This window comes from Tsukamurella sp. 8F (assembly GCF_029167375.1).
In the GTDB taxonomy this organism is placed as follows: Bacteria; Actinomycetota; Actinomycetes; order Mycobacteriales; family Mycobacteriaceae; genus Tsukamurella.
In genome coordinates this window covers 1-57,671 of the sequence record NZ_JARFTP010000023.1, presented here as the reverse complement: position 1 = coordinate 57,671, position 57,671 = coordinate 1, and the positions used below count along the sequence as shown (strand labels likewise).

Sequence of the window (57,671 nt, the reverse complement as noted above, 5' to 3'; positions counted from 1 at the left end):
CGCAGACGCCGACCGCGCCGCGATGGTGGTGTCGGTCGTCGCCGGGGTGGTGTTGATGGTGGCGGGCTTCGCGTTGTCGTGGTTCTCACCGAAAGGGCAGTTGGGCGACGGGTCGATCATCGCGAGCCGCGATTCCTCCCAGTTGTATGTGCGGGTGGGCAACGCGCTCGATCCGGCGTTGAACCTCGCGTCGGCACGGCTGATCGTGGGCACGAACGAGGCGCCGCAGTACGTACCTGGGGAGGAGATCAGGAAATATCCGTCAGGACCGTATGTCGGGATTCCCGGCGCTCCCAGTGATCTGACCGTGTCGACTCCGGAGACGACGACGTGGTCGTTGTGCGACACCGTCGCCTCTCCGGGTTCGCAGGTCGTCCCTCGTGTGACGGTTCTGGACGGGCCGTTGAATCTGAGCGATCAGGCGCACACGGTGAGCGGACGGTCGGCGATCCTGGGGCTTCACGACGGCACGACGTGGCTGATCATGAACGGACATCGTACTCAGGTGGACCTGTCGGACGAGCGGGTCGCGCTCGCACTGGGGATCACGGGTGAGGTTTCCCCTACGCCGCTCTCGCAGGCGGTGTTCGATGCGATCCCGGCGACTGCGGCTCTGTCGGTTCCGAAGATCAGCGAGGAGGGGCGGCGCGCACGCTACTCTCCTGCCGGGGAGAACCTGGTGGTCGGTTCGGTGGTGGCGGAACAGGACGCACGCGGCCGAGAACTGTTCGCCGTGTTGTCCGATGGCGTGGAGGAGGTCAATCCGGTGGTAGCGCAAGTCCTTCGTAACGCCGACTCACACGGCCAGACGGCGCCGGAGACCATCCCGTCGGACGTCCTGTCGCAGTTGCCTCAGTCGACGACCCTGCACGTCGACCAGTTCCCCTCGCAGCCGGTGCAAGTGGTCGACAAGGCGGCGGAACCGGTGACCTGCCTGCGGTGGTCGCGAAACCATCGTGATCCGGCCGCGTTGTTGTCTGTGGTCTCGGGCCGACGACTACCGCTGACCGATGACCAGGCGCAGCGCATCCGGCCGTTTGTGCAGGCGAGCGCGGGAATGTCGGTCGCCGATGAGGGGTACGTGGGCGTCGATGCCGCGAACTTCGTGCGCGTCGTGGGTACCGATCCCGCGGACTCGGGCACCGAATCGCAGTGGTGGATCACTCCTGCAGGAGTGCGGTTCGGGGTGCCGACCGACGAGAACTCGGTCGATGCTCTCGGAGTGGGAACGAGTACGACGTGGGCGCCGTGGTTCATCGTGCGGTGGCTGCCTGCGGGGCCGAATCTGTCGAAGGCTGCCGCGATGACCACACACGACACACTGCCGACCGACGACACGCCGGGGGTACTGGCGGGGTCGTCGACGTCGGGCGGATCCTGACGAGGAAGTGACGAACGATGGGAACACGCGGATTCATCAGGCGGACGCCCGAGGCACCGCCGGAGATCGCACCGAAGCCGATCGGCGATATACCGGCACCGGATCGCATACCGAAACCGATGCCTACACGGGTGCCGATCTGGGTGTGGCCTGTGCTGTTGATAGCCGGGGTGGTGTGGTTCTTCGTCGACATGTACCGCAACGGCGGTGGTGGAGCGGGTAGCTCCAGCATGTTGATGATGGCACCGACGAGGCTCTTGTACGGCGGCATGATGCTCGGTGGCATGGCGGGGATGTATCGGGGTTCGCGCGGCGGAGTGACGGGCAAGAAGTCTCGTCTGCAGATCGAGGCCGCACGCCGGGACTTCGACGAGAAGCTCGATCGCAAGCGGCTCGAGCTGCATAAGGCTGCGGAGGAACAGTACGAGGAGATCGTCTGGTTCCATCCACATCCGATGGAGTTGGCGAGCCGGATCGACACGCGCCGGATGTGGGAACGGCAGCCCGGCTCGGCGGCAGCGGAGCGAGGCGGTGCCGCGGCGGCGCGACGGAATTTCGGCGATGTGCGGATGGGGACGGGGATCAGCCAGCGGCTACGCAAGATCGACCCTCCCACGCAGATCCCGCCGCCGGAGGAGATCGAGCCGCGGACAGGCCTGGGGTTGCGGGAGTTCCTGCGCGTGCAGCCGGTCATCCACGGCGTGCCGAAGCCGGTGGCTTTGTGCGATTACCCTGGCCTGGCTCTGTTCGGTGATCGAGATACCACCAGGGCTATGGTCCGAGCGATGGTTCTGCAGGCCGCCGTCGCGCACGCACCGGGGGAACTGTCGGTGGCGGTGGTAGCGACGGAGACCGAGCACTGGGAGTGGGTCAAGTGGCTTCCCCATGCGCGCTGCGAGACCGAGGACATGCAGGGGCCACGGCGTGCAGTGTTCGCGTCGCCGGCGCGATTCCGCGAGGCGTTTCCGCAGGTGGACAAGGCCGGCAAGCATATGGTCACCGCGACACGGCCGCAGGAGTCGCTTCTGTTGGTGATCGTCGATACCGATCAGGAGAGCTTCGAGGCGCGGGCCGCGTGGCGGGAGCTCTTCGGGGCGGAAGGCAGATCGGGTGTGTGTTTCCTCGATCTGTCCGGGGACCGCGACACGATCTTCGCGCACAACCGAGACACCTATTTCCACATCGAACCGGACGGGCGGGTACTTCACCCGACACCGAGTCAGGAGCGACCGCGATGACCCTCGCAGACCGCGACGCCACCGCCCATCAGGTGCCGACGCATGAGGAATGGGGGCCACTGCAACTGTTCGCGCACGCCGACTCCTTGTCGCTGGAAGAAGCCGAGATGCTGGCGCGGCTGGTCGCCGGGCACCACCTGTCCTCGGAGGCGGCAGAGATCGCCCGAACGGCGACGTCGTCGTCCGATGCGTTCTTCGCTGCGTTACCCGGGGCCGGCGACCGCGTGATCGACCCGAGGAAGACGTGGGCGGCATGGCCACTGGCGGAGCGACGTCTCGAGGCCGAGTTCGCTATCACCTCTACCGGCCAGCCGTACTCGATGAATTTCCGACACGGTTCGGAGCTGGAGGGGCAGGGGCCGCACATCTCGACGGCCGGGATGACGGGCGCGGGCAAGAGCAAGTTCATCCTCTCGGTCGTGCTGAACCTCGCACTGCGGCACAGCCCAGACCACCTGCAGTTCCTCCTGATCGACTTCAAGGAGGGCGCCGAGCTCGAACCGCTGCGACGATTGCCTTGCGTGCATGCGGTGTTCACCAACAACGCGAAAGACACCGCCCTTCTGGATCGAGTGGTGCAGTTCCTCCAGGGCGAGATCACCCGCCGGCTCAACATCGTCAAGGCGGCCGGGGTATCGAACGCTGTCGACTACGAGCTCAAGCGCCGCACCCCGGAAGGCGCTCGCCTTCCTGCCCTCCCTGCGTTGATCATCGTGGTCGACGAGTTCAACTTCATGATCGACCACGCTGGTGACCACGCGCAGATCTTCAACGACATCGCACTGCAGGGCCGCGCCGCCGATGTCCACCTGTTCGTCAACGGGCAGAGCATGCAGCTGAGCAAGGTGCAAAAGCTCAATGACAACACCCACACCAAGCACGCGATGAAGTCCTCGGAAGGTGACTCGTACGCGCAGATCGGCAGCCGGATCGCAGCGGACATCTCGAAGAACGAGGCCGGGACCGGGTACACGCGGGAGGAATCGGGACTGGTGCGGTGGCGGTCGTTCTATCTGGACGCGCCGTACATCCCACCCAAGAAGGGGCCGTCGGAGGACTCCTTGGGACGGCCGGTGGCAGAGCTGCCGGGCCCGCGATTGTTCACCTCGGACGATGATGTTCTGCCACCGGAGATTCCGCCGGCGGCGGCAGTGACCGCAGTCGACGAACCGGAGGGACCGGTGGAGACGCGGACGATGATGGAGTACGTCATCGACCAGTTGGTGGACGCCGGAGGCGATGCCGGGCATCACATCTGGCTGCCGATGCTCGAAGAGCACGGCCGCGAGCCTCTGTCCGCGCTGGTCGACGACAAGATCTCGGCCACTGCCGGGGCACGAACGCGGTGGCAGGACGCGTACCCGGTGACGACGTCAGAGGGACTGCTGGCACCGTGCGGGCAGATCGACCTGCCGTTCGAGCACCGCCGCGACACATACGTGCTGCCATTGCACCAGTCGGGCGGGCACCTCGCCGTGACGGGAGCCGCGGGCATGGGACGCACCACACTGGTGCAGGACGTCCTGTTGGCGCTCGCAATGCAGCACAGCCCCGCCGACGTGCAGTTCTTCGGGCTGGGGCGTGCGGTGATCCGCCTCGAAGAGCTAGGCCTGGCGCACGCGGCCGGCTCGGCAGTGATCGGCGACGAGGCCGGCAAGGACCGGGTGCTATCGGTGGTGAAGGAGATCATCGAGTCCCGCCGCGTGCTGTTCGCAGAACACAAACTGAGTTCGATGGTCGAATTCCGGGGCGAGCGCGCCGCGGGTCGACTGCCCCGCACAGCGCTCGGTGGACGGTACGGGGACGTGTTCCTCGTTGTGGATCCGGTTGACGAGTTCCGGCTCAAGTACGCGATGGACACTGCCCTGTCGGAGATCGCGGTGGAAGGCTCCACCTACGGCGTGCACATGATCCTGACGAACGCGAACATGCTGCCCCAAGACCTCGAGAACAAGGTCACGCACAGGATCGAGCTGCGTCTGGCGAACCCGGACATGTCGACGATCAAATCGGCGGGGGTACTACGCCGACCCGCGCGTAACGTGCCGGACGACTTCCCGGGCCGTGGTATCACTCGCTCGGGCAACCAGTTCCTCGCCGCCGACCCGAGCCTGATGTCGGGGCCCGGCCGGTTCTCCGATCCCGGCCCGGACGCGCTGCGCGAGCTGATCGCAGAGATCAACGCGACGGTACAAAGCAAGACCCCCGGTGACATGCCGAAGATGACGCAGCTTCCCACTGAGGTCGAGCTGCGTGAGGTCTTGACCCGCGCACCGCAGACGCCGAAGCACCTGGTGCGGTTCGGCGTGAGCGAACGTGAGCTCGAGCCAGCGGTGTGGAATTACCAAAGGCACCCGCACCTGATGGTCTGTGGCATGTCGCAGCACGGCAAGACGGAAGCCCTCAAATCGGTGGCGGCGGCGATCATGTCGACGCACGCGGCCGAGAGTGAGGCGATCTTCGTGGTGTTCGATCCACGCCAGACGATGCTCGGATTCATCCCGGAGACAGCCCCGAATAACTACGCGGTGGGCTACACGACACGCGCAGCGGAACTGAAGGACTTCTTGCAGGGCCTTAAGGAGGGGCTTCTCGACCCGCGTCGGCCCAAGGAGGCGCTCTCCCAGAGCGATCGACTGTCCGGTGCGCGTGCGTACAGTGGCCCGGAGGTCTTCATCATCGCCGACGATCTGCAGACCGCTCCCCCGGCGGACCCGTTCGCCGGCTACTTCATGGAGGCGATCGTCAACGACCTGGACTTCGCCGACCAACTGGGTATGCACCTGATCGGTGCCACGACCAGCCGCAACTGGATGCCGTTCACCATGACACCAGTGGGCAAGAAGCTGCTCAATGCCACCGCACCCGTGCTTGTGTTGAACACCACGAAGGACGACCTGGTGACGGTCTACGGCGAGAAGGGGCGGTTGAACATGCCTCGTGGACGCGCACGATGGTTGACGCCCGACGGCAGGGAGACCGTGCAAATCGCACTTGCCGGACTCGCACCAGTCCCCCCCCTCAAGTGATGCGCAGCACCCATGATCGTGGTTACCATTCGCGATAGTTACCACCGTACGGAGGATGTCAATGTTCGTTGAGCCCGAAGCCCTGTACTCGTCTGCCGGAAATATGGCAGCCGGCGCAGGCACGCTGGAATCGATCACATCCGCGCAGACCGCCCTCGGCGCCGCGACCACCCCACCGGGGCTGGACTCGGTGTCGGCGTTCCTGTCGGCCTCGATGGCGGCCTACCATGCGGAGCTGGAGGGGATCGCGCAGCCCGCAGTCATCGACAAGTTCGCCTACGGCGCCACCCATGCGACGTCCGGGTCGGCGTACGAGGCGTCGGACGCGGCGAACGAAGCGATCCTGCTGGCCAGCGCGGGCCTCGCGTAACCCGTGTTCGAGCCCTGGTTCGCCTACCCGCCGGAGCGGAACTCCGCGGCGTTCTGGAACGGCACCGGCGCGGGAACGCTGCTGAAGACAGCGGCGGGGCTGATCGCGACCGGCGCAGGTTATGAAGGCCTGGCCGCCGACATGGGTGTGAACACCGGCGCGGTGCAGGCCGCGTGGCAGAGCGTCGCGGGAAGCGCGACGGTGCCACCGGCGCTGGGACGCGCCGCGTGGTACGCCGTCGCGGGTGGGTTGATGCAGGCGCACGGCGGTGCGCTGACAGGTCTGGGGACGACATGGGAGGCGCTGCGTGCCGCGACGCCGACACCGGCCGAGGTGGCGGCGAACCGCACGACCGAGTCGAATCTGGTCGCGCACAACTTCCTGGGCTTCCTTACGCCGGCAATCATGGCGAACGACGCGGTGTACACCGGCCGGATGTGGGTGCCGTCCGCGGCGAACATGATGACCTACAACACCATGGCAGCAGGCACTCTCGGGTCCATCGCCTCCTCTCCGGTACCGCCCGCCCCGCCGATGACCAATCCCGCCGAGGCGGCCGCACCTGCAGAAGGCGCGGCGAAGAGCACGGTGGCCAACCACGCGGCGCCGAAGGCGGCGAGTCTCGCGTCGGGTGCGGGAAACCCCATGTCGATGGCCGGGGAGGCTGCCGGGATCCTGCCCTCGATGGCGTCCGCGCCGATGGGGATGTTGTCGGCTCCGATGCAAGTCTTGCAAGCCCCGATGCAGCTGGCACAGCTGCCGATGGAGATGTCCTCGTCGTTGATGTCGGGGCCGCAGTCGCTCGCGTCCCAGTTCGGGCACCTCAACGGCGCGGACCTCGGGGTCGGTCCCGGTGCGCTGTCCGCGCTCGGTTCCTCGGGTGCCGGCGCCGGTGCCCCGGCGGTCGGGGCATCCCTGTCGGGTGCGGGTGCTGGGGTCGGGGCAGGCGGTGCCCCCGCACTGCGTCTGCCTTCGGGGGCATCCGGTGCGGCCGCGGCGCAGCTGTCGTCCTCGGGTGCGATCACCGCGCCCCCGCCGACGACCTCGAAGCTGGCCTCCGCGCGCACCGCGGAGGGACGGCCCACGACCGGCGGCGGCACGACAGGCGCAGTCCCGATGGGTGCCGGTGCCGCCGGCCGCGGTCGCGACGGTTCCGATCGCTCGGGGAAGACTGCTCCGGTGCGCCTGTCGTCGGCCGCGTACATCCCCATGATCACCGGGGCACGCACAGTCGAGGAGCCCTCCCCTACCACTTCGTTCACGCCTACGACGTTCCCGTCACCTGTGACGACGGGAAGTGTGGCGCGACAGGGGGAGGAGGTTCTACATTGACCCCAGCACCGTTATGTAGACGGAATAGGTGCTGGTCAGGCCTCGTTCCCCGGGGACGAAGGACGAGAAACCGAAGATGATCCGAGTTTGATCGAAGGAGAACACCATGTCAGATACCCCCGGTGGCGGCGGCGCCGGCCAGTTCCGGCACGACGCAGAGAACACTCTGCAGTCGCACCAGAACTACACGGATATGCACGCCGCGGCGCAGCAGTGCATCTCCTGGATGCAGAACACTCTCGATCAGTACATGACCCAGGACGGTAAGCACACCGTGGCGTTCAATGCACTGTCGGAGCGGGTGAACACTCTGCAGCGTCAGTGCGGCGAGCTGTTCAACACGGCAGCCGGGCACAAGATGACGGAAGTGCACCAGAACGCCACGGCGGACGCGAGCCACGCAGCGCTCTTTCACAAGTACGTGAACGCGTAGCAGCCCACCCACAGAGCCACAGAGTCTGAAAGGACGTACGAGACATGTCAGTGATCAGCGCCAACTACGGGATCATGGACGACGCCAACCACAGCGTGGGGACGATCGTCGGCGTGATGAACGAGCACAGGGACCGGTTCATGCAGCAGATCCACGCCGACTCCGGCGCGAACAGGGGCATGACCATCGAGCAGGCTACCGAACTGGGTATGCACGGCCACGCCTTCTACTCCAACCTGGCGGAGACCTTCCAGGGGGTGCAGCAGGCGATCGGCGCCGTGCACCAGGGCACGGTGGAAAACGACCAGGGCCTGTCGGGCATGTACCACCTGTAAACCACCTCGCGAGGCGAGCCGAACCGGCCGGGAGCCACATGCCCGATACACGGGTAGGTTCCCGGTCGTTCGTCTTTCTACCTCCCGCTCCCCCATAGCGATTCACGGAAGGCCAGACGACCATGGTCCGCTCACTGGACATCACGTGCGAGGGCATGTGGATCCTGCAAGGGTTGCTCGGGATCGGGCAACTGCCGATCAACCTGGCACTGCTGCCCTACATCACCGCCGGCGGGACCGACGCGGCAACGACGCACCCGGGGGTGCAGACGCTCCGAGACGCCGGCGTGCTGTCCGGAGCGGATGAGATACACCCCGACGTCGAACACTGGCTGCGGATGCTCGGCCATCCGGAGATCGAACTGGCGATCCGGGTCGATGGGCCGGTGAAGATGCGAGCGTCGATCGTACGGTCCGGCGCGGAACAGGTGGCGGCCGTCCGTGTAGGTGATGACTTGTGCGTCTACCCCCTGCCCGCGATGACGTCGTTCTCGGAGGTCGCCGAGTGCGCCCAGTCGATCCTCCCGGCCGCGGAACCGGCTGTCACCACGCCGGTAGCGATGCCGGCCCGCGCGCTCGAAACGGTGATCTCGGCGATGATCGCCGACCCCGAGACCACTCCGCGGCGGCATCTGGAACGGGCGGGCGTGAAGGCGGAGCAGGCGACGCTGCTTGCAGACGCGGTCGACTCTCCGACACGGGAGACCTCGTTCGTCCTGGTCACCTATGCCGACGGTGAACCGGACGTGCATCCGGTCGGTGCGGCTGTGACCGACACCGAGAACGGACGACTGGTGATGGGCCCATTGGCAGGCAGCGGTGACGGCGAGGACTGGATCCAGATCCAGTCCGGGACCACGGCGAAGATCGTCGAAGCCGTGTGCGGTGTCGAGACGCAGATGCCTCCACGCACACGCTGGTTCAGCCCGAGGCTGCTCTGACCGGACGTCCAAAGCGCCGGAATTCGGGGTGTGACCTGGGGGAAGGAAACTAGAAGAGCATGCCGCACAAGTGTGGTCGGCCCCGGTAGCCCCCTGTTAGTTTCAAGGGCGTGAGCGACATCTACGGTGGCATGTTCAACAGGCCCGACGACCCGAACGACCCATCCGCTGGGAGTGACGAGGCTCCGCGGCATGCGATGCCTGCCCGACGCGCGCCGGATGAGGACCCCACGGGACAGGTGCCCGCACCCGGACCGGCGCCTTACGCCGATCCCTCGCAGCCGCCGGCCGCTCCGCCACAGAGTTCAGCACATCCGGGCCCGACGCCCGGTGGCCGGGGATACGCGCCCGGCAACGCGCCGACGACACGTATGCAACCCCCCGGCCCACAGCAGGTACCGGGCGGATTCGCGCCTCCCAACCAGCAGCAGGGGTGGGCTCCTGGTACCGCGAGGCCAGCAGACCCCGGTGTCGGCGGCATGCTGGCAGCCGCGCAACCGAGACCGGTCGAAAGCGCGGGGTCGCGGTATAGGGATCGTCTAGGGCATCAAGACTTCGGGACCGCCGAGCCGCCGCGCATCGCACCGCGATATGGCTGGCGCCGCGCGCTACACGGCATGGGACTGCGGATGATCGGGCCCTCGGCGGTCGAACGTCTCGAGAACGCGCAGATCGAGCGGATCCAGTTCCCGGTCCGCAACCCGTTCGTGTGCGCGGTCCTCAACCACAAGGGAGCGTCGACGAAGACGTCCGTGACACTCGGGATCGGATCAGCCTTCGCAAAGTACCGGCGCGCTCCCCGAGTATTGGCGATCGACGCCGACATCGCGTTCGGCAACCTCGGGGAACGTGTCCTGAACCCGCCTCCGCAGGGTTTCCGGGAGCTGCTGGCGCGGGAGCAGAAGTCGTCGGTACAGGCGGCGACCGACCTCGGGAACTACGTCGGCTTCACCAGGGAACGACTGAACGTGCTCGGCGGCGAGAACTCCGCGGACGAGTCGGTAGCGGGCATGACCCCGGGCGAGTTGCATGCACTGCTGGAATTCGCCCGCCGCTGGTACGACATCATCCTGATCGACTGCACGAACGATCTACGTTCACCGCTGGTCGAGGAGGCGGTGAAGGCGTCGGACGCAGTGGTGATAGCCGCCGCGTTACGCGCGGACTCCACACTGGGTGCCGGTAACACCCTGGACTTCCTCGAAAGCCGCGGCTACGACAAGCTGATCCGCAACGCGATCGTGGTGCTGTCGGACATCTACGACGCGCGCGACAAGACCGCCCGCAAGAAGCTCGAGAGCAAGTTCCGCGGGATGGTGCACACGGTGCGGGCGATCGGCTACGACAAACACATCGCCACCGCCGGCGCCCTCGATCTGGACCGGACGTCCCGGGCCTCGCAGCTGGCGTTCACGGAGATCGCCGCATCCTTGGCCGAGCTGTTCTCGACCTCGTCCGACCAGGCGGGCCACTTCGATGCGGGGGCCGCGCGATGAGCGTCGACCCGCAGACCGATCCGGGGGCTGCGGAGCCCGACCGGATGGCGGCCCCGGACGCGACACGCGCAGCGGTGATCTTCGGGTCGGAGAAGGCCGACGTCCTACTGCCGTCAGCGGCATCGGTGGCGGAAACTGCACACAAGCTGGTTCCGCTGCTGACGGACCTGTACCGCTCTCGCGGTCACGAGATCCCTCATCTGAAAGGCGCGATAGTGCTGCGCCGGGTGGACGGCACGGTCCTGGACGGCTCCCGCACCGTCGGCGAATCATTGACGGACGGCGATCTGCTCGTGCTGACCGCCGTCCCCGCGCCCAGGACGCTGCAGCTGATCACCGAGGAGATCTCGACGGCTTTGGCCGAGGTGTCGGAGAAGCGGTTCCCGACGATCACCGAGGAGGCGGCCGTGGTCACCGGCGGTGCGCTGCTGGCGGGTACCGCCGCCGCCTCGGTGGGGGTGGCCTACCTGGGCTGGCGGCACACGGCAGGGAACGGTTGGAACCCGGCCACGGCGATCGTGTTCGCCGTGGCCGCGGTCGTGCTGTTCTCGACAGCGGCAGTGACGTCGCTGCTGTGGAAGCGGCCCGCAGCGACGGCCGGCACGGTGGCGTCGGCCGTGATCTGCACGGGCGCCGTAGGTTTCTTCGTCGTGCCATCGACCCCCGGTGCGGCGCACATATTGCTCGCGTCCGTCGCGACCGCGGTGGCCGCGGCGGTGATCGTCCAGCTCGGCGCGCCACCGCGCCTAGCCTGGCCTACTGCCCTGGTGGCCGCCCTGGGTGTCGCCGTGGTCGGCGCTCTGCGGCTGCTCGTGGGATGGTCGGTCGATCAGATCGCGATCGGAACGATGCTGGCCGCAGTACTGCTGGCCAGTCCGGCGGTGGCACCGCACATCGGGGCACGGATCGCCCGTATCGCAGCGCTGTTGCCTCCGTTCCCTACCGTGACCGGAGGATTGGTGTTCGACAGCGCCACCGACCTCGCGGATGAGGCGATGACGGCCACCGAGTCCGGCTGGGAGCCGCCGTCGCCGGCGCGACTGCTACAGATATCGGAGACCGGCACAGCCTGGGCGTCGGCACTGGTGACCGCGGCAGGGCTGGCGGTCATCTCAGCCGCACCGATCGTGGTGTCACCCGATAAGCCGTTCTTTGTGCTGCGGGTCCTGTATGTGGCGCTGATAGCCGGGGTATTCATCCTTCGGGGCCGGAGTTTCGCGAACCGGTGGCAGGCGATCTGGCTGGTGGTCTCGGCCGTGGCCGCGCTGTCGGGAGCCGCGGCACGCATGGCGTTCACGTGGCACTCGGCGGCAGCGGGTGCGATCTGCGCGGCGACGGTCCTCGGTGTGGCACTGCTCGGCCTGCTGGCCACGGTGATCGTTCCGGTCCGGGTGTTCTCGTCCCCGCTGCGGTACCGGATCGGGCTGCTCGGCTGGCTGATGATCGGCCCACTGTTCCCGCTGGCGTTGTGGTTGTTCGGCGCGATCCACTTCGCGAGGTGGCACTAGATGCCCGCGGCCGGGCGGCGCGCCGCGGCGGTGACCGTGGTCGCGGTGGCGGTGATCGCTGTAGGAGCCGGTCCCGCGGCGGCGATCGCGCCGCCGATCGTCGACCCCCAGGCCACGCCCCACGACTCGACACCGGCACCTGAGCAGCCGATGCAGAAGCGATCGGTGTGCACTCCCCTGCGGCTGGCTCCGAAGAGCGACCCGGCGTCGGTCCCGCCAGCGCAGGCCTTCATGCGGCTCCCGCAGCTGTGGAAGGTCGCCGGCCGTGGCTCCGGTGTGACCGTCGCGATGATCGACACCGGAGTGAACAAAAACTCCCGCTTCCCGCATCTGTCGGCCGGAGGCGACTACGTCGCCGACGGCGACGGCCTGGCCGACTGCGACGCGCACGGCAGCATCGTTGCCTCGATCATCAACGCCGCACCCTCGTCGTCGGACGGGGTGGTGGGCATCGCCCCGGACGCGAACCTGATCTCGATCCGCCAGAGCTCGGGCGCCTACCAGCCGGTCAACGGTGATAGCAGCGATTCACGCGCTGGTGACGTCGCATCGTTAGCCCGGGCGGTAGTGCACGCGGCCGCGCGCGGGGCGAAGGTCATCAATATCAGCGTCGTCGCGTGCACACCGGTGAACAAGCCGGTCGATCAGCGTGCACTCGGTGCGGCGGTGCGGTGGGCGTCGGTAGTCAAGGACGCGCTCGTCATCGCCGCGGCGGGCAACATCGACGAGAACAACTGCGCCGCGAACCCCGACATCGACCCCACCACACCGAAGGATGCCCGTAACTGGGGTGGAGTGAGCACAGTGAGCACCCCGTCGTGGTTCTCCGACTACGTGCTCTCGGTCGGGACCGTCGACACGAAGGGAGTTCCGGCCACGAAGGTCACCGCGGCTGGCCCGTGGGTGTCGGTGGCGGCGCCGGCGACCCCGAACACGGTGGCTGCGGTCGGCGCGAGCGGGCATGTGGTCAATGAGGCCATGGGCAGCGACCAGAAGTGGCAGCCGCTGTTCGGGACGAGTTTTTCTGCGGCCGAGGTGACCGGTTTGGCTGCGGTGCTGCGCAGCCGATTCCCCAGCCTGACCGCACACCAGATCGCTCTGCGGATCACGCAAACCGCCCACAATCCTGCGGGCGGCGTCGACAACGAGATCGGGTACGGGGTGATCGATCCGATCGCCGCTGCGACCTTCGACGTGCCGACCGGTGACCCCAAGCCGGTCGAGCATCTGAGCCGGCCGCTCGTGCTGCCTCCTCCCCCACCGCCACCGGATCGGAGGCCGTTCTACACGGCCGTCATCGGCACCGCGGTCGTGGCCGGAGTGGGGCTGGCCGCCGGTATCGCCGTCTCCATCCTCAACCGTCGCCGGAAAGGCCGCCGATGACCACCGCGCCTGCGCACGCCGCTCCTGACACTGACGACGAGGAGCGTTCGCTGGCGGCTGTGAAGCCGCCGACCGTGTGGTCACGGCTGAGTGTGCAGCCGTATCTGCGGTATCTGATCCCGGTCGAGGTCCTGGTCCTGGCAGCAGCGATCGCGTTCCACTGGTCGGTGCTGATCGCGGCGGTAGTGGCCGCAGTGGCTCTGCTGGTGGCCTTCGTGGCGTTCGACCAGGCGACCTCCCCGGTCTGGTTCGGGCGGGCCGTCCGCTACCGATGGCACAGGCTGCGCCGCCGGGACGGGCAGTCGAGGGACTCGGAGGATCCGCAGGACAACCGGGACCGGTCCGAGCCGTTCGACGTGGAGGTCCCGGGTGTCGGAACCGTCGGATTGCGCTGGGACGGTGAGTGCCTGGTGTCTGTGGTGGAACTGTTCGGGACCGCGCACACACCGACGGTGCTCATGGGCTCGGCGGGAGTGTCGGAGTCGGTGGTGCCGGTGCCGGCGATCGCCGGGTTGGTCCGCCAGCATGGCCTGGTGTACGAGGCTCTCGACCTTGTGACGTCGGGCCGCCGGGTAGCCGGGACGGACTACGCGAGGGCGTACGACGCGATCGTGGGCGACCGCCCGGCGATGGGACAGCGATCGACGATGGTTGTTGCGCGTCTGAACCCTCAGCGGTGCGCCGCGGCATTGTCATGGCGGGCAAGTGTCGAGCTCGCGGCCGCGGCCGCGACGGAGCGGATCCGCATCGCGATCGAGGAGACCGGTTGCCGCGCGGTGAGTCTGCGGGCACAGGAGCTGGCGCGGTCGACGACGGTGCTGTTGCACCATCAGTCCCCCGGCACCGTCGAGGAGACCTGGCGCGGTATTGCGCCGACCGACGGCGACTACGTCAACCTGTACGAGGTGCCGGCGGCGGCGATCACGAATACGACGCTGTCGGCGCTGTGGGCGACGCGAACCCGACTGACGGTCGTGACGGTCAGGCTGTCACCGGACGGCCATGGAGGCGTCCGCGCCGGGGCCCTGGTGCGGATGCACACGGAGGGGCCGCTGGCGCATCCACCGCTGTTGAACCTTCTGCCGGTGCACGGACGCGCCCGGGACGCCTTCTTCGCGACGACACCGTTGGGTCGGGCGGCGTTGCGGTACCGGATGCGTACCGCGCGCAAGACACCGACGGAATTGGCTGCGCTGCGCATGATTCCCGGCGCAGACGGGCAGATCCTCGGTATCTCCGGAACGGGTTACCCGGTCACCGTGCCACTGTCGGACCGGTTGTCGGCGACGACGGTGAAGGTGTTTTCCGCGGACTACGTCGCAGTACAGATCGTCGGCCGCGCGGCAGCGACCGGGGACACTGTCGCTATCTTCACGGACCGCCCGCAGATGTGGCGACCTATCCTGCATCGCGGCGTGGTGATGTTGGCGGACGCCAGCACCTCGCATTCGGTGTCGATGATCGTCGATGATCTCGGGGATTCGACGGTATCGCCGCCGACGACAGCCGGTTCGACGCTGCTGGTGCTCTGCCGCACCCTCGACGAGCGGGACGCGGACATCGCCATCAGCCAAATCGACGACCGCACGATACGGTTCGTGACCAGCCGATTCGAATCGGCTCTCGGCATCCGTGTCTCCCGCGCGGAACCGAAGTTCCTACAGCACCTGGCCCCTGCAACGAGGTGAGAAGAATGGTCGACGCATACGAGTGCTTCCGTGCAGCGCTGGACGAGCTGTGGAGCGGCGGCACGACACGACAACACACGCGTCAGAACACGGCCGCCCAGGTCCTGCAGCAAGCCGTGGAGCTGGACCCGACGATGGCCGACGCGTGGCTGGCACTGTCGACTGTCGACCCACGGCAGCGCTCATATGCGTTGGCGCGTGCGGCAGAACACCGCGACCGCGCTGGTGCCGCCCTCGCCCGCATGGTCGACGGTGGTCTCGGCGTGTTGAATGTGACGTTCGGGCTCACGCCATACCTGAACGCGCCGGTGCACTCGGCCGACGACGTGGCGGCGGCGTGGATCTGCGACCTGGTGCAGCACCGGAGCTTCGACGCGGCCCGAGATGCACTCGCCGCATTGCCGATGCAGATCGAGCACCCGCAGCTCGCGATGGCGGCGGCGCAAGTGTGGATCGAGACCCAACGGTGGGCGGACGCTCTGTCGGTGTATTCGCGCTGCCCGATCCTCTCCGAGGGCCGCGCGGTAACACTGCTCCAGTCAGCGGCGTCGGCACAGTGCGCGGAGGCGGCCGCACGGCTCGGCCTGTTCGACCGCGCCGTGAACGAGGCCGAGCACACAGAACCCCGGTCGCAGCCGTGGGGCGACGCGACGTACTGGAAGGCGTTGTCCTTGCGGCACATGGACCGTGCCGACGATGCAACCGCGGCTCTCGACGAACTTCTGTCGGTCTTCCCCGAGTTCACTTCCGCGTGGGAGGCCCGTAAGGACGTCACTATCGGCATTCCCGTGGTGACAGTCGAGGCGATCGCCGCGCGCACCGACTACTGGGATCCGTCGACACAACCTTCGTCGGCGGATCTGAACGCCGCAGAGACCCAGGATGCGCGCGCGGCAGCGTTGCTCGAAGCGGACGAGATGCTGGCCCGCTTACATGGGATGGACACGGTCAAAGACCAGATCGCCGAGCTCGAGGATGATCTGGTGGTTCTCAAGTACCGGCTGGATCGAGGTGAGGCGTCCGGTGACGACGACTCGATGCACATCTTGTTGGAAGGGCCTGCGGGGGTAGGCAAGACCGAGATCGCACGCGTTCTGCACAAGAAGTTCTTCGGCATGGGCCTGGTCCCTGTGGACAACTTCGTCGAGACCTCTCGAACGAAGTTGGAGGGCAGGTACATGGGTGATGCGACGGTGTCGACGAAGGAGATGCTTGAGGAGGCGACTCCGGGCACCGCGTTCGTCGATGAGTTCCACGACCTGCATCAGCGGGGGTACTCCGGGGACGAGGACGCGTACGGCAACGCGATGATCTCCGCGCTGCTGAAGTGGATGGAGGACCATCGCAACGAAATGCTTGTGATCGGTGCCGGTTACACCGATCAGGTCGAGGACGTGCTGCGGCAGAACCGTGGCCTGCGAGGGCGTTTCGCGATCCGCATCCGATTCGACAGTTACCCTCCTGATGCGCTGGTGAAGATCGCCTCGGTGATGGCGGAATCGAGCGCGAAGCGGGACAAGCTCACCGACCAGGCGGCGTGGATGCTGCAGCAGGTGTGCTCGACCGTGTACGACTTCGCGTACAGCGAGACCGGCCCGGACGGTAATACGGTGGAAGAGCGCGGCATCGACCACCTGAACAACGCGCGGTTCATCCGCAGGGTCGTGGCCAATGCCGGGAAGATCCGCAACCGGGAGATGGCTCCGTTGGTGCGCAGCGGCGAGGAACCTCCGCTGGACGTGGTACGGATGCTGCACGCGCGTCATGTGCTGCCCGGTGCGGTGCGCGCGGTCGAGCAGATCGCGCGCCGCGACCTCGGCGAGGCGATGTTGCAGGCGGTGTCGGCGCGGCTGATGGTGAGCGATGTGCACACATTGACCGCAGACGAGATCGACGATCTCGCCGCGTCGGCGGTGTAACGGACATGGTGCGGGACGTGTTCGACGACGAGCGGCGGGCGTGGATCGCCGACCATCAGGGGTGGTCGAGAATCCAGACCCGCAGAGCGGAGCTGCTGGCGCGACAGATCCGGCGCCGGGTGCGGGAGCAGACCGGGGCGCGCCCCAACCCGCATGAGGACACGGTGATCCAGCCGATCTGGGCACGCACCGGGCCGGCGCCTGCACTGACTGTCGAGGGCGCCGCGGTGCTGATGTGTTTGTGTGCCGCCCCGATCGGCTGGCTCGCGGGATACTGCCTGCACAAAGGGTTGGTGTCGCAGATCCCACGTCGGATCGTGTCGTATCCGATCACGGCGTTGGTGTGGTCGGCCGTCGCGGTCGGGCTGCCGATCCTGCTACTGGTGGGCTCGGGGATGTCGCCTGTCGGCGTGTATCTACTGGTGCAGTTGCCGGCGATGTTCTTCGCGGCCGGGATCTATGGGGTGTTGGAGGGCTGGCTGTCGGTGCCGGGGTCGACGGATCTGTGGCCGCATGTACCCGAGGACCCGCCTGTGCAGTTGCCGGAGTTGCTCGGCGCCGACGACATCACTCCCCCGGTGCTGTTGGAGTACCGCCGTGGTGAGAGCGGACGGGGCGGAAATTAGTCGCAAATTCGTGTCAGCGACCGGCGGAATCGCCACGCTCACCGAGTTCGAGGCGCTAAACGTCCGGGTCACGCCCTGGGCAGGTCGGTAACCTTGAGCTATGCCTACTCCGCAGTGGTATCTAAGAAACCCCAAGATTCTAGCGCCGACGCCTGAATACATGCGGCGCGGTAACCGTGGCCGCGGACCGAATCCCGGCGCCGCGCTCCTGTCCGCGATCAGGGGTAAACCCGGGAATGAAACTTCGCCATCACCTGAATCGATCCCGGCACAGGGTGTTGAGCCGAGGGCGATGTCAGAGGTCGAGCCCATCGAGCATCGCCAGTAGATTCGCATCGATCTCGGCCTCACGATCCTCGACTTCGTCGAGGATGTCCGGCACGTCGGCACGGGCTAGTCGCGGCCGTAGTGGTACCGGCACGCGGCGATGCGGATCTCGCCGTCGACGATCTTGTAGACCAGTCTGTGCTCGTCGGTGATCCGCCGCGACCAGTACCCCTGGAATCCGTGCTTGAGCGGTTCGGGTTTGCCTATCCCCTCGTTGCCGTTCCTGTCGATGTCCCTGATCAGCATGTTGATCCGTTTGAGGATCTTCCGGTCCTCCCTCTGCCAGCGGACGTAGTCGTTCCAGGCGAGCGAGTCCCAGACGAGCGTCATCCGTCGACGAGTCCGTGCTCGTCGCCACCGCCTGCCTCGAGCCGTTCGATCGCGCCGATCAGACGCCGCGCGTTCTCCGGGCTCCGCAGCAGGTAGGCGGTCTCCTTCAAGGACTGGTAGTCGTCAAGGGAGACGATCACCACGGGTTCGTGCCCGGCTCGGGTGATGACGACCTCCTCGCGGTCGTCGGTCACGGCGTCCAGCGTCTCCGCGTACTTCGCGCGAGACTCGGAGTAGCTCATAGTCTTCAACGGAGTCCCCTCTCCCACTCACTCATCACGTACATGAAATTGTACGTACTTGAGTGCAGGCGAGGCAACCGGGTCAGACCGTGACGACGTCCACCAGGTCCTCGAGACCGCGGAAGTCGGCGGGGTTACGGGTGCACAGGCGGGCGTCGAACAGCGCTTGGAGGCTGGCTGTCGGTGCCGGGGTCGACGGATCTGTGGCCGCATGTACCCGGGGATCCGCCTGTGCAGTTGCCGGAGTTGCTCGGCGCCGATGACATCACTCCCCCGGTGCTGTTGGAGTACCGCCGTGGTGAGAGCGGGTCGGGCGGAAATTAGTCGCAAAGTCGTGTTGGCGACCGGCGGAATCGCCACGCCCACGTGGTTCCATTACGACGGGACGGGCACCACGACAAGGGAGGCACCAGTGACCATCGAGGCCGTCTTAATGGCTCGCAGACGCGCAGAAGCTGCACTCACCGAGTTATTCGCTCATGAGCCATCAGACCCTAGCCGGACCACAGACGAGGAACTGCGCCGATACCGCGACGCAGTTGTGATCAACGTCGCTGACGTCAGGGCTGCCATGGACTACGCGACCGAACCGGAGCCCGGCTCCGACGAGTTGGGAGGAACGTTCGCTCTGGCACTGCACCAAGTCGCAGCGCGCGCTGCATGCGCTGGTCTGACGCAGAAGCTCGACTCGATGGTCACTGCAGTGCTGACAACACCGCCGCCGCACAGCTTCGCTCCGCCTCCCGAGTTTCACGAGGTCCGCCAGGCCATCACCGACCTCGACGAGCACGTGGAGGAGCGAAGGTTCGACGATCTCGAGGAGACCATCCGGGCACATGGCGGAACCGCCGACAGCGAGCTTGAGCAGCTTCCCGACGGAACGATCCAACGCCGCATCAGTGGCTGTCTGCCCGAGGGCTGGAGTCTCGAAGATCTGTGGCGTGGAATCGGCCCGGACCGCGCAGCCGCCGCGGTGGATAAAGCGGCTCATGCCGCCGCCGAGACTGCGGGAGGACCTGGCGACGCTCGCACAGTCCGGGGACAGAGCCGACGGGATATTGGATTGCGCGCACACCGGCGCAAGCCGCGGTGGGTTGCGGCCACCCGGACCGTCGGTTCCGTCGACGTCGGCGCCGAGATCGTGAGCGGCGACGACCGCTTGGAGGTGATGGCGGCTGTCATCGATGCGCGCGCGAACCTGGCAGCCGGATCGACGATCGACCTATACCGCCGAACGCTTGCTGGCTGGACGCTCGTCGACACGATCCCGGCCAGGTGTTCATGCGACGACAACCTGACCGGCGAGTTCGCCGGAGGCGAATACATCCGGACCGGGGACATCGTCGTCGGCATCGTCCGGTTCGATGGCGCGCTGTGGCGGTACGGTTACGCAACCGACGACCCGAGGACGTTTCGCATCCAGAACCATCGCGTGACCACGAGGGCGATGGCCGTCGCTGAACTCCGCAAACAGCATTAGGCCTCGATCCGAAACCGACTTGCCGATGCCTCCTCGCGACGAACTGTGGCGGCTCCTCGCGGTGGTGTGATGGACTAACAGACATGGATCACCTGCAGCTCCCGGACGAGGACGACTCGAAGAGCGGCACGACGAGATGCCAAGTTGACACCGCTGCACCTGCGCCGTTTACCCTGACCGCCCCGATCCCATACCTAGGTGGATCTTCGCTAGTCGACGAGGCGGCGATCGCACAGGTGGGCAGGCTCTTCAGCGCGGCCAGCTCACTGGAAGAAGACGCAAAAGGTAGCGCGGAAGGCTGAGCGTATGGACTACCAGGTTGACACAGATGCCGTCGCCGCTGCGGCGACGCCAGTAACTTTCAGTGTTACCCCGCCCCCGGAGTATCCAGGAGGGACCGCTGTGGTCGACGGCTCGATCGCGGCGGTGACCGCGAGCAATAGCGCATCACTCGCGACCGTTCACAGCGAAGTGGAGTCTGCGGTGGGTTCTCTCAGCGGCGCAGATCAGACGAGTTCGGCTTCTTCTGAGTCGGACGATGCACGCAACGGCGTCACGCTGTCGAAGGTTGCGCCAGCGTGAGCTACCCTGATCCCACCAGCCAGCAGTCGCCTGGCAGCCCGCCGCCTTTGATGCAGCCACCACAGGCTCCCGGTCCCGGTCACTTCCCGCAGCGCCCTGGCTCGTCGTGGCGAGGTCCGGCGGTCGCCGCCGGTGTCGGTGTCGCGGTGATCCTGTCGATTGCTGCATTGATCCTCGCGATCACCGGGCGAAACACTCCATCGGCTTCGGCCGCGGCACCATCATCGATCGAGTTCAGTCCACCTTCGATGCCATCGACTCCAACCGGCATTATCTCTCCCTACGTGAACGAAACTCCGCAGCAAGCTAAAGCTGCGCTATGCACAGGCGACCTGTTCAACACCATCGCAGCAGTCACGGCGGCGGGTCGGGCTGAAAAGCAGAATAACCCCCAACGGTATCTCACGATTTACTCCACACTTGAGATTGCTGCGGCACTGCATCCGAACGCCCCCCAAGGCGTACTGGACGGCTACCGCAAATACGCTATCGCGAATCTTCAGGCTGGTACGGCGGGCGGCGATGCCCAGCAGGCCGCTAGCGATCAAATTACTGCGGCCTGCAAGTAAAGGAGATACCCGGATGGGGCAGGCGCCACCTCCTGGCAAGTACGTGAAAGACCTGATCGGCACACACTGGCCGGCCATCGACGGCGAGGACGTGCTGTCCGCTATACAACTGTCCGAAGAGCGCAACGCTCAGGGTGCCCGCGACTCTGCGTCAGACCTACGCCGCCAGGTCGCACAGGTCGAAGCCTCCAACCCAGCCGGGCAGTGGATCACCGCCTCGCTTGACTCGAAACGTCGGCTGGCCGATGCGATCAACAACGACGTGGCCTCGTGGCTGGATCGACGCGCGCAGATTAGCGGCCAGCTCGCCAAGCTCATCGAAGGTATTAAGAATGAGATTGGAGCCCTGGCCGTCGACGCAAACGCCAAGCTTGAGGAGTGCAACAAAGCCGCCACGGCAGTCGGCCAGAACCCGAGCCTCTCAGCTGAGCAGAAGACCGCGGAAATCGCAGCGCTCCAAGCAACGTTTAACGCCATATTCTTCGCCGCCATGTCCGACATCGCCGCTATCGACGTCGCTGGTGGGTCCCAGGCGAGTGCTTTCACTCCTCCGCCTCCGCCCAGCATCCCGCAAGTAGCGAGCGCGGGGGGACCGTCGTCAAGTCCGAGCGCAGGAGGGCCCGCGAGCAAGGATCAGCTCGTTGGCGGAGGCACGAACGCAATGAACGCCGCCGCAGGATTCGGCAAAGATCACTCCGCCTCTGGTGCCCAATCGCCCACCGGCGCGACCGATATGGGTTCTGCCGCATCGACGCAGTTCGGACGCGACAAAGCATCGACAACGACGGAGCCCGCGAAGGGCGCACAGTTCGGGCGCAGCGATCACACCTCAGGCTCTGATCCAGTGCGCGAGTCCGGCACAAGCACTGGGTGGGGAAAGGACGTACCGGGTCGTGGTGCAGCCGACCCGTCCGATGTTGGTAGCGACAGCGGTTCGGGGTTGGGGGCCGTGTCCGCACCTTCTAGTTCGGCGCCATCTGCGCCTTCGACGTCGGCGCCCTCTTTGCCCTCGTTGGGGAGTGGCTCGTCTCCGGCGTCTGGACTGTCTGGTCTGAGCGATACCGGTAGCGGTAGTCCGGTAGGTCAGGTGCCGTCGTCGTCTGGGCTGGATAGCGGCGGCGGGGTCGTGGGTGCTGGCTCGGGGTCGTCTCCAGCGGCGGGTGGCGGCGCTGGTGGGTCTGGGGCAGGTGGCGGGTCGGCGGCGTCGGCTCCGGGGCTTGGTGCGGCGTTTTCGCGTGGGTTGGCGTCTGCTGAGTCGGCGGCGGGTGGCGGCGCGGGCGCGGTGTCGTTGGGCTCTGGGGGTGCACGTCCGGGTTCTGGTGGCGGTGTGTCGACGGCTCCTGGTGGGGCGTCGGCAGGCGCGGGTAGGCCGTCTGCGGGTGGTGGCGTGTCGGGCGCTGTACCTGCTGTGACGGGTGGAGCCTCGGGTAGTGTGGAGCATTCGGCGGCGGCGTCGGCGGCGGCCGGTTCACCGGGGTCGGCTGGCCCTGGTGCGGCTGCGGGTTCGGGGAGTGGGGTAGCTGGGCCGATGCCTATGGTTGCGGGTTCGGGGGCTGCGGGTGTCGCTCCGGGCGGCTTGGCACCTCCCGGCTCGGCCGCACCTCCGCAGACCGGCGGGGCCGGTTCGGCACCGTCCGGCGCTGCGGGGAGCGGTCAGGGGGCTGGTCCTGTGAGTGGTGGCAGCGGTTCCGGCTCGGGTACTGGTTCAGGTCCTGGTGGCGTATCTCCTGCGGGTGTCGTCGGCACTGGCGGTGCTGCCAGTGCGGGCGGCTACTACGGTGCCGGACCTAGCGCGTCGAATCCTGATCTTGAGCTGGCGAAGTCGGTGGTGAATGCGCTGTTGGTGTCGACGGCGGAGTTCTATACCGAGTACGCCGTGGGTGTGTTCGAGCATGAGAACGGCCGGCATGTGGTGTTGGTGTCGACAGACGGGCGTTCGTATCTGCCACCGACGGCGCGGGTTCCTGTGTCGGTGTCGATCGCGCGGGTCGATCCTCTCGGGCCTGCCGGTTGGGATGAGCGGTTTGTGGGGCATAGTCGTCCGGTCGAGACGCTGAACGCGTATGCGGAGGCTGTGGCGCCGGAGTTGAAGTGGCGGGCGGTGGCGACGTCGGTTTCCGACGATGCCCGGCCGGTGGGTCCTGTGTTCGCGCATGTCGGGCGTCCGGCGGGTCGTTCGGCGCCAGAGGCGGTGAAGGGTGGTCGTTCGCGGTTGGCGGCGACGTGGCCGGATTATGCGCGTCTGGTGCCAGCGGTCGCGGATGACCGGCGGCAGGTGGCCGGGCTGGCGTTGGCGGACCGGATCATCGCGAAGACGCCGACTGAGGTCGTCGAGTCGATCGACGAGGCGATGGTGAAGGGGTTCATCGCGGGCGATTTGACGGATCAGCAGTGGTTGGAGTTCGAGCATGCGGCTGGCATGGCGACGATGAACGCAGCGGTGGCTGGGCGCAGTATCGGCGTTGGCGCACCTGGTGTGGATCGTCGGCTGCAGCAGGCGTACGAGGCGGCGTTCTCGCTGATGATCCTGCGGGAGACGCTGCTATGTGTCCGCCCGGCAGGCGCTCCCATGCTGGAGGATTTGGTGTATCTGGCGCTGCAGAGCGGCGTGGATCCTGGAGATGTCCTCGCGGACACCGGCTCTTGAAAGAGGTTGCGGCGCTGACTTACTCCGCCTCTGGCGGCTGACGACGGCGATCGCATCCCGCATCCGCGAGCAGATCACGCTCGACGACGGGTCCCGACCTGTCGGCATCGCCTACCCGTCGAAGAAAGGCACCGGCATACAGAACTGGGCCGTGTGGATGCGGAAGACCGACGACGGAACAGGCGTCGACGTCGTCGCGCCCACATCGGACTCGATCGGCAAACACACTGCGCCGTTGATCGAGGCCGCCGAGCTTCTCGGAATCAATCGCATCTTCTGATCGCCACTGCGCGTCGGTATGGGCGTGCGATGTCTGTGGGGTGTCGGTGGGGGGTGGTTCAATCCGGGGAGATGACGCCGAGATGAGAAGGGGGCGCAGCGATGAAGGTCTTAGGTTCGGTGGTCGGCAGCCTGATGGTGCTCGGTATCCTGGCGGCGGTGCTGGTGCCGGTGCTGCTGACGGGTGTCGTGGTGATCGCGGCGGTGGTCGGGTTCGTTGCGTACCGCGCGGGCCGGCAGGGCGGTCGTGCTCCTGCACCTACGCCGGTGGTGTACGGCTCGACCTCCTCGGCCGCGGTACAAACTCGGCCGCCGGAGCATGCGATGAGAGTCGTCGAGGAGTACGAGGTACATCGCGTGGTGCGGTACGCACCTGTCGCGCCGCCGCCGCAACCGCCTGCTGCGCGTGCGGCACGGCAGGCGGACGAGCTGACGTTCGTGCCGGATGCGTGGGTAGAGTTGCACGGCTCAGCCGAGGAGGGCGGTGTCGGCGGACCGGACGTGAGCGAACGATGAGTTCGGACGAGCGGGACGAGGCGGCAGAGAACGAGGAGTTCCTGTCCCGTTTTCCTGCGGCGGGGAGCGGACGCCCTCCGGCGCCTCAGCGCTTGTCTCTTCCTGCCCGGGAGACGGTGACCAGTCCCGCGGGTTCAGCCCCGGTCGCGAACGACGGGCCGTCCGTGGAGGAACAGTTCGGCGATGGGGTGGAGTGGGACGACGGCGCGGGACAGGTGCGCGATGGCGACGAGGACCTGGTAGACGCTGATCCCGGCGACTACGACGGGCTGTTCGATCGTGTCGTGTACGGCGACCTCGAGCCTGCGGCATCGTCGTTCGAGGAATCGCCCGTGCCGCCGGAGCCGGACGGTGACGGTGACGGTGGGCTGGTCGGGGCGGACGATGAGTCCGATGGGGACGGTTCTTCTCGCCGAGGTCTGTCTGCCGCGGCGATCACGTTCGTCATCGCTGTAGCGGTGATCGTGGTGATCATTGTTCTGGTGTTGGCGTTCTTGGCGAGCGGGTCACCGAAACGTACTGCGGCGCAACCTGAACAGCATTACACACCGTCGCGGTCGGTGGTACCGGATCCGACGACGTCCGCGGCGCCTGACGGGACCGGGTTGGACCAGCCGATCCCGTATCACGCGACCGGGTTCTGCGGCCCGGGGTCGACGCCGGCGCAGGATATGGCGAATCCTTCGGGGTCTGCATGGTTGTGCTCTCGGGGCGGGATCGATGGTGAGACCGCGACGATTTCGTTCGATGAGGGGCAGGTGTATCGGGTCAGTGCGATCTCGATCGTTCCCGGTGACGTGGCGAAGTCGGGTGGCGCTGCCGACGAGTGGATGAATCACCGTGTGGTGACCACGGTGCAGTACACGTTCAACGATGCGGCGCATACGATCGTGACGCAGCAGACGGGCAATGCCCACGGCGAGGTGACGGTGCCTGTTCCGGGCATCCTGGCGTCGAAGGTGACGATGTTGATTTTGCAGACGTCTCGCCCTCCGCAGCACGCGGATACCTCGACGACGGCCGCGGCCCCGTCGAGCGAGAACGACGACGGGGATCCGTTCGATTCCAGTGGGATCGGTGCCGACGGTGGCACTCCCCCGCTGGCGGATACGACGGACACGACGCCGTCGACTGCAGATGACGGGTCGACGTCGACGGACCCGATCGATGCACAGTTCGCGGTGGCTTCTATGAAGGTCCTCGGACACACCCCTAACTGACACCTGGTGGCGTGCACCGTTTCCCGACGCTCTGCGCGGGAGACGGTGCACGTTGGCGTAGGTGTCCGTGGTCCGGCAGGTGCCCCGCGTGGGTCGGTGTGGTTTGCGATGTCTGTGCGGGCAGGGGGTGGTGTGTGACGATCGCGCTGACAGTGGTCGGATGCGATTCGGAGAAGGACTGAGCAGGCATGAGTTTCCTGACGCGCACGTGGCAGCGGCGGCTTGAGCGCGCGTCGTCTCGGTGGTGGTCGTGGCTGGTGGTCGCGCTGGTGGTGTTGGGGGCGGTCGGTGGCATCGGGCAGGTGTGGAGGTGGGTGGATCGACCGGATCCGCCGGACCTGGTGACCCCTGGCCGGGTGGTGGCCAATCAGAACGCGTTGGTGGGGTCGTTCGCAGTCGAGTATGTGACGACGTGGTTGACCTTGACCGCCGGCCATGAGAGCACGCTGCGCGCGTTCGTGTCGCCGCAGGTGCGGCTACAACTGCCGACGACGTTGGGGACGGTGATCACTGCGCCGACGCCCACGTCGATCGTGTTCGATCCGTCGACGTCGTCGGCGGAGACGTCCATGTTCTCCGTCATCGTGTCGGTGTTCGAGCGTCCTTACGCGTCGGCTACGCCGGCGCGGGCCTTCTATCAGGTGTCCGTGTCGGTGGATGACGGGGCGGCGATGTTGGCGACGGCGATGCCGTCGAAGGTGCAGCCACCGCCCAAGGGGCACGCGTATCAGGTCGACTATAAGTCCCAGCAGAATTCGGGGTCGAAGGCGTGGGCGCTGGCGTCGGGGTTCTTGACTGCGTACCTGACGGGGACGTCGGGGATCGAGCGGTACACAACAGCGAATTCGCCTTTGTCCCCGGTGGGCGGTTACGAGCAGGTGCAGGTGCAGTCCGTTGAGGCCTCCGAGGATGTTCCGGACAACCCGACGGACGGACAGACGGTGCACCTGTTGGTGACGGTGGTCGCGACCACGTCGGACTACAACCCGATGACGATGCAGTATCCGCTGACCATCGTCGGCGGCGCGGGTGCGTGGAGTGTGCAGGAGATCGACCCGACGGTTCGGGTCGATTATTCATCGTCTGGTCAATAACCAAGGGAGACAGAGAAAATGAGTTCGACTGTGATGGTCGCGAGCGGGATCTTCTCCGCTGTCGGCGATATCGAGAAGCAGGCGTCGTACGTGGGCGTGGGTTTCATCCTGGCCGCGGTGGCATACGTTGCGATGCGCGAGCTGTTCAAGCGCGGCGTGGGAGCGGCGATCGCCGCGGCGTTGGGGTGCATCGCCGTCGCCGTCATCGCCGGCAATGCCTACGGCATCTACAACTCCGGCGGGCAGGAACTGCATCAGCACGGAGTCCAGTCTGGTACGTGCGGACCCTACTGCCGCTGATATGCCGAAGGGCCGCACCTGAGTATGTCCAGACACCCACAGACACAGGATGATCCGTCGGAGCCCTCCGGCGCAGTCCGATTCCGTTCGGAGCTCAAGCACGTACCGATCAAGGTCGGTGATCTCGGCGACGGCCGCCGTTTTTGGGGCGGCCCGTGGGGTGGGCTGGACGGGGTGATCGCCGCGGCCGGTGTGATCGGTACCGGGTTGTGGGCGTGGCACAGCCTGGGATCCGGAAGGCTGTGGCTGATCCTGCTTTTCGGTCTCGGCACGACGTGCCTGTTGGTGATCGCTGTGCGACGGCTGGTGCCGACGGGGCCTCCTTCGGCGGGTATCCGCCTGGGGTGGCTGTGTAGTTCGTACTGGCCCGCGATGATGGAGAGTCCCGATGTCGACGACGACTGAACGCGGCTTCGCGGCATCGGATCTGTTGACGCGACCGACGGTGATCGGCAACCTGCGGTTCGCCCGACACGGTATCTTCGCCGAATTCCTCTTGTCCGGCCTCGAATACGCCCGCCGCCCGCGGGCGGTGCAGGAGCGCGCGGCCCAGCGGCACGAAGCGATGGTCTCTGCGTTGCCGTCCGGGTTCTGGCTGTCGGGGCTGACGGCCCCGATGGACACGACCGGCATGATCCTGCGGATGCTCGACGGTTACCGCGACCGCGCGGCATGGGTCTCCGAATGCCGCCGCTGGGAGCCCATTCTGGACGGCCTGAGCGCCTCGGATCGGCTGTTCTGGCTGTCGGTGCCGGTCGATCACGGCACTGAGGGACTGACCGCTCTAGGGCGCACACAGAAGGCACTGGATGTGATCCGCGGCCGCGATGTCGACACCGCATCGAGTGTCGCGGAGTACATCGCGCTCGGCGACGAGTTCGCCGCCGCGCTGCCGTCCGAGTTGGCCCCTGTCCCGGTCACCCCGGAATTGGTGTATTGGCACTGGATGCACACAGTCGGCCGCGGTGGGCAGCGGGTGTCCCTGCCCGAATCGCTCGGGCTCGAACGCCTCGACGCGGAGGACTTTCCGAAGATCCGCCTCGACGAGGGCGATCAGGCGCACCACGGTCGCCGGTTTCCTCCGTCGCGGTGGCCGGGCGCCCGACTGGAGACGGGCGGGCTGGCGGACAGTTTCCAGTCGGCATTGACGGTGACCTCGTTCTCCGAACGGGGCATAGCGTTTCCCGGCAGCGAGATCTTCGCTGTATGCGACGACGAGAGATTGCCTGGGGCGACGGTCGACTGGATGCAGTACGTGACCAAGACTCCCGCCGAGCAGGCGGCGCGTCACTACGCCTGGGTGGACAAGAATCTCTCCGATCAGCAGGACCAGCAGGGGCGCCAGGCCCAGGTGGACGACAGTTTGGCCCGCAAGCGGGTGTCGGCGGGCGAGCTGACGTCGGCTTTGACGGCGTCGCAGCACGGGTTCCAGGCGAATATGACTGGGTACGTGGTGGTTTCGGGTGCGAACCGGCGGGTGGTGCGTTCGGCGGTGAAGTCACTGAGTCGGTCCTATCAGGACATCGGGGTCCGTGTTGATGCCTGGTCGGGACCGCAGGCGCGTTTCCTCGCGGCATCGTTGCCGGGGAACGTCAAGCCGCGCGCGGCGGAGACGCTGTCGCATCCGACGACGCCCGAGGACTGGGCCAAGACCGTGCCTGTACTGAGCGGGCAGCTGGGCAACGCCTCCGGGGTTCCGCTGGGGCGGGCGGTGAGCACGGCGCTGAATCCGCCGGTGTTTCTCGACATGTCGGGTGCCTCACGCCGCCGGCACAGTGCGGTGTTGGTGCTCGGCGGTGATCCGGGCGGCGGGAAGTCGTACACGGGCAAGCGGATCGCGAAGAGTGAGGTTCGGCGGGGTTCGCAGGCGGTCGTCATGGACCCGGGTGTCGAATGGCACCTGGCGTTCGAGGACACCCCGGGGGCGGTGTTCGTCGATCTGGCACACGCGGATGTGTCGACCGACGTGCTGCGGCTGTTCCCGACGGAGATAGCCGGGACTGTGGCGGCGAACCACGTTCTTCCGCTGTTGGGGTTGGAGCCGATGTCGACATACGGTTCGCGGTTCCGGGTCGCGGTGAGCCCGCAGGTGCGTGAGCGTGAGCGGATCCGGTCGATGCCGGAGTTGCTGTCGTATCTCGAGCGCACGTATGGGGCCGGAGACGAGCTTGTGACACGTCTGATGTCGTGGGCGAGTGAGCCGACGTTGCAGTCGGTGTTCGACGATTCTTTGTCGGTGCCGAACTTCGGTGCGGCTCCGGTGGTGGTGTGGAAGACGGGGCGTCTGGACCTGCAGGACGTCGACTCCGCGGACGCGCTGGAGACGATGACGACGACCCAGCAGGCGGGTCGGATGCTGTATGGGCTCGCTGCGGCGTTGGCGGAGCAGACCTTCTACGAGCGGCCACACCAGTTCGGGTTCCTGGTCACGGAGGAGGACAAGCAGTGGCTGTCGACGCCGGGGGGCCGTAGGACGGCACATCTGTTGACCCGTCGTGGCCGGCGCACCCGGTCGGGGTGGATATCGATCACTCAGAACGGCCCGGACGATCACGCTGGTATGGGCGATGAGTTCATTCATCAGAAGATCCTGTTCCGCACCAAGGACGACGATTTGTCGAAGGCGCACCTGCGATGGCTCGGGATCGACCCCGACGAGTACCCGGAGGTGCTCGAGGACTACCGGTACAACACGTCGCCGGAGGACCTGCGCGCCGCACCGGCGGGTCTCGGTGGCGGCATGTCGGTAGAGCAGCACGGTCGGCCTCAGCTAGGCCGTGAGGGTGAGGCGTACATGGTCGACGAGTTCGGGCGTACCGGCAAGATTCAGGTGTTCTCCGCGCCGGATCCGGCTGACCGTGAGGCCTTCGACACCGATCCGGCGTCGCTCGAACGTTTCGAGGGCGAGTTGGCGCGGGGCATCCGATGACGGGGCTGCGTGGTCGGTGGCTGGTGTTCGCCGAAGGTCATCGATCGACGGCCTGGGCAATGCGTGCGGCGGCGACGATCTGGACGACGATGCTGTTCCTGTCGTTGTCGGCGCCGACCGCGTCGGCGCAGATCGGTACGCAGGTGGTCGGCTCGGCGGGTTTGAAGGACTCGTACGGGGTGCCGCTGGCGGACTACTACATCTCGACGGTGAGCGTTCAAGATCAGCTGAAGATGACGTTGCGGTCCGTGGGGTTCAACCCCGCGGGGTGGGTTCCGAAGCTGATCGAGGGGCTGTCGCGGACGATGGAGTACTCCACCGTGACCGCGTCGTTGCTGGCGTTGGAGGTCGGCGCGATCGTGCTGATACTGACGTTGGTGCTGTGGGTGCTCAAGATCGCGCTGTCGGCTCTGTGGTTGCAGTGGCTGGCGAATCTGGGGTCCGGCGCGGTGATGACGGTGGCGGAGATCTGCCATCAGTTCCACCTGGCGCCGTTCTGCTTCTTCGTCGGGTTGTGCGCGGGCGCGGTGCTGTGGAGCCTGGGTCTGCGCGGCCGCGGCCTGGCGGTGATGGCGATGACCACGTTCATCGCCCTGCTGATATGGACGGTGTTCGCGGATCCGATGCGGGAGCTGTACTCGCCGGACGGCTGGATGTCGCAAGTCCGCGAGCTCGGTTTCTCAGCGTCGGATGCGGTGGTGCACAACGGCCGGATGGGTTCGGGCAGCGCGCAAGAGCACATGCAGCAGTTCATCGGGACGCTGATCGACAATGCTGCCCGGCGCCCGGTGGAGGTCCTCAACTTCGGGCATGTGATCGACGGGAACAGCGGCTGTGCGGGGGCATGGAACCAGGCGATCATGAACGGAGCGTCGGATGGTCCTGTGAAGGCGATGCAGTCGTGCGGCGACAACGCGGCCTGGAACTACGCGGCGAATCTGGATCCGGCGAACGTCCTACTCGGGGCGCTGATGATCATTGGGATCTTGGTGTTCGGATTCTTCATCACGACGGTCGCGCTGTTGGTGTTCCTCACGGGCGCGAAGGCGTGGTGGTGGGCGATCGTGATCACGCCGTTGATGATCGTCGGGATGGTGCCCGGGCCGCCGCGGCACCGGGCGTTGACCGGCGCCGTCGAAGTGTTCATGCACCTGGTGAGCTACTTCGTGCTGGTGGCCTATCTGGGTGTCTCGGCGCAGGTGCTCGGGATCCTCCTCAGCGATCCGAAGGTGACGCAGAGCCTGGGCGGGGATTCGGCTCTGGTTCGGGTTCTGCTGATGGTGATCGGATCGTTGGCGATGCTCGTGCTGTTCCATCATGTGAAGAAGTGGCTGGGTATGCCTGCGACGCACACGATGTGGCACAGCATGCGGCATCCCGTGGCGTCGACGAGGGAGTCGGTCGCACGGCACACTTCCGATTTCAAGCCTTACTCCGAGGGGGCGTCCCGCGGTCTCGATCGGCTCCGGGGCGGCCGGGAGACGGAATCGGGTTCTGGTCTGGACGCGATGTTCCGACGTTCTCCGGTGCACAAGGGCAGCGTCGGACATACCGGTGAGGGCCCGGGTGCAGGTCGTCTACAACATGATGCGGCGGGCCCGAAGCCGGGCACCGGTGCGGATGCGGGCGGGCGTTCGGCGGCCTCTGTGGGGACGGCAGGCACTGAGAGCGAACAGGACGCGCCGTCGGTGACGGCCACGCCAGGTGCGCGCGGGGCGGATCACGCGGCGGCGAGGACCCCGGCGCGCGCCGCAACGTCGGCCGCGGCGAGTCGCGGCGGATCGGCGGCATCAGCGACCGCGCCCGCAGCCGAGGCCGGTGCCATGGAGGGAGCGGCCGCCGTGGCCGCTCCGGAGGTCGTGGTCCCTGCTGTGGCGGCGCAGTCTATGGCGCGGCGCGGCGCTGCGGGGCGCGGCGCTGCTGGGCGCGGCGGGACGCGCACAGAGAATGGGCAGGGTTCTGTGGATGCGCGTGAGGGCAGGCCTGCGCAGGGTCCGGTCCCTTCGCCGCCTTCGGCGTCCGCCGGTCCTACACGTCGCGGTGCCGCGTCAGGGCGTTCCGCCGGAGCCTCGACGGCGGCACATCGACGCGTCGCGGCCGAGCCGGAACCTGATGGTCTGAACCGCCTCTACGATCGGTCCCTTGCACCGCCACCGTCGCGAGACGACGAGCCGCGGCCGGGGCCGGGTCGCCCCAACCGGTGATCGTCGCGCTGCGGGAGGATCAGGTGCGTGGCAGCCAGTCGGCCCCGCGGAGCAGGTGGGAGGTGCCGCCTCCGAGGACGAGGTCCCTGCCCGGTGTGTCGTTCGGGTAGTGGTAGCCGTTGAGGCGAGTGGCTGCGCCGTGTTCGGCGAGCTCGCCGAACACGTATGCGGTCTGTAGCGGTCCGCCGCCGTGGTATCCGATGTTGAGCTGCTGTGTGGCTGTGGTCGGCGCCGGCCACGTGACCCCGGCGCTGTCCTGCAGGAACGCCAGGACCTCACCGTCGCCGTGGCGCGGGCGGGCGATCTCGCTGAGTTCGAGGGCACCGGAGGCCGCCGGCACGGCGTCGCCGATACCGATGCTGACCGACGCACCGGTCGCGAGGATCCATGACGCAGGCTCCAACGGGTCGCGGTAGGCCCGTGTGGTGCCGTCGAACAGGTCGGTGATCCCGTCGCCCCGGGCCAGAGCGATGTACCCGACCTCGACGCCGGTGGGGTCGAGGTCGACCTCGGTCAGCCTCGTCCACCAGCGGGCGCCGAGCCCGGTGGTGGTTTCGAGGTCGGCGACGTGGTGGCGGCGGACGGCGACGAGCGGGCCGTCCCACTCTCGGCCGCGGACATCGTGTGCGGCGCACAGGTCGCGGGCGTCGTCGGCGGTCATGCGTGCGCCCAGCAGCGCGGTTGCCGTGCGGGCGTCGATGGTCGGCGCCGGTTGCAGTGCGAGATGATCGTCGACGTCGTAGGCGTTGTACACGGGGATCGTGACGGTGGCGGCGGCGAGGAGCTCGGTGCACACACGGTCGGGCAGGGCCGCTTTGATGAGACCCGTGCGCAGACACTCGACACCGTCGCGGAGAACGGATCCGGCGGGCTGACGGTCGGCGAGCTCGGCGAGCCGGTCGACCAGCGGCGCCTGTGTCCCGGGCGGGATCACAGCGAGCGGGGGGCTCCCCGGTTGCCACCGGCCCAGCACATCCGCGCTCCGCAAGGCCTCCGGCCACCACGGAAGGGAGTCGAGTTCGAGAACCCTGGTGACGAGATCGTCCCACCGAGCGGCGGTGGGTCTTCTCCCCTCTTCGATGACGGCCAGGTCGGGGGCGTACGCCCACCGATCGGTGGTCGACCGCGTCGGGGACATCGACACCGTGACGACCGCGACGGCCGTGACGCCGACGAGCCGCTGCTGGACCTGCAGCCACAGTGCGTCGGCGTCGCGCTGATCGACCGGCATCGGGTGGTCGCGGTCGGTGCCGTAGCAGACGGCGACCGATCCCCCACCGTCGTGCGGCTCGAACTGCAGCGCCACGAATTCCCCGATCACCGCAGCTTCGACGAAGGATGTGCGGGGTAGTCCCGCGGTCAACGGTCGACGGGGGAACATCCGCGGGATCGGCTGGCGCCGGGGGCCGCGGCCGTGGGTGATCTGGTAGGCGAGGACGTCGTACGCGCGCCACTCGTTCGGTCCTCTGTCGACGGGGCGTGGGAAGTTCGCGCTGCTCCGTGCGAGGTCGGCGACGGAGTCCTCTTTGATGCCGAGTTGTGTCGCGACCTCGGCTGCGGTCCAGCGGGCCCCGGGATGAAGGTAGTCGTATGCACCCATGCCAACACTCTAACACGCTAATCGGATATTATCCGATTAGCGTTCTGTGGTGTGCCCGGGTCAGTCGGCGCGGGCGATGACAGCGTGTACGTGGCTCTCGGCGCCGGCGGGCCGGATCACGACCTGACCGGTTCCCGGCGAGAGGTTCGGTGCCGATCCGAGGCCGAGCTCGGACGCGAGGCGATCGGCGATGAGTCGCACAACGTTGACATCCTCCCTGCCGTGAACGACCGGGATTCCAGCACGGCTAGGACGCCGTCTGTAGGTTCGCGTCGCACGGTGTCGCCGTGTTTCGCGCGGCGGCCGGTGTCCCTCGGCCGAGTGTGACACCGCGGTAGGCGAGGTCACGGATGTTGCGTGCTGCGTTGACGTCCGCGTTCGCTTCGTGGCCGCATCGTTTGCAGACGAACACCGCTTGGCTCTCGCGGTTCCCGTCGGTGATGCGGTTGCAGCGGTTGCAGCATTGGGAGGTGTGGAATGCGGGTACCTCCGTCACCTCGGTCTTGTGGTGCAGGCGGGTGGCGAGGCGGTTCCAGCAGCTCGCGCTGATCTCCCGGTTCAGCCCGGTCTTCGCCGCAGCCCCGTTGGGAAGGAAGTTCCCGGGGCTGTCGGGGTCGGGTTGCGGCTCCGCCCGGCGGATCATGTTCGCGGTCCGCAGGTCTTCTACCGCGACCCGGTCGTACCGGGACGCGAGGTCGGTGCTGGTCTTCTCGATCCAGTCCCGCCGGCGCTCCGCCAGCCGGTTGCGCAGGGCGGTGATCTTCGCAAGGGTCGCCTCCCGGCGTCGGGACCGTTGCCCGGAACCACGCGGTGCACGCGGCTGCGCCGCGAGCTTCTGTTCCAGTCTGATCATGCGTCCCCGCTCACCTGCGGTGAGACCGGGGATGTGCAGCAGCTCCCCGTCGGAGGTCGCGGCGGTGATCGTGACACCGCGGTCGATCCCGACCACGGCGCCTGTGCCCGGGGCGCGCTTCACCGGAGGCGGGCAGACGAACGCCACGTGCCATCGCCCACGCTCCACAGTCACCCGGGCGGACGTGCACGCCAGGAGGTCACTCCACTGCCGACTGATCTTGAACCGCAGCCACCCGGCCTTCGGGACGAGGACCGCACCCCACCGGCGGTTCAACCGACGAAGACGCAGATCGCGGACGACGAAACCCTGCCGGACGTCGCGTGCCGTGCGGAACCGCGGGAACCGGGCACGACCGGAGAAGAAGTTCGCGAACGCGCGGTCCAGATCACGCAGCGCCCCCTGCTGCACAACAGTCGAACCCTCTCTCAGCCACGCGAACTCCCGCCGGGCTTCGGTCAGTTGCGCGGCCTGCGCGACGTACCCACCGCCGGGAACCCGGTCCGGGTACCCATCGCGGTGACCGAACCGGAGCTTGTGCTGATATGCGAGCCGACGAAACTCCAGACCGACGTTGTAGACGTACCTGGCGTGGGAGCAGTGCATGGTGAGCACGTCGAGCTGCGAACCCACCGTCGGGCACGCACGCTGCCGGATACTCATGAAAACCAGTGTGCCGGTGGGGTACGACACCTTTCCAGCGACACACCCACGAAGCGATCGCTCACTCCGCCCTCAAGGACGGAGTCTGCGCTCCCTGTCCGATCATCCGGCGGTACATCGAGCAGCAGCAGCGACCGCCCCGTGGTCCGGGTAGGCCGAAGTTGATGCGCTAACCCGGCCCTGAAGGACCGCACTTGCGCGCTGCGGCTCTCGGTCATCGACTATGCCTCTCTCGTCGTGGGAGCGTCGGCTAACGGTATGGGAGGGTGAGTGCGCTGGGCGCGGTTTGCCCCGATCAGAGTCGTGTGGTCTTGCGCCATCCGAAGACGTTGACGCCGTGGGTCCATCGACCGCCGGCGTGGCGGGTGAAGCGCACATGTTTGCCGAGCCCGATGGACCATGAGATTCCCGCTCTCGACTCGGTGAGGCGGATCGGTCCGAGTTTCTGGCTGTCGCGGAAGCTGATCGCCATGGGTGGTTCTCCTGATGTTGTGCGGGTGGGTGTTTCGTTTCAGAGGTCGTTGCCGTAGTCGATGCCCTGGTCGGCGTCGATGTCGATGTGGCGGTGCTGCGTGGCACACCGCCGTTCGGCGGTGATGGTGCGGAAGATCTCTTGCATGGGAACGGCGTCCACGAGTGCGGTTCCACGCGGCGGACGAGAGTCGTGGGATGCCTGGTTCCATTCGAGCTTGTCGTCCCATCGTGTGAAATACAGTTTGTGATACGGGTTTTGGTGGTCTGCGGCGAGTTCGAGGAGTGCTCGTGTAGAGCGGCCGTTTCCCTCGCGGAATGGGTGTGCCTGGTTCACGAGGACGAAGGCTTCGGCGCCCGCCGTGGCGAAGGCTTCGGCGTCGGAGCTGCGGAAGTCGTCGCTGACGAGGACTCGGTGCGCGCTGGAGAGGTACGTGGGGATCTCGTGGAGGTCGGCGAATGGCTTGTCCCCCTTGCGGAGTCCGTGGCATGTGCGTTCCTCGCCAGCCCAGTCGTAGACGTCTTGGAACAGGTAGCCGTGGACCCGCCGTAGGTGTGGGTAGTCGAGTGTGGCCGGTCCGGCGAGGGTGTGGTCGTCGGCGAGGCGGTGCGTGCGGATCGCTGTCGCGATACCTTCGAGGAGACGTAGTTCACCGGGGTCGTCGACGTCGAATCGGTTGCGTAGGACGGATGTTCCGGGGATGAGGTAGGACCGGAACCGCTCGCGGTCTTCGTCGATGGTCCAGTTCAGATCCTGGTCCACGCGTTCACCGCTGCTCACGTCGCTGTTCGAGGACGCGTCGGGCGAGGTCTGCAGGTTCCATTCCGTGGTCGATGCCGTCGATGACGGCCTTGACCGCGTCGTCGTCGTAGTCGACTCCTTCGAGCCAGCCGGAGTGCAGCGCCGCGATGACGCGGCGGCGGTCTGCGGCGGGGAGTTGGTCGAGGAGGTGTTGCTGGGGCTTGAGCCAGTCGGGGGTGTAGTCGGTCATTGCGCCAGTATCGATGTGACGTGCCTGCAGTCACCACACTCGGTCGCGCGGTCTGCGAGCGGTCCCCACGCTCGGAGGAAGTGTGGTGAGCGCGACGGCAGCACGGTCAGACTGCGGCTATGGGTATGCCGAGGCCGTACGGCGGATTCGTGCTGCGGGATGGGGTGACCGTCCTGGCGGAGAACGGCGCCCACATGATGGTCTCGGCGCAGACCGAGTCCGGGAAGACGTTCCGCGTTCTTGCGCCGAACGGTCTGTTGCACCCGGGGCCGGCGGTGGTGATGTCGTCGAAGGACGACCTGATGCAGTTGTTGCTCGCGAAGCGTCCAGGGCCGGCCCAGCTGCTGGATCTTCGGTCCGTGATCTCACCGCATTACCCGGGCGACGTGACGCTGGTCCGACACGATCCGACGATGGCGGTGTTCTCGCTGACGGACGCGCAGACCCTCGCGGACACGTTGTTGCTGATGAGTTCGGTGGGTATCGGCGGCAACATCAACGGAGCGCGGAATTCCGACCCGGTGTGGGAGCTGCAGGCTACGGGTCCGCTGGCGGGCCTGTTGTTCACAGCGAGCCCCGCGGGCATCGGGATCGGGATGGAGTGGGCGCTCGAAGCGGTCGAGTACAACGAGTCCGGTGAGGACGCTACGGCGCACACCCCGAGTTGGGAGACCGTCGCGCGGACTCTGGTCGAGCGCGGGGGCGCGGCGGGACGGGTTCTCGCGGCGAAGGTGCGGCGCGTCCTGGGAATGGAGCAGCGGCAACGTGATTCGATCATGCTGTCCGTGGGGAAGGCGATCATGCCGTGGCTGAGGTCGATCGGGACCGACACCGGTCTGCCCTTCTTCGACCCGGACTTCCTCGATGATCCGCAGGCGACGCTGTATGTTCTCGCCCCGCTGGACGGGTCGGCGGCGGCGGCCGCGATCACTCTCGTCGACAATCTTGTACGTCGCCAACGTAGTCGGGTCGCCGAGTGGGACGAGGTGATGCAGATCAAGTGCATCATCGATGAGTTCTCCAGTATCTGTCCGATGCCGAAGCTCATCAAGTATGTCAACGAGGGCCGGGGCCTGGGTGTTTCTTTCGTGATCGCTGTGCAGGCGACGTCGACGATCGATCAGGTCTACGGCCGCGACTACGGGGAGGCGTTGCGGGACAGTTTCCCGGCGGTCTTGGTGCTGTACGGCGCGGACGAGCAGGAGATCATGCAGACCGCCGCGCACTGGGCGGGGCTGACCACGCGCCGCGGTGACTCGTACACGATCACGGGCGATACCACCAACAGTGGCCGATTCGGGGCGATGCTCGAGTGGCAGGAGCTGCTGCCGCGAACGATGGAGGAGGCGCGGCTGATCCGCAAGGGCACACCCGGGGTGATGGTGGACCTGCCGACGTGGGAGGTCGTGAACGAGCGGTACGAGCAGGCGGTGCGAGCCGAGCTGGAAGGTCGCGGTCCGCAGCAGATCGGCCGCCGGCGCGACAGTGCCCGTGGTCTGATGTACGGCGGCTTCGCCGCGGCGGGGATCGGTGCTGCGGCTACGGTCGTGAAGCTGATCGCTTGCGGCTGGCTGTTCGAACTCGTCGGGTCGATCCTGTTCTGACCTATTGCAGCGCTAAGAGCTGGCCGGTGTGGTGGCCCGGCTCCAGTACCAGATGTAGTGCGGTGTCTGCGATGTAGGGCTGTGTGCGAGCTGCCAGCCGTCGAGAACGCGCCGGGCGGCGGCGATGATGCGTGCCGGGGTGGATCCGGCGACATAGAGCTCGGGGGCCCAGATGCCCGTTCCGCCGTCGATGTTCTCGCGATCGAAGAGCTCGATTCCGAGAGCCCAGCGGTGCGAGCGGAGGACGGCGACCGCGTCCGCGAGATGCTCGAGGTTGCCGGGTTCGTGCTCGGTGATCGCCCAGGTGCGGTGACGCAGCCACAGGTCCGCACGGAACGGACCGTAGAGCGCGGCGACGGCACCGAGCGCATGAGCCGGAGCGAGGCCGAGCGGCAGCTCGTCGCCGATGAAGCGGTCGAGACGCGCTCGCGGCCAGCGGCGGGCGGTCGCGGTCACGTCGGGGGGCAGCAGGTCCGTGACGAGTGCGCGGAGTGCGGGGAGATTGACGGCGGTGCCGGCCGTGGTCACGTCGACGGGTCCTTCCGGTTGTCTGTCTCGGGTGTGGCGGCGGCCTGCTGCAGGATCTCGGTGAAGTGGGCCGCGGCGCCTGCTGGAGCGACGGTGTTGTAGGCGTCGATGATCACTCGGGCGCAGTGCATCCAGTGCTGTCCGGCTCGCCAGTCCCGTGATGCCGCGACCGCGGTGCTGTGCAGGTCTGTGGGAGTGATCTCGTCGAGGGCGTCCGCCAGTGGACCGGAGTCGCACTCGTCGGAGCGGATGATCTCGAACAGTGCGCGCACGATGCCGGACCGCAGGCCGTCGGTGTTGCGGTGCCACACGTCGGTGATGAGTTCGAGTGTGAGGGCGAGTGCAGTGGGGTCGACGGTGTAGCAGTGTTCGAGCGTCGCGAAGCACATGAGCACGTATCCGCGTTGTTGAGCGACTCGCAGCCCATAACGTCCGGCGATCTCGTCGATACCGAGCACGACCGGGTCTCCGGCGGCGCGGCGGCCCTTCCAGCGGGCCCAGGTGGTCAATGGTCGGGTGGTGCGGTCGATGGCGCCGAACAGTCGCGCCTCGTCGGCGATGCTGAGTCCGACATGGACGTTCGCGACGAGATGGGTGGCAGCACGAGCGATCGTGCACGCCGCCCACCGGTGCTGCCCATTGACGAGAGCGAAGCGTGGTCGTCGGGTCGGGCCGCGGTCCGAGACGTCGACGACACCGACCAGACGAGGGTCCCAGGCGGCAGCCATGGCGCGGGCACGTCGTTCGTCCAAGTCACGTTGGTAGGTGTGGTCGACGAACATGTCCGAGACAGGGAGGGCCGTGATGTACACGGTCTCCTGCGCTGCTTGGGAGTGGGTCACGCCGGCACTCCGGTTGGCTGTTCGTGCGGCTGCGCGGTGGTGTTCTGCGCGGCTGCGGTCTTGCGGTTGTTCTGAGCGTTGGCGATCGATCGACGGCCCTTCCCGGTACCGGTCTTGACTGCGCGCTTCTGCTGGGGCCGGTTCGGTGCGGTGGGAGGACGGGTGAAGTTGGCGAGGGTGTCCGCGCCGACGCCGTCGCGCTGCGCGCAGTCACGCGCGTCCCGGTATCGCTTCTCGGCGGCATCGCGCCGCGCGATGATGTCGCGGGCGGCGTCTTTGAGCTCGTTGTACTCGCGGTATGCGTCTACGAGGTCGGAGACGCGTGTGGCAATGGTGTCCCGTACGCGGGCGAGCTCGGCGTCGATCAGGGATTCCTTGGAGGGCGTGGTGTCGCTCATGGACGTCAGTATGTGGCGGACCTGCTGTCCTGCAACACACTTCCTCGCGGGCATGGACCGGTACACCGATGGCCCATTCATCACTACCGTGGCAACGTCAGCTGACGACGTACAGGCTTCCTCTGGTGACCTGGAGGCGGCGGCAAATAGGGCATACCCAGATCGGTGGTGCGTAGTCGGTCTGGGTGATCGATGAGTGCGCTGCGGCGGCAAGCGCTCCGAGCTGATGGAGAAGGGGCTGATGCCGGAGCATGACGTCGAGGCCGGTCGGACCCGCGGTTGGGCCCGGGCAACGATCGACGAGTGGCAGGCGAACCGCCGCGGAGCACGCACCGACCTACTGCCCCGGTAATCGCTTCCTCGCTAGATGTATGAGGGCTGACGTTGGTGACGCCGTCTTGGACTCGAGGAGTTCTGGCGCGACGGATACGAGAAAGTCGGGATCGCCCGGCTGTCGGCGGCCATGGGAGTCGCGCCGCCCAGCATCGATGCGGCGTTCGGTGACAAGCGCTCGCTCTACGATCAGGCGGTCGCCCTCTACACTGCGCGGCTCGACGAAGGCCTGGACCGGGACTTGGGCGAGCCGGTCGTCCGCGACGCCGTCGAGCGGCTCTTGCATTCCGCGGTCGACCACTTCACCGCGGACGACCATCCGCCGGGATGCCTCGTCATGGGTGAGCCGATGCTGGCGCCGCGCCGCGTGATCACCCGCGACCGGATCCGCGATCGCCTGCGGCACGCTGTCGACGACGGTGAGCTGCCGTCCGTCGCCGAGGCGGATGCGCTCTCGACCTACCTGGACACGGTTCTCACCGGCCTCGCCGCGCAGGCACGGGACGGTGTCTCCCGTGATCGGCTGCGCAGATCCGTCGACGTGGCCATGAGAGCGTGGCGCACGGATGAACCCGGTCCCTAACACGATGCGCTCGATGCGGAGGTCGGCTGCTTGTCGAGCATCAGCCGGGCGGTCGTCTCGATGTGGTCGGTGAGCAGTCATGCGCACAGCTCCGGATCTCCGTCCACCACGGCTGGGCAGATCGCCTGATGCTCGCTCGCGAGGTCCCGGTGAACGCGCTCGCCCTCGCCGGCGGACCAGTACCGGTAGACCGCGGAGCAGCTTCGCAGGCGCTTCGCCACGCCGAGAAGGCGGGGCGACTCCCGGACCTCCTCGCACAGGCCCGGGAGGACGGCTACTCTCTGTCCCTCAACGACAATCACGCCGGCGTCGCAGCCCCGCTTGTCGACCCGGTCGACGAGGCGGTGCTCGGCTCGATAGCGATCGCCGGACCGGACAGTCGGCTGCCACGACAGGCGCTGCTGCGGCTAGCCACCCCGCCGAGGGTAGCCTGTGCCGATCTCGCACCGCGTCTCACGAACGTCATGGCCCCCGGTCGTCGGTGCACCTCGACCCGCTCGACGTGACGATCCGCCAGCTCATAGACCAGAACTGACGGCCCGGCGCTGCACTCCCTCACCGTCGGAGATGATGCCTCATCAATCGGGAGCCGCTGGCTGTTCGGTCGGTGTGTTGGAGTGGGGTGGTGGAGCTACGGGATCTGGAGTTTTTTGTCGCGGTTGCTGAGGAGCTGCACTTCGGTCGTGCGGCGGACAGGTTGCGTATTGTGCCGGCGTCGGTGACGCAGCGGATCCAGGCGTTGGAACGTGAGCTGGGCGTTGTGCTGTTCGAGCGCACGAGTCGGCGGGTGGCGTTGACCGATGCGGGGACGCAGCTACTGAGGCGCGCACAGGCTGTCTTGGTCGCCGCGGACCAGCTGTCGGAGGACGCGTCTCGGATGCGTACCGGCGAACAGGCCCGGCTGAGGGTGGGATTCGCGCCGGGTTCGGCGCACCTGATCGATGCTCTCGGTCGTCGCGTGGCCGCGCGCAGACCTGGGGTGGAGTTGGTGGCTGAGTCGATGTGGAGCCTGGACGTGCTGGCCGCGCTGTTGCGCGGTGACCTCTCGTTGGGGATCGTCCGGGACCCGCTGCCCGCCGACGGGGTCGACTCGACGGTGGTGGCGACCTACCAGGACAGTTTCGTCGCGGTCGCCGCGCCAGGGCCGTTGGCCGGGCGTACTCGGCTGTCGATGGCGCAGTTCGACGGGCAGCGGTTCCTGCTCAACGAACGCGACACCGCACCCGGGGTGCACGATGCAACCGTACGATTCTTCGCCGAGCAGCAGGTACGCCCGGTCTGGCGACTGCATCGGCTGCACGAGCAGGAACAACAGCTGTCGCTGGTCGCCGCCGGCGCGGGCTCCGCTCTGGTGCATTCGCACCGTGCGGACATCACCCATCCGGGTGTGCGAGTGATCCCACTGGTCGAGCGCGGTCCGCAGCACCGACTCCACCTGGTCTGGCGCGACCGAACTGACGAACCCGGCGTCGCCGCCGTGGTCGGGCTGATCCCCGAATTGCGCACTGAGCTGGCGGCTGACTCATAGCTTCGTGGGACCGTTCATCTGAGATGAACGCTCGTGCGCGATCTGCTTCTCGATCCCGTGGTCGCGGCGTGGTCGTCTGGTCGATGGGCACCGGAACACACCGGAGCCCGGATTCGACACGGGAGGTCTGGCCATGCGCAAGGTGTGGTTGCTCGGCTTCGGGGCGTTCGCAATCGGCACCGACCTGTTCATCCTCGGCGGGATTCTGCCCGCGTTGGCGGCATCGCTGTCGACTACGCAGGCCGCCGCAGGGCAGGCGGTCACGGTGTTCGCGGTGGTGTACGCGGTCGCGACGCCGGTCATCGCAGCCACCACGGCGCACCTGCCGCCGCGCAGGGTCTTGGTGGCGGCCCTGACCGTCTTCACCGCGGCCAACCTGGGTACAGCGATGTCGCCGACCCTGTCGGTGTTGTTGGCGACCCGTGGGGTGGCAGCGCTCGGTGCGGCGGCATTCACGCCCGCCGCCGTCGGCACGGCCACGGCCTTGGTATCCGCCCAGCATCGCGGGCGTGCGGTCGCAGTCGTGATGAGCGGGCTCAACGGCGCCATCGCGGTCGGCGTCCCGGCCGGCACCACTCTGGCCCAGACATTCACGTGGCGTGCCGCGCTCCTGCTAGTCGCTGCCATGGGCGCGTGCGCGGCCGTCGCGATCGGCGCCGCGTTGGGGGACCCGCCCGCGCAGGAGAGCGGCGCCGCATCACTACGCGTGCGGGTCGGTCTGCTGGCACACCCTCGGATCCTGTCGGTGCTGGCGGTCACCACGTTCGCCGTCGGAGCCGGCATCACCGCCTACACCTACATCGCCGACATCCTGCACGCCACCGTCGACGTCGACGGGACGGTCCTGACCGTGCTGCTGGTGCTCTACGGGATCGGCGCCTTCGTCGGGTCGTTGGCCTCTGGAGTACTGACCGACCACGTCGGGGCAGACGCCACCATCACCGGCACCCTGCTACTGCTCCTTCTCACTTTGCTGGTCGTGCCCCTCGCGGGCTCTGTCACTGTCGTCGCCGTGATCGCCCTGGTGTGGGGCGCGGCCATGGTCGCATTCACCCCGCCCCAGCAGCACCGCCTGATCGCCGAGGCACCCGACCAGCCCACCGTCGCCGTCTCGCTGAACTCGTCGGCCCTCTACCTCGGCGAGGCCCTCGGCGCGGGCGCCGGTGGTATCGCACTCGGCATCGGAGTCGGATTCGTTCATCTGCCCTGGGTCGCCGCCGCCCTGGCTCTGGTAGCGATCGCAACCCACATGCTCACGACTCACCGAGCGCGAACGTCAGGCGCATCTACGGCTGCGCCTCAGAGATGATGAGCTCGATCACTGCCGACTCTGGTAGGGCCGATCAGTACCGGTGATCGCCGCCGGCACGCGATGGGGAAGCCGCGGCCGTGGACGACACCTTCAAGCCGGGCTGTTCCCACGCTTCGTCCCGTCGTCATGTGCGGCGACCGCCTCGTAGAAGCCGCACGGCGTTGGTCTTCGTACGCGCCCAGTCCGCCAGCAGCGTGTGATCCAGCTCTTTGCCGCACCGTTGCACGAGTTCCTCTCTGGTCCAGTTGTAGTTGCTGCCGTGGATCCGATCGCGGTCGGCGACGGCGGTGGGTGCGTCCACGTAGCGGTTCGGTCTCACTGCGAGGTCCCACCGGTTCTCGGCCAGCTGTTGTAGGGCGCGGTGGCCTTTGCTGGGGGTGGTATGGGATGGGCTGTCGATGACACCGGTGCCGCTGTCGTCGACCCCGTCGCCGCCCCAGGCCGAGCGAGCGACCTCAGCGGTTTCCCGCCGTCCCGCATCGCCGCAGCCCAGTTCGATGTCTTCCGCGACGAGGACATCGACTTCGCACGACGACTCATCACCGCAGGCATTCCGACTGATCTGCACGTCTACGCGGGCGCCTTCCACGCCTGGGACAGACTGGCACCCGACTCGACACTCGCCGAGAGCTACACCCGAACATGGCACACCTTCCTCCGCAGATACCTCCACGCCTGAACACGGCCACCCAGCCGATCCGTCCGGGCAGTTGGAGCACAGTGGTGCCGAACAGCCACCTCTCCGGCGACCTGGGCGTGGCGTACTCGGTCGCCGACGATCGTCCATCCCGATCCGGCGTCCCGATGACGCGCGCCTGCTACCCGGCCATGCCGGCGGGTGATCAGCGGTAGCGGAGGGGAAGGTTCCGGTCGAGGAAGTCGCGTTGGTCGGCGATCGCGGTGTCGCGCCATCTGTCGGTGTAGATGTCGAAGTGGTTGATCGGGTAATGGATGAGCTCGGCGTCGGGTGCTCGGCGTGCGACGCGTGCTGCGGCGGTGGGTGAGGTGATGTCGTCGTGGTCGCCGATCAGGTAGAGCATCGGGCAGGTGACGTCGCCGGCGCAGCGCCCGGGCCGGTAGCGGGCGAGTTGCGGTACGAGGCGCGCGGGTACCGTCTCATCCCACTGGCCGGGCGGCATCATGGTGCGGATGGCTTCCTCGACGCCGGGGCCCGACATCACCGCGGTGCCACCGGCCGGACCGAACAACCGGATCCGGTGCGGGGCGCGGCCGAGGCGGGTCCCGATCACGTCACGCATCCCTGCCGCGATCAGCCGAGCACCCTGCCGGGGCGGGGTGGACGCGGCGGAGACCAGACCGTCGACGAACGGCACCTGGGCGATGACCGCCCCGATGCGGCGATCATGCGCCGCCAACACCTGTACGTGTCCGCCGGACAGCGACGTGCCCCACAGTGCGATGCGGTCGGCGTCCACGTCCGGAAGCACCCGCGCCAAGGCGATCGCGGCGCGCCAGTCGTCGAGCTGACGTCGTATGTCGACGAGCTGACGCGGTTGTCCTCCGCTGCCGCCGAAGTATCGGTAGTCGAACAGCAGCACCGCGTACCCGGCCGCCGCGAACCCCTCGGCGAACGGCTCCAGGCCGAACACGCGCTGCCCTCCCAGGCCGTGCGCCATCACCACGATCGGATAGGCCCCTCCGCCCGTGGGCCGGTACAGCCACGCGGCGCAGGGCGTGCCGTCGACGACGAGATCGACGTCGTAGCGGCGATAGACATCCATGGGAGACCTCCTGGACGACACACCGTTGTGTGCTACTTGTTTTAGAAGTACTCTACTTGAATGTTAACCACATCACAGGGGGTCGTCATCCCCACAGAAGTCGCGGTACCGGTACTGACGGCCATCGGCGTGGTGCCACTCGCGATCGGCGGCATCGTCTACCTGGCACGGCGCACATCCAGCGGCCGCGCCGATGCGGCACGGTGGGGCGCGGCGGCGTGCGCGGTCTGGATCGCATGGCTCGTCGCCGTGGTCGCGCTGGCCCGGGCCGGAATCCTGTTCGGTGCCGACGCCGGCCGATGGGTTCCGCTGTGGGTACTGATCACCTGGGCGATACCGATCGTCGTCGTCCCCGCCCTGGCGCGGCGATCCGGCGACCTGCTGCGCGGGCTCGGCGCGCGGGTACCGCTCACGCTGCTGACCCTGTTCGAAACCGGGCGGGTAGTCGGATCGGTATTCATCGAACTGCATCACCGCGGCACGCTGCCGGCGCTGTTCGCCTACCCCGCCGGTTGGGGCGACGTCGCTATCGGTGTGACCGCCCCCGGTGCCGCGGCGATCGTCTATCTCCGTCATGCACAGGTACACACCCCGGGAACACGCTGGCGCCGGCTGTTCCTGGCATGGGGTGTCGCCGGATTCGCAGAGATGCTCATGGCCGTCACCCTCGGGCTGGGGAACTACCCCGGCGTCCTGCGCATATTCCACGGATCGGCAGACACGGCGATGTTCGCCGAGCCACCGATGCTGCTGTTCCCCACGTTCCTGGTGACCACCGCGACCACCCTCCACGTGCTGATGATCCAAGCGCTACGCCGCACCCACCTCCCGACGACGACGCCGCCGGTCAGGGATACTGCAACACTGTGACACGCAGGAGCTACCGCCAGTACTGCGGACTCGCACACGCACTAGACCTCGTGGGCGAACGATGGACACTGCTGATAGTCCGAGACGTGGCCGTCCGCCCCCGCCGCTTCGGCGAACTGCTCGACGGTCTCCCCGGTCTGGGCACCAGCCTCCTGTCGAACCGCCTCAAGCAACTCGAACACGACGACATCATCGAGCGAGCCGTCACCAGCGAACCCAGCGGCATCGTCTACCGACTCACCGACCACGGCCGAGCACTCGCAGCAGCACTCGCACCCCTGACACGCTGGGGTGCGGCCACCCTCCCACCAGCGCCGCCCTCCGACCACTGGGACCCCGACTGGCTCGCCTTCACCATCACCTCCGCATTCCACCCCGAACACGCAACCGACGTCGACCACTGCTACCGCCTCGACACCCCCGCCGCCACCCTCTACGCCCTGGTCACCAACGCCACCGTCACCGTCACCACCGACCAATCCCGCCCACCAGACCTGACAGTGACCACCGACCTCCCCACCCTCGCCGCCATCGGCTCAGGAACGATGTCCATCACCGACGCGGCCACCACCGGACACTTCCACACCGACGGACCACCACACATCGCCCACACCGCACTCCGACTATTCGGCCTGCCCCCGACGACCTAACGCAGCCGACACCCTGCAGCGACCAGACCACAACGCCGACGTCTCCCCGACTCGACGATCCAAGCCCGGCGACGTGAGCGCAGGATCCAGCTCGGCAGCTACCCGGGGCAACCTATCTTGAGGGAAGAGCTGGAGCGGCTGAACCGAGTACGCACCGATTCCCATGACTTCTTCGGCGAGCTTCCGCCCCTCTGCGGTGCGTATGTTGCGCTAGAACGGACCCTCGGGTAGCCAGCTCATCCGACCATCATGAAGATGGACAGGGCGATGATCAGAGCGGCGGATAGGAGGCTGGAGACCGTGCGTCCTGCTCCGGCGAGGATCCGTCGTCCGACGAGCCCGCCTGCCGAGGCGATGAGTGCTTGCCAGGTGAGTGATCCGAGTAGGACGGCGATCACGTAGCCGAGGTTGAATATCACTGAGCCTGTGCCGATTCCGCCGCCGAGTACCAGTGCGGTGAAGTACACCAGCGGCCACGGATTGACCAGTGTCAGGGTGAAGAGGGTCAGGAACACGCGGATCGGTGTCAGCGTGATCGCGCGTTGAGGAGTGTCGCCTTTGTCCTGTCTGAGGGCACTCGACGCGATGTAGAGGGCCATGCCGATGAGGATGACTCCGGCCGCGATCCGGAGCTCGCTTTCGACCGGGGCGATGATCCGTGCGGCTGCTGCCCCGGCGAAGACCGCCACGGTGGCGTAGACGGCGTCCGCCAGGGCGGCACCGAGTGCGCCCCATAGGGCGACTCGGATCGAGCTGCGGGCGGCGATACCGATCAGGAGGATCGCGAACGGCCCTAGTGGCATCGCAAGCGCGAACCCGGCGACGTATCCGCTCAGGAGGGTGTGCGTCAACGTGGCTTGGCCGGGGTGTGGGCGGCTACGAGTTCGCGGTCGCCGTGCGAGCCGCGCATCGGTGTGGATGCCGTCGGCAGGGTCTGCGTGGTGGGGAATTCGCCGACGGCGGTCAGCAGGGAGGATTCGGTGGTGATTCCTGGGCCGAACCCTGCGAGCAGGCCACGTGCTCCGGGGCTGATGACCCCGGCATCCCAGCTTCTGGCGGTCGCTTCGAGAACGACGGAGCTGGCGATGTTCCCACACTGGGTGAGGGTCTCGCGGCTGTGGTGGAACTCGTCGAGGGGGATTTCGAGGCTGGTGCCGAGTTCGTCGAGGATCCGCGGCCCGCCGGCATGGATGATGTAGAAGTCCAGGTCGTCGACGTCCCAGGCGTAGTCGGCGGCGAACTGTGCGATCCGGGGTGCGATGGGGGCCATCATCGATGGCACTCGCTTGTCCAGGCGGAAGTGGAAGCCGCTGTCGAGCACGTCGTAAGAGATCCATCTCTCGGTGTCTGGGATGAGATAGCTGCCGACCTTGTGGATCTGGAGGCCGTCTGCGTCGGTCGCTGTGGGGCCTGAGGAAACGATCGCGGCGGACATCGCGTCACCGAACAGGCCCTTCGACAGCAGGCTTCCGACGCTGTCGTCGGCGGGTTGATAGCACAGGGAGCATAGTTCGCAGCTGACGACTACGGCGTTCGCTCCAGGGTGTGCGCGCACGTGGTCTGCTGCGCGGTTGATTCCGGCCGCGCCGGCGGCACAGCCGAGTTGGGAGATCGGGATCTGGACGGTCGTCGGGTCCAGGCGCAGCCGATTGATCAGCCATGCGGTCATGGACGGCATCATGAACCCCGTGCAGGACACGAAGATCACGGCGTCGATGTCGGGGCGGTCGAGTCCAGCATGGTCGAGGGCTTCGTCGACGAGCGCCGGTGTGACACGCTTGGCCTCGGCTTCGAATGTGCGGTTGCGCTCTCCGAATCCGCGAGGGGCTGTCACGCGGTCGATGGGGTCGATGAGGTGCCTGGCCTGGACACCTGTGTTGGCGATCATGCTGAGGGCCTGATCGAGGGCTCGGGCGTTCGCGTGCTCGCGCGTGATCAGTGCGAGCGTCTCCTCGAGTGTGATGACGTGGTCGGGGAGATAGGTGGCTGGTTTGTGGAGCGTGGGAATCGATGTGACCATGCGGGCCTCCCTCAGCGTCGGGTGGATCAGACTGCGGCGTGCGCGTCGGAAAGGTCGTCGGCGCTGGATGTACCGGGCTCGACGGAATCGTCCAGCGAGGCACCCAGCTGAGCGTCGATCCATGCCCTGAATCCCGCGATGAGCTGTTCATGGGGTGTGTGGCGCTCGCTGAAGAATCGCGAGGTGACCCCTCGCTGGACCCGCTCGCATGCGTCGAAGTCTTGCCGGGCGGTCGTATCGACGAGGCCGACCGCATCGGAAGGGTCGAATCCGGGGGCGGCGATCGCCTCCGGGTGGAAGAGCCAGTCCGAGACGATCTTGGTGCGTGTCGCCGACAGTGGGAAGAAACGTTGGCACATCACGTGGTCCGGCAGGAACATCACGTGCACGTTCGGCCACAGCAACAGGCCATGAAAGGTGCGTAGGTACCGGTCCGGCACGGTGGGCAGGGGGGCGGCGACGGCCGTACCGGAGAGGGAGAAGCCGGTGGCTTTGGGGGAGAGCTGGGATCCGTCGGTGTTCGGCCTGCCCTCGTGACCGCTGACGGTTCCGTAGCCGGATCGCCACTCCGGCAGCGCTTTACAGATCTCGGGGTGCATTGTCGGGCAGTGGTAGCACTCGCAGAAGTTCTCGACGATCAGTTTCCAGTTCGCCTCCACCACATACTCACGTGATGCGGCGACCTCCAACTGATCCGGGCGGTACAGGGCAGGCAGGTCGAGATCGCCGAACCGAGCCTCCAGCAGCGGATCGATCTGGGCGTGGAGCGATCGCGCGTGCGGATCGAGGTTGACCCACACGTAACCGAGCCATTCGTCGGTCTGCACGCGGTGCAGGCTCCCCTGCGGCACGTCCTCGAAATCCTGCCGCAGTGGGATGCCCTTGAGCTTGCCGTCGAATCCGTATGCCCAACCGTGGTATCCGCACGTGATGGCGCCACGGAACCGACCGCTCGCATTCTCGCACAAAGGATATCCTCGGTGCAGACACAGGTTCACATATCCGGCGATGCCGTCCTTGGAGCGCACCAGCAGGATCGACTCGCCGCCGACCTCCACTGTGCGGAAGCTACCGCGCTCGGACAGCTCCGAGGCCTTGACCGTGCACATCCATCGGCTGCGGAAGATCGCGTCCTCCTCCTGTTCGTACTCGTGTCGTCCGTGGAAGCGGGCTGCCGACCAGTCCACCATCAGGTTCCTCCTATCAGCTACAGGCGTACTGACTTCGTCTCGGTCACGCCGAACGTCGGCGTCGACGACAACGTACCGCACATGCGGTTTGCTTGCCAGAAGCGCAACTGATGTGTATGGAATGCCTCTCTGGTGCAGTCTGTTTCAGGTTCGGAACGCGGCCGGAGCATTCGCGCAGGTGCACGTCAGGTAGTGGTTCGTCGACAGGAGCATGCGGTCGTGCTCAAGCGCCTGAGACTCCGCCGACGACGTAATGCGTGCCGGTTCGGTCGGATCGGCGGGTCGCAGGCCTCTGCGCTGCAGTTCGGTCGCGATGGAAGGGCGCAGGGACCGCGGCGTACGTTCGGCGGCGAGCCACACGCCGGGGGGCGCGGGATCATCGACGGCGGCCGAGATCAGGCGGACGGCGAGGTCATCGACGTCGATGACGGAGTGCACCGCGTCGCCGGTGATCGCCCAACCGAACCGGGCCACGAGATCAGCCGCGCGGGGGATGACCCAGCGGTCGCCGGCACCGAGTACGAGATGGGGCCGCACGACGGTTCCGCCGGCGTCCACGATGTGCTTGTCGCCTGCGGTTCGGGTCGCACTGACAGCAGAACCGGGAGCTTCGCGGAGCTGGTGGATGTCCACACCCGGAGACAGGGCGTGGCCGTAGACCGCGGCGGTGCTCACAGCCACCAGCCGCGTTGCCGTCGTGGCGGCCTCGTGCGCGATCGTCCGGGCCCCCACATCGTTGACCGCGACAAGGCGTTCGACAGGACCCGTGATCGCGTGGGCGAGATGGAGAACCGCATCCGCACCGACGGTGATCCCGCGAATGGACGCAGGATCTGCTATATTGCGTGTGATCACCCGGCTCCGGCCCGGCTGCGACGGCACCCGCCGATGGTGCGCTACCCAGGTCACCCGGATATCGTCGCGCGCACTCAGCTCCCGTGCGACGGCCGAACCGATGAACCCGGCGCCGCCCGTCACGAGCAGCGCGAAAGTCATTGCGGGACAGTCTTGCCAAAGGACACTTCCGCAGCGGATGTATCCGCCTGGTACGTACGGATCACCGGCGACCCGTCGATCCCATCGTCGATCTCGATCAGCGGGTCCGCGGCGAGTTCGAGGTAGACGTGGAAGCGGGCGTCCATCTTCGTCGGCACACGCCGCCGGCGGAGCTGGTACATCTGCCTACTGGCTTCCACCACCACCATTCCGGGAACATGGTCGTTCGGGTGATCGAAGTAGCCGCGATGCGTGGTATCGACGACGAGATGCACACCGTCGTCGGAGGCCGCCGGCCCCAAGAGAACGTCCCGAGCGGAGCCGCACCCTACCTGCGTAGGTGGGAACCGTGAGCGACTGCTGACCCGCCCCCGAGGTCGGCGCGACCCTCGGAGGCGTCTGTAGACCTGGGCAGGAAGAACGCGAAAGTAGCTGGAACCGCGACCGATCCGTCGATCGGATGCCACCAGGTCGACGTCGACCGACATCCGGTCCAATGCGCCGGCGCGCATCACAACGTCCCGGCACGTCGCCTCCGCTGTGACCTCGACCCGCTCCGATGGCGTGAGCGCATCCATTCCCGTTCCGACCTCGGCAGTCAAACGCGACATCGCGAACGCCGACGCTCGCGGCACCGCGAACCCGACGTGAGCCACCGCCATCGACAGCTGCCGCACGGTCTCCGCCAGAACGACCAGATCTACGGCCCCGGCACGGGAGTACGTGGCGGTCCGATACGGCGACCAGTCGACTCCGGCGGTACATCGCCCACGATCACCGACCTGACAGCTCTGGATCAATGCCGCGGTCTCGACGGTCTTATGCACGAGATCACAGAGCCCGTCAGAGACCGGCTCCTCCATCACATCGGTCACAACACCCTCCTCTGTGTCGACGAGCTCACCAGGAACGAACCGTCCATGCGGTTCGCGTGCTAGTGTGACCAGCGACCTACTAGTACGCAAGGGCAGGAGCCGCCGAGGCCCCGGGACAGTGAAACAATCACCAACGTGCAAGAACGAGCGACGACAACCCGAACCACCGTGCTCCACGCCGCTGCGTCCGTATTCGAGCGCCGCGGATACGCGGCAGCCACCATCGCTGAGATCCTGTCCGAGGGGAATGTCACCAAGGGCGCTGCCTACTTTCACTTCGAGTCGAAAGAGGCGCTTGCTCGTGCCATCGTCGCCGAGCAGGCCGAGTGGCGATCCCCCGATGCCAGGCCGGGCTCTGCCTCGCTACAACACGTCGTCGACCTCGTCTACCGCTTCGCCCGAGCCCTCGAGACCGACGTCCTCGCACGCGCCAGCGTCCGACTCACCCTCGAACGCAACACCTTCGAACGACATCCGGACGAACCCGACCAGTACCAAGCATGGATCGACGACATCCGTCCCCACCTCGACGCAGCCGACAGCCGCGGCGAACTGACGATCCCACCCGAGGCCGCCACCCACATCATCGTCTCGGCAGTCGCAGGCACTCAAGTGGTCAGCGAAGCGCTGACCAATCGCGCCGACCTCGTTGCGCGCATCCACACCTTCTGGACCACCCTCGCACCCGGGATGATCTCCGCTAAAAGCCGCCGACGGATCGACCTGCGCCCTCTCGCCGAACGAGACTGAACCCGCGGCTCGGGTCGCCGGCGATACGGGATACCGAGGAATCTCAGTACCCCGTCGCGGCGGTCGGCCTGGCAGGGGTCGGCCCCTAGGCAAGATGCTCGACCGCTCGAACTGAGCATCGTTCGAGAGATGCCCCATCCTCAAAGATCGACATCAGGAACACCGATGTGGACCAGCCGCTGCTCATTAGAACTGATCGTCGTCGCGAATCGGTGGGAGTATCTCGGCAGGTCTGCGGAATGTCGCCGCGACGCCGCGTTGTAGAACGCGCGGAGGACGAACTCCGTGAACGCCCCCGGGGTCAACGCAGATGTCGCTGCTATTCGAAAGAACGTTCGCCTCACCCCCGGCAAGTCCAGTCAGCGATGTGACTCCCGTGTGCGACACCACAGATAAGAACGGCTTGTATGGAGCGAGATCCACATCCAGCAACCGTATGACGCAGTACAAAACACCCACCATTCCACTACAGATGAATCGACAGCTCAACGGCCGTCCGCTTCCGGAACTTGCGACGCTTCACACACTGGTACACAACACGGCCCGGCCAGTAGCCACCTAGCGTGATCTAAAACTGGGACACAGTGCCATGAACGAGACTCCGAGGGCGTCGACGAGCCCACGCCGTCCAACTTCTGACGGTTGAGCGCCGTCAATACGTTCCGCCCCGCAACAGCTAGAGGTCCAGCGTCGGTCCGTCGTCGGTGCGGCCGGCGTCTCGTGCGGCATCGTCGGTGCGGCCGCGGCGGCGGTTGTTGTCGTGGTCGTAGGCGTCGTGGGCTCGCTGCCTTAGTGCGTCGGCGATGTCGCGGGCGCGGCCGGTCCATGGGGCGGCGTTGTTGTCGTGGTGGGCGTCGTCGATGGCTTGCATGGTGGTGCGCTGGCGACTGCTGCGGGCGACGACCTGGTGCATCATCGATGCGGCGACTGGGCGCTCGTATTCGATGATGTCATCGGGGTCGCGGTGGGGTTCGTGTCCGTGGTCGGAGATGTCGTCGCTGTGCTGCATGTAGATGTCGTTGCGGTCGCGGCCGCGGGTGATGGCGACGTACAGCATTTCGGCGGTGGCGCGTCCGGTGTTGATCAGTGCGTGGGTGCGGTCGACGGTGGCGCCTTGGGCGGTGTGGACGGTGGCCGCGTAGCCGAGGTCGACGTTCTCGCGGACGTAGTCCGGTGTGAGGACGGCGCGGGCGTCGTCGTGGGTGCGGACGGCGTGGATGGTGCCGTCGGCGAGGATGTTGTGCACGGTCCAGCGGTGGCCGTTGCGGACTTGGTCGACGTCGTCGCCTTCCTTGTGGGGTGCGATGGCGAGGGTGGGGTCGTTGCTGCGGGTGATGATGGTGTCGCCGATCATCGCGCGGTGTTCGTTGGCGATCGGCACGCTGTGCGCGGACACCTGGCGCCCGTATTGAATCTCGCGGTCGACGTCGTCGTGTCCGTGGAGGTACTGCTGGGTGCGGCGGTTGAGCGACCACACCATCTCGCGGGTGCCGGCGACCAGCATGGTGTCGCGGCCGGCGTCTCGGTCGTCGACGAACGCGTTCCATGCCTTGTCGGCCATGACGACTTCGTCGCCGGCGTGCAAGCGGTCGTTGGAGCCGTACCAGGAGATGGCTGCGCGCTTCTCGAGGCCGGTGCCGTGGCGCAGCCACAGCCCGGCTTTGCGTTCTTCTTCGCTGCGAACTCGGAATACCTGTCGATAGTCGTGGCTCCATGGCAGGTTGCGGTGCAGGTCGTCGAATAGTCCGGCGCGGGCGGCGACCGGCTGCAGCTGGTGACTGTCGCCGACTAGGACGAGTTTGGCGCCGGTCTCCTTCGTGTGGGCGATGAGCCGCGCGATCTTGTCGTTGCCGACCATGCCGGCTTCGTCGACGACGATGACGTCACGCTTGCCGAACGGCAGCGAGGCGGCGTGGTCGTCGCGGTCGATGTCGCCGAGGATCTTGGCGATGGTCGCGCACCTTTCGTGTGCGGCGGCACCGTCCTGCGCGGCACCGTCGGCGGCTTTGCCGGTAGGGGCGAGGACCCACATGTTCGCGCGGTGGTTGCGGTACCGGTTGTCCTCGACGATGTGGCGCAGCGCTTTCAGCGATCGCGTCTTGCCGGCGCCGGCGGGGGCTTGCACGACCTGCACCCGGTGCGGTGACGCGGCGATCTCGCTGATCGCCTCGGACTGGTCCTCGGACAGCTTGAACGGTGCGATGTCTGCGTCGCGGTCGACGAAGAATCGGGTGTCCTCGTCGGACTCCACGGCCGCTTCGAGCGCTTCCAATTCTTCGAGAACGATCTCCTCGCTCGTGTAGGTGATCGATCCTTCCCGTTGGTGTGCTTCGCGGCTCGCCTGGATCGGTAGCAGCACCCCCGCGGTTGCGGCCTCGATGCCGCCGCGCACGTCGTCGGCAGGTAGGTCTTGGGCGAGGGTGGGCCAGTGCGCGGCGAGGATCTCGACGAGGTCGGCGCGGGTCAGTTCGGTCTTGTCGGCGGCGGCCACCCATTCGCGGATCGACCGCGCGTCGGGGATGGTGCGGTCGCGGGCGGCGAACTTCTCGGCCGCCTGGTTGTGCCCGTCATGGTCGACGGTGACGGTGCGGGAATCATCGGCCCACTTCTGCTGCAACTGTGCCCACGTGAGCTCTTCGGCCTTCACAGGTCGGGTGGCTCTCTGAGCGACTTCGAGCTGTTTCGGAGACGGCGCGCTCGTGCGATCGCCGTAGTGTTGCTGCGCCCACTCTCGCAGTCGGGTCGCCCGCTTCGACCAGTCCTTGATCGACTGCCGCGAGACCATCGCGAGCTCGGCCTGCCCGGTGCGGGTGTCGACGTCACGCCACATCCACCCGAGCTCGCGGGCGACCTCGTCGCGGAGCACGGCCTGGTAGATGGTGCCAGCGGCGCGGGCTTCGTGGTACAGCGATTTGGAGTCGATCGATACGAGTTTGCCGTCGGCGCGTGCCTGCCGGTTCGGCATCACCACGTGCGTGTGCAGGTGCGGATCCCCCGCGCGGGAGGTCTCGTGCTGATACGCCGCTGCTGTCAGCCCCGGCAGCTTCACCAGATCTTTCTTGCCGGTCTTTTTGTTCGGCACCCGTGAGTATCCGGCGTGCTCGGCGAGGTACTCCATCGCCGACCGCACCGCCGTGTCGTGCGCGCGTCGCAGCACATCCGCCTCATCGGAACCTGTGGCGCAACCGCGCATGATCGAGATGCTCTTCGGCGCGCAGAACGTCAGATCGAAGCCGTGCACCGGGGCGCGTTTCCCCGACAGCGCCTCCGGGATCTTCTGTCCGGTCGCCCCCGACGGTGCGACCCCCTCCTGCATCCACTTGTCGACCGCGTCGTTACTGGCCGTCACTCCGTCGGTGACACCGACGATGCCCTCGACCGTGGGGCGGTCGCCGGCGGTGATCCACACCGGAGCCCGCGTGTTGTGCTCGGTGTAGTACTCCCCCAGTCCACCTCCGGCCGACCGCTTCGACCGCTCCACCGCACTCTCGTCGTGATCGGATGCCCCCGTGACCGGCTCTGCTGCGCCGACGCTCACACCCGCCGCGACACGTTCACTCGACCGCTGGTCCTGCAGCGTCGCCTCAACCGCCCGCGCTGTGTCGCTGTAGTACTTCACACCCCACTTCGACAGACGCGCGATCGTCAGCACCTGCTGCACCTCCATCCACGCGGTCGTCGGAACCCCAAAGCACTCACCGCCAGCTCGTTACCAACGCGAAGCGTTGGGCTCCGCGGAGCGGGCCACGCCGCGCAGCGGCGGTCGAACACCGTGAGACGCACACCCAAACGGGGGCGCACGCCCAGTATTGCACCGAAGGTGCCAGTGTGCCAGAGATTTGGTGAGAAAAGATTTACGCAAGTAAAGCTCTTCTCCAGAATTGAGCACGGTAGTGGAAGGAGGTGCAGATGCACTGAAGTGGAACGGAGTGCTCCTTTCGTTGTTGGGGGGATTCGATAGGGGTCGAGCTGGACTGTGTCTGTAGATGAGTCAGAGCTAGAGCGGGGTAGTCGGCACAGTGCGCGACAACTCGGCCACGGTTGCCGCGCTCCCGCGACACGGCCGCCAGGCCGTGAGGGCGGGAACCCTCGGTGTGCACGAGCCGCCGCCGGGTCCGGGCAACCGGACAAGCACACCGGAAGGGCCGCCCGTGTGGACGGCCCCTACCGGGTTAGAAGGGCAGTTCGGTAAGCGGGTTGATCCGCTGGTCGGCTTGAAGTGCCGTCCAGGTGGCCCGGCGGCCGGCCTCCCAGATCGGGATCTGGTGCTTCTCGGGGTGGATCGGGTCGAGGTAGCCCATGTGTAGATGAGTGTCACGTGCGGCGGCACCGAGGGCCTGGAACAGGTCCCGGAATCCGCGGTGGATGGCGGGGTCGGTGGCGTCGCCGGCGACCAGGTCGGAGTAGAGATTCTCTGCAGTGTCGATGGCGGTGATGATGTTGAGCTGGTCGGTGTTGTTCATGGTGTGCTCC

The 57,671-nt window shown here is 66.9% G+C and carries 53 protein-coding genes and 1 pseudogene (1 of these 54 running past the window's edge); 34 read left to right on the top strand and 20 right to left on the bottom strand.

The features are described from left to right. The 14 genes from eccB to P0W64_RS16495 form a co-directional block, all read left to right on the top strand. A protein-coding gene (gene eccB / locus P0W64_RS16560; protein WP_275481261.1) for a type VII secretion protein EccB crosses the window boundary here: on the top strand, positions 1-1,381 show its 3' portion. The gene continues 107 nt to the left of window position 1, outside the view; only the last 1,381 of its 1,488 coding nucleotides appear in the window; its start codon lies beyond the left edge, outside the window; it ends in the stop codon at positions 1,379-1,381. Between the two features lie 119 nt (positions 1,382-1,500). Beyond that, entirely contained in the window at positions 1,501-2,619 is a 1,119-nt protein-coding gene (locus tag P0W64_RS16555) for a hypothetical protein (RefSeq protein ID WP_275481260.1), read from the top strand. Further along, the gene (gene eccCb, locus P0W64_RS16550) at positions 2,616-5,648 is read left to right on the top strand and encodes a type VII secretion protein EccCb (RefSeq protein ID WP_275481259.1); all 3,033 of its coding nucleotides are present in this window, start codon (positions 2,616-2,618) and stop codon (positions 5,646-5,648) included. The genes P0W64_RS16555 and eccCb overlap by 4 nt, the downstream gene beginning before the upstream one ends. Before the next feature lie 55 nt (positions 5,649-5,703). Next, positions 5,704-6,018 (top strand): PE domain-containing protein, encoded by a 315-nt coding sequence (locus P0W64_RS16545; protein ID WP_275481258.1) that lies wholly within the window; start codon positions 5,704-5,706, stop codon positions 6,016-6,018. 3 nt (positions 6,019-6,021) lie between these two features. Continuing rightward, entirely contained in the window at positions 6,022-7,350 is a 1,329-nt protein-coding gene (locus P0W64_RS16540) for a PPE family protein (RefSeq protein ID WP_275481257.1), read from the top strand. Between the two features lie 106 nt (positions 7,351-7,456). Next, a complete protein-coding gene (locus P0W64_RS16535; RefSeq protein ID WP_275481256.1) occupies positions 7,457-7,783 on the top strand; it encodes a hypothetical protein in 327 nt (108 codons plus the stop codon). Positions 7,784-7,827: 44 nt separating this feature from the next. After that, on the top strand, positions 7,828-8,118 hold the full coding sequence (locus P0W64_RS16530; RefSeq protein ID WP_275481255.1) for a hypothetical protein: 291 nt from the start codon (positions 7,828-7,830) through the stop codon (positions 8,116-8,118). 122 nt (positions 8,119-8,240) lie between these two features. Beyond that, a complete protein-coding gene (locus P0W64_RS16525; RefSeq protein ID WP_275481254.1) occupies positions 8,241-9,059 on the top strand; it encodes an ESX secretion-associated protein EspG in 819 nt (272 codons plus the stop codon). A gap of 617 nt (positions 9,060-9,676) precedes the next feature. Then, complete coding sequence (locus P0W64_RS16520) at positions 9,677-10,555, top strand: MinD/ParA family protein (RefSeq protein ID WP_275481253.1); 879 nt, start codon at positions 9,677-9,679, stop codon at positions 10,553-10,555. Next, on the top strand, positions 10,552-12,063 hold the full coding sequence (eccD, locus tag P0W64_RS16515; protein WP_275481252.1) for a type VII secretion integral membrane protein EccD: 1,512 nt from the start codon (positions 10,552-10,554) through the stop codon (positions 12,061-12,063). Before P0W64_RS16520 ends, eccD begins: the two co-directional genes overlap by 4 nt. Continuing rightward, complete coding sequence (mycP, locus tag P0W64_RS16510) at positions 12,064-13,446, top strand: type VII secretion-associated serine protease mycosin (protein ID WP_275481251.1); 1,383 nt, start codon at positions 12,064-12,066, stop codon at positions 13,444-13,446. Then, positions 13,443-15,134 (top strand): type VII secretion protein EccE, encoded by a 1,692-nt coding sequence (eccE, locus tag P0W64_RS16505; protein ID WP_275481250.1) that lies wholly within the window; start codon positions 13,443-13,445, stop codon positions 15,132-15,134. Before mycP ends, eccE begins: the two co-directional genes overlap by 4 nt. A 5-nt stretch (positions 15,135-15,139) precedes the next feature. Next, on the top strand, positions 15,140-17,053 hold the full coding sequence (locus P0W64_RS16500; protein ID WP_275481249.1) for an AAA family ATPase: 1,914 nt from the start codon (positions 15,140-15,142) through the stop codon (positions 17,051-17,053). A 17-nt stretch (positions 17,054-17,070) separates the two neighbouring features. Then, positions 17,071-17,679, top strand: coding sequence for a hypothetical protein (locus P0W64_RS16495; protein ID WP_275481248.1), 609 nt, complete (start codon positions 17,071-17,073; stop codon positions 17,677-17,679). A 393-nt stretch (positions 17,680-18,072) separates the two neighbouring features. On the opposite strand, the gene P0W64_RS16490 is transcribed toward P0W64_RS16495, so the two are convergent. Together P0W64_RS16490 and P0W64_RS16485 are read right to left on the bottom strand one after the other, a co-directional pair. Continuing rightward, entirely contained in the window at positions 18,073-18,336 is a 264-nt protein-coding gene (locus P0W64_RS16490) for a Txe/YoeB family addiction module toxin (RefSeq protein ID WP_275481247.1), read from the bottom strand. After that, entirely contained in the window at positions 18,333-18,587 is a 255-nt protein-coding gene (locus tag P0W64_RS16485; RefSeq protein WP_275481246.1) for a type II toxin-antitoxin system prevent-host-death family antitoxin, read from the bottom strand. The genes P0W64_RS16490 and P0W64_RS16485 overlap by 4 nt, the downstream gene beginning before the upstream one ends. 532 nt (positions 18,588-19,119) lie before the next feature. Between P0W64_RS16485 and P0W64_RS16480 the strand changes: the two genes are divergently transcribed. The 11 genes from P0W64_RS16480 to P0W64_RS16430 all read left to right on the top strand — a co-directional run bounded on the left by P0W64_RS16480 (position 19,120) and on the right by P0W64_RS16430 (position 32,398). Next, entirely contained in the window at positions 19,120-20,058 is a 939-nt protein-coding gene (locus P0W64_RS16480; RefSeq protein WP_275481245.1) for a hypothetical protein, read from the top strand. A gap of 578 nt (positions 20,059-20,636) precedes the next feature. Next, complete coding sequence (locus P0W64_RS16475; RefSeq protein WP_275481244.1) at positions 20,637-21,209, top strand: hypothetical protein; 573 nt, start codon at positions 20,637-20,639, stop codon at positions 21,207-21,209. Positions 21,210-22,878: 1,669 nt separating this feature from the next. Further along, on the top strand, positions 22,879-23,856 hold the full coding sequence (locus tag P0W64_RS16470; protein ID WP_275481243.1) for a hypothetical protein: 978 nt from the start codon (positions 22,879-22,881) through the stop codon (positions 23,854-23,856). Then, entirely contained in the window at positions 23,831-24,136 is a 306-nt protein-coding gene (locus P0W64_RS16465; RefSeq protein WP_275481242.1) for a hypothetical protein, read from the top strand. The genes P0W64_RS16470 and P0W64_RS16465 overlap by 26 nt, the downstream gene beginning before the upstream one ends. A gap of 101 nt (positions 24,137-24,237) precedes the next feature. Further along, positions 24,238-24,651, top strand: coding sequence for a hypothetical protein (locus P0W64_RS16460; protein WP_275481241.1), 414 nt, complete (start codon positions 24,238-24,240; stop codon positions 24,649-24,651). Next, on the top strand, positions 24,648-25,871 hold the full coding sequence (locus tag P0W64_RS16455) for a hypothetical protein (protein WP_275481240.1): 1,224 nt from the start codon (positions 24,648-24,650) through the stop codon (positions 25,869-25,871). Before P0W64_RS16460 ends, P0W64_RS16455 begins: the two co-directional genes overlap by 4 nt. A gap of 188 nt (positions 25,872-26,059) precedes the next feature. Then, positions 26,060-26,965 (top strand): conjugal transfer protein, encoded by a 906-nt coding sequence (locus tag P0W64_RS16450; RefSeq protein ID WP_275481239.1) that lies wholly within the window; start codon positions 26,060-26,062, stop codon positions 26,963-26,965. Positions 26,966-26,983: 18 nt separating this feature from the next. Continuing rightward, on the top strand, positions 26,984-27,265 hold the full coding sequence (locus tag P0W64_RS16445; RefSeq protein ID WP_275481238.1) for a hypothetical protein: 282 nt from the start codon (positions 26,984-26,986) through the stop codon (positions 27,263-27,265). 24 nt (positions 27,266-27,289) lie between these two features. Next, positions 27,290-27,670 (top strand): hypothetical protein, encoded by a 381-nt coding sequence (locus P0W64_RS16440; RefSeq protein ID WP_275481237.1) that lies wholly within the window; start codon positions 27,290-27,292, stop codon positions 27,668-27,670. Continuing rightward, positions 27,654-30,194 carry an ATP-binding protein gene (locus tag P0W64_RS16435; RefSeq protein ID WP_275481236.1) on the top strand — a complete coding sequence of 847 codons (2,541 nt, stop codon included), beginning with the start codon at positions 27,654-27,656 and terminating at the stop codon, positions 30,192-30,194. The genes P0W64_RS16440 and P0W64_RS16435 overlap by 17 nt, the downstream gene beginning before the upstream one ends. Then, positions 30,191-32,398, top strand: coding sequence for a hypothetical protein (locus tag P0W64_RS16430; RefSeq protein ID WP_275481235.1), 2,208 nt, complete (start codon positions 30,191-30,193; stop codon positions 32,396-32,398). Before P0W64_RS16435 ends, P0W64_RS16430 begins: the two co-directional genes overlap by 4 nt. 19 nt (positions 32,399-32,417) lie before the next feature. Here P0W64_RS16430 and P0W64_RS16425 read toward each other — a convergent pair whose 3' ends face one another. From P0W64_RS16425 to P0W64_RS16400, 6 genes are all read right to left on the bottom strand, one after another. Beyond that, entirely contained in the window at positions 32,418-33,998 is a 1,581-nt protein-coding gene (locus tag P0W64_RS16425; RefSeq protein ID WP_275481234.1) for a hypothetical protein, read from the bottom strand. A gap of 60 nt (positions 33,999-34,058) precedes the next feature. Next, entirely contained in the window at positions 34,059-34,199 is a 141-nt protein-coding gene (locus P0W64_RS16420; RefSeq protein ID WP_275481233.1) for a hypothetical protein, read from the bottom strand. Positions 34,200-34,245: 46 nt separating this feature from the next. After that, a complete protein-coding gene (locus tag P0W64_RS16415; RefSeq protein ID WP_275481232.1) occupies positions 34,246-35,514 on the bottom strand; it encodes a transposase in 1,269 nt (422 codons plus the stop codon). Between the two features lie 295 nt (positions 35,515-35,809). After that, the gene (locus P0W64_RS16410; RefSeq protein ID WP_275481231.1) at positions 35,810-35,986 is read right to left on the bottom strand and encodes a DUF4236 domain-containing protein; all 177 of its coding nucleotides are present in this window, start codon (positions 35,984-35,986) and stop codon (positions 35,810-35,812) included. Positions 35,987-36,025: 39 nt separating this feature from the next. Continuing rightward, positions 36,026-36,766, bottom strand: coding sequence for a Fic family protein (locus P0W64_RS16405; RefSeq protein ID WP_275481230.1), 741 nt, complete (start codon positions 36,764-36,766; stop codon positions 36,026-36,028). Beyond that, a complete protein-coding gene (locus P0W64_RS16400) occupies positions 36,753-36,977 on the bottom strand; it encodes a hypothetical protein (RefSeq protein ID WP_275481229.1) in 225 nt (74 codons plus the stop codon). Before P0W64_RS16400 ends, P0W64_RS16405 begins: the two co-directional genes overlap by 14 nt. 119 nt (positions 36,978-37,096) lie before the next feature. Between P0W64_RS16400 and P0W64_RS16395 the strand changes: the two genes are divergently transcribed. Then, positions 37,097-38,581: a TraM recognition domain-containing protein gene (locus P0W64_RS16395; RefSeq protein WP_275481228.1), complete on the top strand. Its 1,485-nt coding sequence runs from the start codon at positions 37,097-37,099 to the stop codon at positions 38,579-38,581. Positions 38,582-38,593: 12 nt separating this feature from the next. Here the strand turns inward: P0W64_RS16395 and P0W64_RS16390 are convergent, their stop codons facing one another. The 3 genes from P0W64_RS16390 to P0W64_RS16380 are packed head-to-tail and all read right to left on the bottom strand — an operon-like array spanning position 38,594 to position 40,349. Continuing rightward, positions 38,594-39,109, bottom strand: coding sequence for a hypothetical protein (locus P0W64_RS16390; protein WP_275481227.1), 516 nt, complete (start codon positions 39,107-39,109; stop codon positions 38,594-38,596). Continuing rightward, on the bottom strand, positions 39,106-39,951 hold the full coding sequence (locus tag P0W64_RS16385) for a DUF6551 family protein (RefSeq protein ID WP_275481226.1): 846 nt from the start codon (positions 39,949-39,951) through the stop codon (positions 39,106-39,108). The genes P0W64_RS16390 and P0W64_RS16385 overlap by 4 nt, the downstream gene beginning before the upstream one ends. Continuing rightward, positions 39,948-40,349, bottom strand: a complete 402-nt coding sequence (locus P0W64_RS16380; RefSeq protein WP_275481225.1) for a hypothetical protein — start codon at positions 40,347-40,349, stop codon at positions 39,948-39,950. Before P0W64_RS16380 ends, P0W64_RS16385 begins: the two co-directional genes overlap by 4 nt. A gap of 415 nt (positions 40,350-40,764) precedes the next feature. Between P0W64_RS16380 and P0W64_RS16375 the strand changes: the two are divergent. The 4 genes and pseudogenes from P0W64_RS16375 to P0W64_RS16360 all read left to right on the top strand — a co-directional run. After that, positions 40,765-41,265: pseudogene (locus tag P0W64_RS16375) on the top strand (TetR/AcrR family transcriptional regulator); the annotation flags it as partial. 62 nt (positions 41,266-41,327) lie between these two features. Then, positions 41,328-41,771, top strand: coding sequence for a hypothetical protein (locus P0W64_RS16370; RefSeq protein ID WP_275481224.1), 444 nt, complete (start codon positions 41,328-41,330; stop codon positions 41,769-41,771). A gap of 119 nt (positions 41,772-41,890) precedes the next feature. Further along, positions 41,891-42,793: a LysR family transcriptional regulator gene (locus P0W64_RS16365; protein ID WP_275481223.1), complete on the top strand. Its 903-nt coding sequence runs from the start codon at positions 41,891-41,893 to the stop codon at positions 42,791-42,793. A 133-nt stretch (positions 42,794-42,926) separates the two neighbouring features. After that, a complete protein-coding gene (locus tag P0W64_RS16360) occupies positions 42,927-44,102 on the top strand; it encodes an MFS transporter (protein ID WP_275481222.1) in 1,176 nt (391 codons plus the stop codon). 127 nt (positions 44,103-44,229) lie between these two features. On the opposite strand, the gene P0W64_RS16355 is transcribed toward P0W64_RS16360, so the two are convergent. Next, positions 44,230-44,406 carry a hypothetical protein gene (locus P0W64_RS16355; RefSeq protein ID WP_275481221.1) on the bottom strand — a complete coding sequence of 59 codons (177 nt, stop codon included), beginning with the start codon at positions 44,404-44,406 and terminating at the stop codon, positions 44,230-44,232. Positions 44,407-44,487: 81 nt separating this feature from the next. Here P0W64_RS16355 and P0W64_RS16350 point away from each other — a divergent pair, with 81 nt between their 5' ends. Then, positions 44,488-44,784, top strand: a complete 297-nt coding sequence (locus P0W64_RS16350) for an alpha/beta hydrolase fold domain-containing protein (RefSeq protein WP_275481220.1) — start codon at positions 44,488-44,490, stop codon at positions 44,782-44,784. A 163-nt stretch (positions 44,785-44,947) separates the two neighbouring features. On the opposite strand, the gene P0W64_RS16345 is transcribed toward P0W64_RS16350, so the two are convergent. Next, on the bottom strand, positions 44,948-45,847 hold the full coding sequence (locus P0W64_RS16345) for an alpha/beta hydrolase (RefSeq protein ID WP_275481219.1): 900 nt from the start codon (positions 45,845-45,847) through the stop codon (positions 44,948-44,950). A gap of 60 nt (positions 45,848-45,907) precedes the next feature. Between P0W64_RS16345 and P0W64_RS16340 the strand changes: the two genes are divergently transcribed. Beyond that, the gene (locus tag P0W64_RS16340; RefSeq protein WP_275481218.1) at positions 45,908-46,717 is read left to right on the top strand and encodes a hypothetical protein; all 810 of its coding nucleotides are present in this window, start codon (positions 45,908-45,910) and stop codon (positions 46,715-46,717) included. After that, entirely contained in the window at positions 46,714-47,367 is a 654-nt protein-coding gene (locus tag P0W64_RS16335; protein WP_275481217.1) for a helix-turn-helix domain-containing protein, read from the top strand. Before P0W64_RS16340 ends, P0W64_RS16335 begins: the two co-directional genes overlap by 4 nt. A 236-nt stretch (positions 47,368-47,603) precedes the next feature. Here the strand turns inward: P0W64_RS16335 and P0W64_RS16330 are convergent, their stop codons facing one another. From P0W64_RS16330 to P0W64_RS16310, 5 genes are all read right to left on the bottom strand, one after another. After that, positions 47,604-48,218, bottom strand: coding sequence for a LysE family transporter (locus P0W64_RS16330; protein ID WP_275481216.1), 615 nt, complete (start codon positions 48,216-48,218; stop codon positions 47,604-47,606). Continuing rightward, positions 48,215-49,387, bottom strand: a complete 1,173-nt coding sequence (locus tag P0W64_RS16325; RefSeq protein ID WP_275481215.1) for a type III polyketide synthase — start codon at positions 49,385-49,387, stop codon at positions 48,215-48,217. The genes P0W64_RS16330 and P0W64_RS16325 overlap by 4 nt, the downstream gene beginning before the upstream one ends. 26 nt (positions 49,388-49,413) lie before the next feature. Continuing rightward, positions 49,414-50,577 carry an aromatic ring-hydroxylating dioxygenase subunit alpha gene (locus tag P0W64_RS16320; RefSeq protein ID WP_275481214.1) on the bottom strand — a complete coding sequence of 388 codons (1,164 nt, stop codon included), beginning with the start codon at positions 50,575-50,577 and terminating at the stop codon, positions 49,414-49,416. Positions 50,578-50,721: 144 nt separating this feature from the next. Next, positions 50,722-51,573 carry an NAD(P)-dependent oxidoreductase gene (locus tag P0W64_RS16315; protein WP_275481213.1) on the bottom strand — a complete coding sequence of 284 codons (852 nt, stop codon included), beginning with the start codon at positions 51,571-51,573 and terminating at the stop codon, positions 50,722-50,724. Beyond that, the gene (locus P0W64_RS16310; RefSeq protein ID WP_275481212.1) at positions 51,570-52,448 is read right to left on the bottom strand and encodes an AfsA-related hotdog domain-containing protein; all 879 of its coding nucleotides are present in this window, start codon (positions 52,446-52,448) and stop codon (positions 51,570-51,572) included. Before P0W64_RS16310 ends, P0W64_RS16315 begins: the two co-directional genes overlap by 4 nt. A gap of 135 nt (positions 52,449-52,583) precedes the next feature. Between P0W64_RS16310 and P0W64_RS16305 the strand changes: the two genes are divergently transcribed. Next, a complete protein-coding gene (locus P0W64_RS16305; protein ID WP_275481211.1) occupies positions 52,584-53,198 on the top strand; it encodes a ScbR family autoregulator-binding transcription factor in 615 nt (204 codons plus the stop codon). 676 nt (positions 53,199-53,874) lie between these two features. Here the strand turns inward: P0W64_RS16305 and mobF are convergent. Together mobF and P0W64_RS16295 are read right to left on the bottom strand one after the other, a co-directional pair. Next, positions 53,875-56,865 carry a MobF family relaxase gene (mobF, locus tag P0W64_RS16300; RefSeq protein WP_275481210.1) on the bottom strand — a complete coding sequence of 997 codons (2,991 nt, stop codon included), beginning with the start codon at positions 56,863-56,865 and terminating at the stop codon, positions 53,875-53,877. 505 nt (positions 56,866-57,370) lie between these two features. Beyond that, a partial coding sequence (locus tag P0W64_RS16295; protein WP_275481209.1) for a hypothetical protein occupies positions 57,371-57,671 on the bottom strand: 301 nt, incomplete at its 5' end.

Bases quoted from the DNA above. Each gene is read 5' to 3' on its own strand.
- P0W64_RS16555 (WP_275481260.1), top strand. From the start codon at position 1,501: ATGCCTACACGGGTGCCGATCTGGGTGTGGCCTGTGCTGTTGATAGCC.
- P0W64_RS16520 (WP_275481253.1), top strand. From the start codon at position 9,677: ATGGGACTGCGGATGATCGGGCCCTCGGCGGTCGAACGTCTCGAGAAC.
- P0W64_RS16320 (WP_275481214.1), bottom strand. From the start codon at position 50,577: ATGGTGGACTGGTCGGCAGCCCGCTTCCACGGACGACACGAGTACGAA.
- P0W64_RS16350 (WP_275481220.1), top strand. From the start codon at position 44,488: ATGGGATGGGCTGTCGATGACACCGGTGCCGCTGTCGTCGACCCCGTC.
- P0W64_RS16395 (WP_275481228.1), top strand. From the start codon at position 37,097: ATGGGTATGCCGAGGCCGTACGGCGGATTCGTGCTGCGGGATGGGGTG.
- P0W64_RS16525 (WP_275481254.1), top strand. From the start codon at position 8,241: ATGGTCCGCTCACTGGACATCACGTGCGAGGGCATGTGGATCCTGCAA.
- eccE (WP_275481250.1), top strand. From the start codon at position 13,443: ATGACCACCGCGCCTGCGCACGCCGCTCCTGACACTGACGACGAGGAG.
- P0W64_RS16360 (WP_275481222.1), top strand. From the start codon at position 42,927: ATGCGCAAGGTGTGGTTGCTCGGCTTCGGGGCGTTCGCAATCGGCACC.
- P0W64_RS16415 (WP_275481232.1), bottom strand. From the start codon at position 35,514: ATGAGTATCCGGCAGCGTGCGTGCCCGACGGTGGGTTCGCAGCTCGAC.
- P0W64_RS16325 (WP_275481215.1), bottom strand. From the start codon at position 49,387: ATGGTCACATCGATTCCCACGCTCCACAAACCAGCCACCTATCTCCCC.
- P0W64_RS16435 (WP_275481236.1), top strand. From the start codon at position 27,654: ATGTCGACGACGACTGAACGCGGCTTCGCGGCATCGGATCTGTTGACG.
- P0W64_RS16465 (WP_275481242.1), top strand. From the start codon at position 23,831: ATGTCCTCGCGGACACCGGCTCTTGAAAGAGGTTGCGGCGCTGACTTA.
- eccCb (WP_275481259.1), top strand. From the start codon at position 2,616: ATGACCCTCGCAGACCGCGACGCCACCGCCCATCAGGTGCCGACGCAT.
- P0W64_RS16410 (WP_275481231.1), bottom strand. From the start codon at position 35,986: ATGGCGATCAGCTTCCGCGACAGCCAGAAACTCGGACCGATCCGCCTC.
- P0W64_RS16340 (WP_275481218.1), top strand. From the start codon at position 45,908: ATGTTAACCACATCACAGGGGGTCGTCATCCCCACAGAAGTCGCGGTA.
- P0W64_RS16400 (WP_275481229.1), bottom strand. From the start codon at position 36,977: ATGACCGACTACACCCCCGACTGGCTCAAGCCCCAGCAACACCTCCTC.
- P0W64_RS16460 (WP_275481241.1), top strand. From the start codon at position 24,238: ATGAAGGTCTTAGGTTCGGTGGTCGGCAGCCTGATGGTGCTCGGTATC.
- P0W64_RS16440 (WP_275481237.1), top strand. From the start codon at position 27,290: ATGTCCAGACACCCACAGACACAGGATGATCCGTCGGAGCCCTCCGGC.
- P0W64_RS16490 (WP_275481247.1), bottom strand. From the start codon at position 18,336: ATGACGCTCGTCTGGGACTCGCTCGCCTGGAACGACTACGTCCGCTGG.
- P0W64_RS16445 (WP_275481238.1), top strand. From the start codon at position 26,984: ATGAGTTCGACTGTGATGGTCGCGAGCGGGATCTTCTCCGCTGTCGGC.
- P0W64_RS16345 (WP_275481219.1), bottom strand. From the start codon at position 45,847: ATGGATGTCTATCGCCGCTACGACGTCGATCTCGTCGTCGACGGCACG.
- P0W64_RS16530 (WP_275481255.1), top strand. From the start codon at position 7,828: ATGTCAGTGATCAGCGCCAACTACGGGATCATGGACGACGCCAACCAC.
- P0W64_RS16455 (WP_275481240.1), top strand. From the start codon at position 24,648: ATGAGTTCGGACGAGCGGGACGAGGCGGCAGAGAACGAGGAGTTCCTG.
- P0W64_RS16535 (WP_275481256.1), top strand. From the start codon at position 7,457: ATGTCAGATACCCCCGGTGGCGGCGGCGCCGGCCAGTTCCGGCACGAC.
- mycP (WP_275481251.1), top strand. From the start codon at position 12,064: ATGCCCGCGGCCGGGCGGCGCGCCGCGGCGGTGACCGTGGTCGCGGTG.
- P0W64_RS16380 (WP_275481225.1), bottom strand. From the start codon at position 40,349: ATGAGCGACACCACGCCCTCCAAGGAATCCCTGATCGACGCCGAGCTC.
- P0W64_RS16430 (WP_275481235.1), top strand. From the start codon at position 30,191: ATGACGGGGCTGCGTGGTCGGTGGCTGGTGTTCGCCGAAGGTCATCGA.
- eccD (WP_275481252.1), top strand. From the start codon at position 10,552: ATGAGCGTCGACCCGCAGACCGATCCGGGGGCTGCGGAGCCCGACCGG.
- mobF (WP_275481210.1), bottom strand. From the start codon at position 56,865: ATGGAGGTGCAGCAGGTGCTGACGATCGCGCGTCTGTCGAAGTGGGGT.
- P0W64_RS16425 (WP_275481234.1), bottom strand. From the start codon at position 33,998: ATGGGTGCATACGACTACCTTCATCCCGGGGCCCGCTGGACCGCAGCC.
- P0W64_RS16450 (WP_275481239.1), top strand. From the start codon at position 26,060: ATGAGTTTCCTGACGCGCACGTGGCAGCGGCGGCTTGAGCGCGCGTCG.
- P0W64_RS16315 (WP_275481213.1), bottom strand. From the start codon at position 51,573: ATGACTTTCGCGCTGCTCGTGACGGGCGGCGCCGGGTTCATCGGTTCG.
- P0W64_RS16545 (WP_275481258.1), top strand. From the start codon at position 5,704: ATGTCAATGTTCGTTGAGCCCGAAGCCCTGTACTCGTCTGCCGGAAAT.
- P0W64_RS16500 (WP_275481249.1), top strand. From the start codon at position 15,140: ATGGTCGACGCATACGAGTGCTTCCGTGCAGCGCTGGACGAGCTGTGG.